The organism is Streptomyces sp. NPDC093089, assembly GCF_044754405.1.
Classification (GTDB): domain Bacteria; phylum Actinomycetota; class Actinomycetes; order Streptomycetales; family Streptomycetaceae; genus Streptomyces.
Genome location: NZ_JBIVPA010000010.1, coordinates 336162 through 385086, shown reverse-complemented (window position 1 = coordinate 385086; position 48925 = coordinate 336162). Strand labels below are relative to the sequence as shown.

48 protein-coding genes and 1 rRNA gene (1 of these 49 running past the window's edge) are annotated in these 48925 nt (G+C 71.9%); 31 read left to right on the top strand and 18 right to left on the bottom strand.

The genetic code is table 11. The features are described 5' to 3' along the window. The 9 genes from rrf to ACIQFX_RS25115 form a co-directional block, all read left to right on the top strand. Window positions 1-88, top strand: a 5S ribosomal RNA gene (gene rrf, locus ACIQFX_RS25155); the annotation flags it as partial. A 67-nt stretch (window positions 89-155) separates the two neighbouring features. Next, window positions 156-803 (top strand): HAD family hydrolase, encoded by a 648-nt coding sequence (locus ACIQFX_RS25150; protein ID WP_402467373.1) that lies wholly within the window; start codon window positions 156-158, stop codon window positions 801-803. Window positions 804-846: 43 nt separating this feature from the next. Next, complete coding sequence (locus tag ACIQFX_RS25145) at window positions 847-2049, top strand: MFS transporter (protein WP_402467370.1); 1203 nt, start codon at window positions 847-849, stop codon at window positions 2047-2049. Further along, entirely contained in the window at window positions 2018-3193 is a 1176-nt protein-coding gene (locus tag ACIQFX_RS25140) for an acetoin utilization protein AcuC (RefSeq protein ID WP_402467367.1), read from the top strand. Before ACIQFX_RS25145 ends, ACIQFX_RS25140 begins: the two co-directional genes overlap by 32 nt. A 207-nt stretch (window positions 3194-3400) precedes the next feature. Further along, window positions 3401-4216, top strand: a complete 816-nt coding sequence (locus tag ACIQFX_RS25135; RefSeq protein ID WP_402467364.1) for a phosphatase — start codon at window positions 3401-3403, stop codon at window positions 4214-4216. A 127-nt stretch (window positions 4217-4343) separates the two neighbouring features. Beyond that, complete coding sequence (locus tag ACIQFX_RS25130) at window positions 4344-4553, top strand: helix-turn-helix domain-containing protein (protein ID WP_376490835.1); 210 nt, start codon at window positions 4344-4346, stop codon at window positions 4551-4553. A gap of 163 nt (window positions 4554-4716) precedes the next feature. After that, window positions 4717-4815 carry a 30S ribosomal protein bS22 gene (locus tag ACIQFX_RS25125; protein WP_003948845.1) on the top strand — a complete coding sequence of 33 codons (99 nt, stop codon included), beginning with the start codon at window positions 4717-4719 and terminating at the stop codon, window positions 4813-4815. 139 nt (window positions 4816-4954) lie between these two features. Beyond that, the gene (locus ACIQFX_RS25120; RefSeq protein ID WP_402467360.1) at window positions 4955-6037 is read left to right on the top strand and encodes an NAD-dependent epimerase/dehydratase family protein; all 1083 of its coding nucleotides are present in this window, start codon (window positions 4955-4957) and stop codon (window positions 6035-6037) included. A 16-nt stretch (window positions 6038-6053) separates the two neighbouring features. Next, window positions 6054-7100: a lysophospholipid acyltransferase family protein gene (locus tag ACIQFX_RS25115; protein WP_402467357.1), complete on the top strand. Its 1047-nt coding sequence runs from the start codon at window positions 6054-6056 to the stop codon at window positions 7098-7100. 90 nt (window positions 7101-7190) lie between these two features. On the opposite strand, the gene ACIQFX_RS25110 is transcribed toward ACIQFX_RS25115, so the two are convergent. From ACIQFX_RS25110 to ACIQFX_RS25100, 3 genes are all read right to left on the bottom strand, one after another. Next, the gene (locus ACIQFX_RS25110) at window positions 7191-8426 is read right to left on the bottom strand and encodes a DUF5667 domain-containing protein (protein ID WP_402467354.1); all 1236 of its coding nucleotides are present in this window, start codon (window positions 8424-8426) and stop codon (window positions 7191-7193) included. 298 nt (window positions 8427-8724) lie between these two features. Then, on the bottom strand, window positions 8725-9504 hold the full coding sequence (locus ACIQFX_RS25105) for an ECF subfamily RNA polymerase sigma factor, BldN family (protein WP_402467351.1): 780 nt from the start codon (window positions 9502-9504) through the stop codon (window positions 8725-8727). A gap of 460 nt (window positions 9505-9964) precedes the next feature. Continuing rightward, on the bottom strand, window positions 9965-10927 hold the full coding sequence (locus ACIQFX_RS25100; RefSeq protein WP_402467348.1) for an HAD family hydrolase: 963 nt from the start codon (window positions 10925-10927) through the stop codon (window positions 9965-9967). A 129-nt stretch (window positions 10928-11056) separates the two neighbouring features. Here ACIQFX_RS25100 and ACIQFX_RS25095 point away from each other — a divergent pair, with 129 nt between their 5' ends. The 6 genes from ACIQFX_RS25095 to hemB all read left to right on the top strand — a co-directional run bounded on the left by ACIQFX_RS25095 (window position 11057) and on the right by hemB (window position 17894). Beyond that, window positions 11057-11338, top strand: coding sequence for a glutaredoxin family protein (locus tag ACIQFX_RS25095; RefSeq protein ID WP_402467346.1), 282 nt, complete (start codon window positions 11057-11059; stop codon window positions 11336-11338). Between the two features lie 272 nt (window positions 11339-11610). Further along, window positions 11611-12405, top strand: a complete 795-nt coding sequence (locus tag ACIQFX_RS25090) for a redox-sensing transcriptional repressor Rex (protein WP_402467343.1) — start codon at window positions 11611-11613, stop codon at window positions 12403-12405. After that, window positions 12402-13757, top strand: coding sequence for a glutamyl-tRNA reductase (locus ACIQFX_RS25085; protein ID WP_402467340.1), 1356 nt, complete (start codon window positions 12402-12404; stop codon window positions 13755-13757). The genes ACIQFX_RS25090 and ACIQFX_RS25085 overlap by 4 nt, the downstream gene beginning before the upstream one ends. Further along, window positions 13754-14740 carry a hydroxymethylbilane synthase gene (hemC, locus tag ACIQFX_RS25080; protein ID WP_402467337.1) on the top strand — a complete coding sequence of 329 codons (987 nt, stop codon included), beginning with the start codon at window positions 13754-13756 and terminating at the stop codon, window positions 14738-14740. The genes ACIQFX_RS25085 and hemC overlap by 4 nt, the downstream gene beginning before the upstream one ends. Beyond that, window positions 14737-16407: a uroporphyrinogen-III synthase gene (locus ACIQFX_RS25075; RefSeq protein WP_367824607.1), complete on the top strand. Its 1671-nt coding sequence runs from the start codon at window positions 14737-14739 to the stop codon at window positions 16405-16407. The genes hemC and ACIQFX_RS25075 overlap by 4 nt, the downstream gene beginning before the upstream one ends. 482 nt (window positions 16408-16889) lie before the next feature. Continuing rightward, window positions 16890-17894, top strand: coding sequence for a porphobilinogen synthase (gene hemB, locus ACIQFX_RS25070; RefSeq protein WP_402467334.1), 1005 nt, complete (start codon window positions 16890-16892; stop codon window positions 17892-17894). 211 nt (window positions 17895-18105) lie between these two features. Here hemB and ACIQFX_RS25065 read toward each other — a convergent pair whose 3' ends face one another. Then, on the bottom strand, window positions 18106-18858 hold the full coding sequence (locus tag ACIQFX_RS25065) for an SCO4225 family membrane protein (RefSeq protein ID WP_402467331.1): 753 nt from the start codon (window positions 18856-18858) through the stop codon (window positions 18106-18108). A 386-nt stretch (window positions 18859-19244) separates the two neighbouring features. Here ACIQFX_RS25065 and ACIQFX_RS25060 point away from each other — a divergent pair, with 386 nt between their 5' ends. After that, window positions 19245-19514 carry a DUF1876 domain-containing protein gene (locus ACIQFX_RS25060; protein WP_402467440.1) on the top strand — a complete coding sequence of 90 codons (270 nt, stop codon included), beginning with the start codon at window positions 19245-19247 and terminating at the stop codon, window positions 19512-19514. A 55-nt stretch (window positions 19515-19569) separates the two neighbouring features. Here the strand turns inward: ACIQFX_RS25060 and argS are convergent, their stop codons facing one another. After that, the gene (gene argS, locus ACIQFX_RS25055) at window positions 19570-21345 is read right to left on the bottom strand and encodes an arginine--tRNA ligase (protein ID WP_402467328.1); all 1776 of its coding nucleotides are present in this window, start codon (window positions 21343-21345) and stop codon (window positions 19570-19572) included. Window positions 21346-21546: 201 nt separating this feature from the next. On the opposite strand from argS, the gene lysS reads away from it, so the two are divergent. Continuing rightward, on the top strand, window positions 21547-23271 hold the full coding sequence (gene lysS / locus ACIQFX_RS25050) for a lysine--tRNA ligase (protein WP_402467325.1): 1725 nt from the start codon (window positions 21547-21549) through the stop codon (window positions 23269-23271). A gap of 84 nt (window positions 23272-23355) precedes the next feature. Here lysS and ACIQFX_RS25045 read toward each other — a convergent pair whose 3' ends face one another. From ACIQFX_RS25045 to ACIQFX_RS25035, 3 genes are all read right to left on the bottom strand, one after another. After that, window positions 23356-24687, bottom strand: coding sequence for a DUF2637 domain-containing protein (locus ACIQFX_RS25045; protein WP_402467323.1), 1332 nt, complete (start codon window positions 24685-24687; stop codon window positions 23356-23358). Window positions 24688-24806: 119 nt separating this feature from the next. After that, the gene (locus ACIQFX_RS25040; protein ID WP_402467321.1) at window positions 24807-25538 is read right to left on the bottom strand and encodes a DUF3558 domain-containing protein; all 732 of its coding nucleotides are present in this window, start codon (window positions 25536-25538) and stop codon (window positions 24807-24809) included. A 137-nt stretch (window positions 25539-25675) separates the two neighbouring features. Further along, the gene (locus ACIQFX_RS25035) at window positions 25676-26578 is read right to left on the bottom strand and encodes a DUF3558 domain-containing protein (protein ID WP_402467318.1); all 903 of its coding nucleotides are present in this window, start codon (window positions 26576-26578) and stop codon (window positions 25676-25678) included. Window positions 26579-26752: 174 nt separating this feature from the next. Between ACIQFX_RS25035 and ACIQFX_RS25030 the strand changes: the two genes are divergently transcribed. Further along, window positions 26753-27946 carry an RtcB family protein gene (locus tag ACIQFX_RS25030; protein WP_402467315.1) on the top strand — a complete coding sequence of 398 codons (1194 nt, stop codon included), beginning with the start codon at window positions 26753-26755 and terminating at the stop codon, window positions 27944-27946. Here ACIQFX_RS25030 and ACIQFX_RS25025 read toward each other — a convergent pair. Next, complete coding sequence (locus ACIQFX_RS25025) at window positions 27927-28796, bottom strand: LAGLIDADG family homing endonuclease (RefSeq protein WP_402467312.1); 870 nt, start codon at window positions 28794-28796, stop codon at window positions 27927-27929. The two genes, ACIQFX_RS25030 and ACIQFX_RS25025, sit on opposite strands and share 20 nt — an antisense overlap. Before the next feature lie 203 nt (window positions 28797-28999). Further along, entirely contained in the window at window positions 29000-29764 is a 765-nt protein-coding gene (locus ACIQFX_RS25020) for an SDR family NAD(P)-dependent oxidoreductase (protein WP_402467309.1), read from the bottom strand. Window positions 29765-29995: 231 nt separating this feature from the next. Between ACIQFX_RS25020 and ACIQFX_RS25015 the strand changes: the two genes are divergently transcribed. Further along, on the top strand, window positions 29996-30478 hold the full coding sequence (locus ACIQFX_RS25015) for a hypothetical protein (RefSeq protein ID WP_402467306.1): 483 nt from the start codon (window positions 29996-29998) through the stop codon (window positions 30476-30478). 211 nt (window positions 30479-30689) lie between these two features. Here ACIQFX_RS25015 and ACIQFX_RS25010 read toward each other — a convergent pair whose 3' ends face one another. Further along, window positions 30690-32105 carry an FAD-dependent oxidoreductase gene (locus tag ACIQFX_RS25010; RefSeq protein ID WP_402467303.1) on the bottom strand — a complete coding sequence of 472 codons (1416 nt, stop codon included), beginning with the start codon at window positions 32103-32105 and terminating at the stop codon, window positions 30690-30692. A gap of 114 nt (window positions 32106-32219) precedes the next feature. On the opposite strand from ACIQFX_RS25010, the gene ACIQFX_RS25005 reads away from it, so the two are divergent. Together ACIQFX_RS25005 and ACIQFX_RS25000 are read left to right on the top strand one after the other, a co-directional pair. Then, complete coding sequence (locus tag ACIQFX_RS25005) at window positions 32220-32780, top strand: TetR family transcriptional regulator (RefSeq protein ID WP_402467300.1); 561 nt, start codon at window positions 32220-32222, stop codon at window positions 32778-32780. 31 nt (window positions 32781-32811) lie between these two features. Then, the gene (locus tag ACIQFX_RS25000; RefSeq protein ID WP_402467297.1) at window positions 32812-33297 is read left to right on the top strand and encodes a MarR family winged helix-turn-helix transcriptional regulator; all 486 of its coding nucleotides are present in this window, start codon (window positions 32812-32814) and stop codon (window positions 33295-33297) included. A 147-nt stretch (window positions 33298-33444) separates the two neighbouring features. On the opposite strand, the gene ACIQFX_RS24995 is transcribed toward ACIQFX_RS25000, so the two are convergent. Further along, window positions 33445-34182, bottom strand: a complete 738-nt coding sequence (locus ACIQFX_RS24995) for a Mut7-C RNAse domain-containing protein (RefSeq protein WP_402467294.1) — start codon at window positions 34180-34182, stop codon at window positions 33445-33447. Window positions 34183-34393: 211 nt separating this feature from the next. Further along, entirely contained in the window at window positions 34394-35245 is an 852-nt protein-coding gene (locus tag ACIQFX_RS24990) for an NAD(P)H-binding protein (RefSeq protein WP_402467291.1), read from the bottom strand. A gap of 147 nt (window positions 35246-35392) precedes the next feature. On the opposite strand from ACIQFX_RS24990, the gene ACIQFX_RS24985 reads away from it, so the two are divergent. After that, window positions 35393-35842 carry a GNAT family N-acetyltransferase gene (locus ACIQFX_RS24985; RefSeq protein ID WP_402467288.1) on the top strand — a complete coding sequence of 150 codons (450 nt, stop codon included), beginning with the start codon at window positions 35393-35395 and terminating at the stop codon, window positions 35840-35842. Here ACIQFX_RS24985 and ACIQFX_RS24980 read toward each other — a convergent pair. Beyond that, window positions 35839-36366: a GNAT family N-acetyltransferase gene (locus tag ACIQFX_RS24980; RefSeq protein ID WP_402467285.1), complete on the bottom strand. Its 528-nt coding sequence runs from the start codon at window positions 36364-36366 to the stop codon at window positions 35839-35841. The genes ACIQFX_RS24985 and ACIQFX_RS24980 overlap by 4 nt on opposite strands. Before the next feature lie 14 nt (window positions 36367-36380). Next, entirely contained in the window at window positions 36381-37376 is a 996-nt protein-coding gene (locus ACIQFX_RS24975; protein WP_402467281.1) for a DUF6597 domain-containing transcriptional factor, read from the bottom strand. Window positions 37377-37462: 86 nt separating this feature from the next. Between ACIQFX_RS24975 and ACIQFX_RS24970 the strand changes: the two genes are divergently transcribed. Continuing rightward, window positions 37463-38041, top strand: a complete 579-nt coding sequence (locus tag ACIQFX_RS24970; RefSeq protein ID WP_402467278.1) for a TIGR03086 family metal-binding protein — start codon at window positions 37463-37465, stop codon at window positions 38039-38041. Window positions 38042-38212: 171 nt separating this feature from the next. Here ACIQFX_RS24970 and ACIQFX_RS24965 read toward each other — a convergent pair whose 3' ends face one another. Next, window positions 38213-38461 carry a hypothetical protein gene (locus ACIQFX_RS24965; protein WP_402467275.1) on the bottom strand — a complete coding sequence of 83 codons (249 nt, stop codon included), beginning with the start codon at window positions 38459-38461 and terminating at the stop codon, window positions 38213-38215. Between the two features lie 264 nt (window positions 38462-38725). Here ACIQFX_RS24965 and ACIQFX_RS24960 point away from each other — a divergent pair, with 264 nt between their 5' ends. Then, window positions 38726-39553 (top strand): ABC transporter substrate-binding protein, encoded by an 828-nt coding sequence (locus ACIQFX_RS24960; protein ID WP_402467272.1) that lies wholly within the window; start codon window positions 38726-38728, stop codon window positions 39551-39553. Window positions 39554-39781: 228 nt separating this feature from the next. On the opposite strand, the gene ACIQFX_RS24955 is transcribed toward ACIQFX_RS24960, so the two are convergent. Beyond that, window positions 39782-40183, bottom strand: a complete 402-nt coding sequence (locus tag ACIQFX_RS24955; RefSeq protein WP_402467437.1) for a MerR family transcriptional regulator — start codon at window positions 40181-40183, stop codon at window positions 39782-39784. A gap of 139 nt (window positions 40184-40322) precedes the next feature. On the opposite strand from ACIQFX_RS24955, the gene ACIQFX_RS24950 reads away from it, so the two are divergent. Beyond that, window positions 40323-42287, top strand: coding sequence for an APC family permease (locus ACIQFX_RS24950; RefSeq protein WP_402467269.1), 1965 nt, complete (start codon window positions 40323-40325; stop codon window positions 42285-42287). Window positions 42288-42451: 164 nt separating this feature from the next. On the opposite strand, the gene ACIQFX_RS24945 is transcribed toward ACIQFX_RS24950, so the two are convergent. Beyond that, complete coding sequence (locus tag ACIQFX_RS24945; RefSeq protein ID WP_402467266.1) at window positions 42452-43054, bottom strand: hypothetical protein; 603 nt, start codon at window positions 43052-43054, stop codon at window positions 42452-42454. Window positions 43055-43324: 270 nt separating this feature from the next. Here ACIQFX_RS24945 and hemL point away from each other — a divergent pair, with 270 nt between their 5' ends. From hemL to ACIQFX_RS24915, 6 genes are all read left to right on the top strand, one after another. Beyond that, window positions 43325-44632 (top strand): glutamate-1-semialdehyde 2,1-aminomutase, encoded by a 1308-nt coding sequence (hemL, locus tag ACIQFX_RS24940; protein ID WP_402467264.1) that lies wholly within the window; start codon window positions 43325-43327, stop codon window positions 44630-44632. Window positions 44633-44685: 53 nt separating this feature from the next. Continuing rightward, window positions 44686-45333, top strand: coding sequence for a histidine phosphatase family protein (locus tag ACIQFX_RS24935; RefSeq protein WP_402467434.1), 648 nt, complete (start codon window positions 44686-44688; stop codon window positions 45331-45333). A gap of 228 nt (window positions 45334-45561) precedes the next feature. After that, on the top strand, window positions 45562-46830 hold the full coding sequence (locus tag ACIQFX_RS24930) for a hypothetical protein (RefSeq protein ID WP_402467431.1): 1269 nt from the start codon (window positions 45562-45564) through the stop codon (window positions 46828-46830). A 77-nt stretch (window positions 46831-46907) separates the two neighbouring features. Continuing rightward, window positions 46908-47525: a TlpA family protein disulfide reductase gene (locus ACIQFX_RS24925; protein ID WP_402467262.1), complete on the top strand. Its 618-nt coding sequence runs from the start codon at window positions 46908-46910 to the stop codon at window positions 47523-47525. A 4-nt stretch (window positions 47526-47529) separates the two neighbouring features. After that, a complete protein-coding gene (locus ACIQFX_RS24920; RefSeq protein WP_402467259.1) occupies window positions 47530-48267 on the top strand; it encodes a cytochrome c biogenesis CcdA family protein in 738 nt (245 codons plus the stop codon). A gap of 5 nt (window positions 48268-48272) precedes the next feature. Next, a protein-coding gene (locus ACIQFX_RS24915) for a cytochrome c biogenesis protein ResB (RefSeq protein ID WP_402467256.1) crosses the window boundary here: on the top strand, window positions 48273-48925 show its 5' end (the start). 1060 nt of this gene lie beyond the right edge of the window; the window shows 653 of its 1713 coding nt (coding positions 1-653); the start codon lies at window positions 48273-48275; its stop codon lies beyond the right edge, outside the window.

Sequence of the window (48925 nt, the reverse complement as noted above, 5' to 3'; positions counted from 1 at the left end):
CGGTTACATTCCGAACCCGGAAGCTAAGCCTTTCAGCGCCGATGGTACTGCAGGGGGGACCCTGTGGGAGAGTAGGACGCCGCCGAACAATCATTAGCCTCAACCCCCGGACAATGTCCGGGGGTTGAGGCATTTTTGCGTTCTAGGCTGTGGTCATGCGATACGACTTGGTCATCTTCGACAACGACGGTGTGCTCGTGGACAGCGAGCCGATTTCCAACACGCTGTTGGCCGGCTATCTGACGGAGCTCGGACACCCCACGACGTACGAGGAGTCGGTGCGGGACTACATGGGGTCGGCGATGCACCGGATCCACGAGCTGGTCGAGGAGCGGAGCGGGGAGCGGCTGCCCGAGGGCTTCGACGAGACGTTCCACGCGCGGGTCTTCGCGGCGTTCGAGCGGGAGTTGGAGGCGGTGGCCGGTGCCGGGGACGTACTGAAGGGGCTGGCCGAGGCCGGGGTGTCGTACTGCGTGGCGTCGTCGGGGAGTCACGAGCGGATTCGGGTGGGGCACCGGAAGACCGGGCTCGACGCGTGGTTCCGGGACGGGATCGTCTTCAGTGCCGAGGACGTCGGCCGGGGGAAGCCGGCGCCGGACCTGTTCCTGCACGCGGCCGAGCGGATGGGGGTGGCGCCCGAGCGGTGCGTGGTGGTGGAGGACAGCCGGCTCGGGGTGCAGGCGGCGCTGGCGGCCGGGATGGACGTGTACGGGTTCACCGCGATGACCCCGGAGGAGAAGCTCGCGGGGGCCAAGGGCTTCTTCACGAGGATGGACGAGCTCCCCGCGATTTTGGGGATGTGATCCATCTACCCAGCGGTAGTTTCCCGCCCTACGCTGTGCCGCCATGACGGATGCGCGGTTGCGGCGTGGGCGGGGATCCCTGGCGTTCAGCTTCTTCGTGCAGGGGGTCACCTTCGCCCTGCTCGTGACGCGGATACCGGCGATCCAGGACCGGTACGGGATATCGGACGGGCTGCTGCCCGCGTTCCTGGCCGCCGTGCCGATCCTGGCCGGGGTGGCGAGCGTGGCGACCGAGAAGCTCGTCGCGCGGGTGGGGCCGGCGGTGGTGCTGCGGTGGGCGCAGCCGTTCGTGCTGCTCGCGCTCCTGGCGGTGGGGGTCGGGTCGGAGCTGTGGGCGGCGGCGGTGGCCCTCGGGCTGTTCGGGATCGCGGTCGGCGCCCTGGACGCCTCCATGAACATGCTGGGGGTGAGCCTCCAGCGGGCGTACGGGCGGAGCATCATGCTCGGCTTCCACGCCTCGTACAGCCTCGGAGGGATCGCGGGGGCCTCGCTGGCATGGGCGGGGGCGCACTGGCACCTGTCGCTGTTCACGTCGTACCTGCCGGTGGTGGCGGTGCTGCTGCCCGTCGCGCTGGTGGGGAGCCGGTGGTACGTGGCCGGTGGGGACGGGCCGGCGGAGGAGGCGGGGGAGGGCAAGGGGAGCGGCGGGATCGCGTTCCGGCTGCTGCTGCCGCTGTGCCTGGTGATGACGTTCGCGTACATCGGGGACTCCACGGTCTCCAACTGGAGCGCGAAGTACCTGCAGGACGTGCTCGGCAGTTCGGAGGAGCTGGCGACCGTGCCGTACAACGCGTACATGGTGACGACGCTGCTCGGGAGGGCCATCGGGGACCTGGGGGTGCGGAGGCTCGGGGCCGCGGCGGTCGTGCGGGGCGGGGCGGTGCTGGCGGCGCTCGGTTTCGCGGTGGTGTCGGTGGCGCAGGGGGCCTGGGCGGGGATCGCCGGGTTCACGTTGCTGGGGTTCGGGCTGAGCGTGATCGTGCCGCAGACGTTCGCGGCGGCGGGCCGGTTGTTCCCGGGGAACAGCGACGCGGCGGTGGCGCGGCTCAACGTCTTCAACTACGTGGGATTCCTGATCGGGTCGCCGCTGGTGGGGGCGCTGGGGGACGCGTGGAGCTACCGGGGGGCGATGGTCGTGCCGATGGTGCTCGTCCTGGTGACGGTGGTGTACGCCACGTCGTTCGGCGCGAGGGAGGCCCGATACGGTGGCGGGCATGAGCGGCCGCGCACTGTTGATGTGGGATGAAGCTGTCACGCAGTACGACTTCGGGTCCGAGCATCCGATGGATCCGGTACGGCTCGCGCTGACGATGTCGCTGGTGCGGGCCTTCGGGCTCGACCGGGCGGTCGACGTGGTGTCGGCGAAGCCCGCCGGGGAGTCGACGCTGCGGCTGGTGCACCGTGAGGACTACGTCGCGGCGGTGCGGGCGGCGTCGGTGGATCCGCGCCGTGCCGACCAGGCGTACGGGCTCGGCACGGTCGACGATCCGGCGTTCGCCGGGATGCACGAGGTGTCGGCGCTGATCGCCGGGCAGTCGGTGGGGGCGGCGGAGGCGGTGTGGCGCGGGGAGGCGGCGCACGCGGTGAACTTCGCGGGCGGTCTGCACCACGCGATGCCGGGGTCGGCCTCGGGGTTCTGCATCTACAACGACGCGTCGCTGGCGATCGCGCGGCTCCTCGAACTGGGCGCGGAGCGGGTCGCGTACGTGGACGTGGACGTGCACCACGGGGACGGGGTGCAGGCGGCGTTCTGGGATGACCCGCGGGTCCTGACGGTGTCGCTGCACGAGCATCCGCGGACGTTGTTCCCGCAGACGGGGTGGCCCGAGGAGACGGGGTCGGCGGGGGTCGGCGAGGGCGGGGCGGTGAACGTGGCGCTGCCGGCCGGGACGGGGGACGCGGGGTGGCTGCGGGCCTTCCACGCGGTGGTGCCGGAGCTGCTTGCGGACTTCCGGCCGCAGGTCCTGGTGACGCAGCACGGGGCGGACACGCACTTCGAGGATCCGCTGGCGCACCTGGCGGTGTCGCTGGACGCGCAGCGGGCGGTGCAGGAGGCGTGTCACGAGCTGGCGCACGAGTACGCCGACGGGCGATGGCTGGCGCTGGGCGGTGGCGGGTACGCGGTCGTGGACGTCGTACCGCGGTCGTGGACGCATCTGGTGGGGATCGCGGCGCACGCTCCGGTGGATCCTGAGTCGGTGGTGCCGTCGTCGTGGCGGGACGAGGTGTACGCGCGGACCCGGCAGTTGGGGCCGGCGCGGATGACGGACGGGCGGTGGCCGGTGGGCTTCCGTGACTGGGCGGAGGGGTACGACCCGGCCGACCGGCTCGACCAGGCGGTGCTGGCGACGCGGAAGGCGGCGTTTCCGCTGCGGGGGCTGCTCGCCTGAGGCCGCTCGTCCGGGGCCGCGGGGCGGCCGCGGGACTGTTCGCCTGAGGCTGCGGGGCTGGTCGTCCGGGGCTGCGGGACTGTTCGTCCGGGGTTTCGCAGTGTCTCGGGGCGGGGCGGGGGAACGTGCGCGTGGGTGTTACGCCGACTGTGCGGTGTCCGGGTGGTTTCGACTCCGGGGCGAGGGGGTTCCGGCAGCATCGGGTGGGTGTTGAGTACCGGGGCGCTGCGGGCGCATCTGTTGGCGGCGGGGTTGGCGGGGACGGTGGCGACGTCGCGGGAGGAGAGCCTGCGGAGTTACCGGCTCTTTGCCGCGCGGGATCCGCGGGTGCTGCTGGGGCTGGATCCCGCCTGGGGGTGGGGTGAGGCCGATCTGCTGCGGCTGATGGCGGACAAGTGCGGGGTGTCGGGGGATCCGGCGCACCGGTCGGGGCCGGACGTCATCGATCCGGAGCGTACGTTGAGGGGGCTCGACGCCTTCGCCGCGCGGTTGGGCGCGGCGGCCGCGGGGCGGGTTCCGGTGCTGCTCGGGACGGGGCATCCGCATCGTCTGCTCGGTTTCTACGCCGCTCTCGCAGACGCCTTGTCGGCGGCGGGATGTCTTGTCCTCACACCGGCGCAGGGGCGATGTGTCGACATAACGACCCGGTTCGGCGTACGCACGTACCTCCTCGACTACGTACGGGGGGTCGCGCTGGTGCGAGAGCCGGGGCCGTCAGGTGGAGGGCGTGAGCCGGGGGCGCACTCGCACTCGCCGCTGCCGGTCAGGGCCGCTCTCGAGACCGCCGCCGAGGGCGGCGGGCCGCTGCCGGAGCTGGTGGTCGGGGACCACGGATGGGTCTGCGGTGCTGGTCAGCTGGGTATCGAGGCCATCGGTCTCGCCGATACGGATGATCCGGCACTGTTCGTCGGTGAGGCCGAGGGGCAGGTGTCGGTGGCCGTTCCACTCGATGACGGCGTGCGCTCCGACTACTACCGGCCCCTCACGCGCTATGTACTCAATCGAGCGTGTCTGTCACGGTAAACGGCCGATGGCAGCTCCTCTTCCCCACTCGTACCACCCGCCCCTAGTCTGGAGAGTGAGCGCTCGGCGACGAAGAGTCACCGGAGGGGAAGCCGGTGTGCGTCGCGGCGGAAGGTACAGGTGGGTCATGGCTGCTGGCGAACGACCTCTCAACGAGGTCAAGTTTCTGACCGTGGCGGAAGTCGCCGCGGTGATGCGCGTCTCGAAGATGACCGTGTACCGCTTGGTGCACAGCGGTCATCTGCCGGCGATTCGGGTGGGCAGGTCCTTCCGGGTGCCGGAACAGGCGGTTCACGAGTACCTGAAGGAGTCCTTCGTGGGGGTGGGGACCGCGTAGCGAGCGCGCGGGACAACACCGGGAGAGCTCCGTGCGGCCCTCGGATTACAAGCGCGGTGCTCGGGGCGGTAGGCTAGGCCGACGTAGGTCGTGTGGGCCCAGACGCCCCGCACCGATCCCCGCCGGGAGGCGGGGATGTTCCGAGAAGTGAGCGAGGGTAGTCGTGGGCTCTGTTATCAAGAAGCGGCGCAAGCGGATGGCGAAGAAGAAGCACCGCAAGCTGCTCAAGCGCACGCGCGTTCAGCGTCGCAACAAGAAGTAAGGCGACAGCTGCACCGCAGCATTTGGTGCGTCAGACGTGGCCCTTCACCGTTCGCGGTGGAGGGCCGCGTTTTTTATTGCGCCGAAATCTCGAGGCGCTACGGTGGCGACCAACGGAAGACGGACGGAAGGCGCTGATCTTGGGCAAGGTCGTGCTCGTCACCGGTGCCGCACGGCATCTCGGCGGCCGCTTCGTGCGGCGGATCCAGCGGGACCCCGAGGTGGAGCGGGTCATCGCGGTGGACGCGGTCGAACCGGAGCACCGGCTCGGCGCCGCCGAGTTCGTCCGGGCCGACATCCGCCGGCCGGAGATCGCGAAGGTCCTCGCCCAGCACGACGTCGACACGGTGGTCCACCTGGACGTCACCGGTACGGCGCTCGGCGCCGGCGGCCGGACGTCGGTCAAGGAGACCAACGTCATCGGCACCATGCAGCTGCTCGGCGCCTGCCAGAAGTCCCCGCGGATCAGCCGGCTGGTGATCAAGTCCAGTACGAGCGTCTACGGCTCCGCGCCCCGCGACCCGGCCGTCTTCACCGAGACGACCGCCGCTAAGTCGCTGCCGAGCGGGGGCTTCGCGAAGGACGCCGTCGAGGTCGAGGGGTACGTGCGGGGCTTCGCCCGGCGCCGGCCGGACGTCGCCGTGTGCGTGCTGCGGTTCGCGAACATCCTCGGGCCCCGCATCGACTCCCCGCTCGCCGAGTACCTGGCGCTGCCGGTGCTGCCGACCGTCCTCGGCTACGACCCCCGGCTGCAGTTCGTCCACGAGGACGACGTGATCGACGTGCTGCGCCTGGCGGCGCACGAGCCCCGCAGGGCGACCCTGAACAGCGGCACGTTCAACGTGGCCGGGGACGGGGTGCTGCTGCTGTCCCAGTGCGCGCGGCGGCTCGGGCGGCCGACCGTGCCGGTGCTGCTGCCCGCGGTCACCTGGGTGGGGACGGCGCTGCGCACGGTCGGGATCACCGACTTCGCTCCCGAGCAGATCCGGCTGCTCACGCACGGCCGGGTCGTGTCGACGGTCCAGACCCGCGAGGTCCTCGGCTTCTCGCCGCGGCACACCACGGCGGAGGCCTTCGCCGCCTTCGTACGCGGCCGCGGGCCGGGGCTGCTGCCGCCGGAGACGCTCGCGGGCGCGGTGGACCGGCTCGCCGGGCGGCTGCTCGGGACCGCGGCCTCCGCCCCACCCGTAACCCCTGTTCCCCCTGTTCACGACGGCGCCTGAGGAGACCCGACAAGCGATGGCGGACGCCAAGGTCATTCCGTTCGACGACGACCGCTCGCGGGCTCGCCGTCGGCCCGACCGGGCCGACGGCGAGACGGCGGCCGTACGGGCCCTCCCGGGGCCGCAGACGGACGCCCGGGCGCCGGGGGAGGCCCCGGGCGTGGCGGGCCCGCACAGCGGCGACGACGGCGCCGGGGCGGCGGAGGACACCGGCGCCGGCGGCGGTGGCTGGGAGCGGCGGCTGGCGGGCGGGCTCGCGTTCCTGCGGCGGCGGATCACCGGCGAGTACGAGGTCGACGAGTTCGGCTACGACGAGGAGCTCACCGACCAGGTCCTGATGTCGCTGCTGCGCCCGCTGTACGAGAAGTACTTCCGGGTGGAGGTGAAGGGCGTCGAGAACATCCCGGCCGACGGCGGGGCGCTGATCGTCGCCAACCACTCGGGGACCCTGCCGCTGGACGGGCTGATGATGCAGGTCGCCGTCCACGACCACCATCCGGCCGGGCGGCACCTGCGGCTGCTCGCCGCGGACCTGGTCTTCGTGCTGCCGGTCGTCAACGAGCTGGCCCGCAAGGCGGGGCACACGCTGGCCTGCGCGGAGGACGCGGAGCGGCTGCTGCGGGCCGGCGAGATCGTCGGGGTGATGCCGGAGGGCTTCAAGGGCATCGGGAAGCCGTTCGGAGAGCGGTACAAGCTCCAGCGGTTCGGGCGGGGCGGCTTCGTGTCGACGGCGCTGCGGGCGGGGGTGCCGATCGTGCCCTGCTCGATCGTGGGTGCCGAGGAGATATACCCGATGGTCGGGAACGCCAAGACCCTGGCACGGGTGCTCGGCCTGCCGTACTTCCCGCTGACCCCGACGTTCCCGTGGCTGGGGCCGCTCGGTGCGTTGCCGCTGCCGACGAAGTGGACCATCCAGTTCGGTGAGCCGATCCCGACGGACTCGTACGCGCCGGAGGCGGCGGAGGACCCGATGCTGATGTTCAACCTGACGGATCAGGTGCGGGAGCAGATCCAGCACACGCTGTACAAGCTCCTGGTGCAGCGGCGGTCGGTGTTCTTCTGAGGTGCTCTCCTGAGAGGCGCTCCTCCGGTCGGTTGTTTTCGGGCAAGAAGAGAGGGGCGCCCCCCGTCCGTGGGGGCGCCCCTCTCTTTGCTAGCGAGCGTCCTCGCTGTCGATGCCGAGGCCCGGAAGGAGGCCCGGCAGGAGTGGCGGAAGGGTGACGTCGGGAACGTCGGCTGTCGGCTGGCTGTCGGCGGGGCCCGTCGGCGTGCCGGTCGGGGAGGGCTTGAGGAGTCCGCCGGCGCTGCCGCCGAGGAGACCGTCGTCCTCCGGTGAGCCGGTTCCGCTGTCCGTGCTCGGGCTGGTGCCCGAGCTGGGGCCGGACGGGCGGGGCGGTGCCGAGTGGCTGCCCGGCGGAGCCGTGTCCGAGGACGGTGGACGCTGGGTGTCCGAACCCTGGCCGCCGCTCGGGACGTCGGGCCTGCTGCTCGGGCCCTCGGAGCCGATCGCGCCCCGGTCGGGTGTGCGGGGCAGCATCGACTGGAGCGGCTCGACGTCTTCGTCTATGGCGTCGAAGACGTGCGTCACCTCGCTGCCGACGTCCGCCAGCTGGACGGGGAGTCGGTCGCGGATGCCGTTCCAGGTGTCCCGGTGGGCCTGGGCGAAGGAGTTGAGCCGGGCCATCGGGGCGATCTCGCCGTCCCGCTGGTACGCCTGGCGGAGCAGGCGGTGGCCTTCGCTGGCGTCGTGCTTCATTCCGCCCAGGACCCGGCGGATTTCGGCGAGGGACTCGTGGTCCAGGTCGCCGGAGCGGCCGCGTTCCATGAGTCTGCGGGCCTCGCTGAGCCGGGTGGAGGCCTGGTCGAGGTAGATGCCGCCGCGGTCCGCGTCGTCGTCCGCCATTCCCAGCTTGATGTCCTCCATGCCCCGCTTGAGCCCGTAGAGCGAGTCACCGGGCAGGGCGTCGGAACTGGCAGCGGCCACTCCGCCGAAGGCCCCCGCCGCCACACCGACGGTGAGACCGCCGGCGGCGAGGCCCTTGGTCCAGCGGGAGCGGGGGCGGAGTTTGCGGAGTGGGGAGGCCCGGTGGGTCCCCTTGCCGCTGGACGTCCGCTGCTCCGGCACCGTAGGGCCCGCGGCCGCGTTCCCCTCCATGAGCATCGCTTCCATGGCGGCCACGAGCTGGGCTCGCTGCACCACCTTGACCTCGGGGTCAAGCTGGGGCTTCGGCAGTTCGCCGAGACCGTTCGCCAAGGCCAACAGCCGCCCCTGCTCGGCCGGCTCGGCCGGGGCTTCGGGCTGCTCGGCCGCCGCGCCCTCGGACGCCCGGTCCTCCAGGGCCTGGGCGAAGGCGTTCGCCCGCCGGTGCGTTGATACGTTCGCGATCACTGGCGGCACCTCCTCTCGTCATGACGGTCGACTCCCCGAGGTGTCCGGAAGGTTGCACACCTTGAGCGCATCCACACGAAAGAGTGAGTGGATGCGGACATGGCGTGTCCACAGGGAGCCTGCATCCCGCACAACGAGCGGCGCGGCACTTGGGTTACGCGCGAAAGATGATCGGACCAGTGCGTCACCGAGGCGTCACCGACTGTGAGTTGGGCGGGGGTCGTGGGGGCGTGGGGGGACGGACGGACGGGGGAGTGCCGCCCGTGGTGGGGGAATGCGTGTGGGGGGTGTGCGGCGGTCAGCGGGCGTCGTCCGGGAGCAGCCGGGCCAGGGTGCGGACGGCCCGGTACTGGAGGGTCTTGATGGCGCCCTCGTTCTTCCCCATGACCCGGGCGGTCTCGGCGACCGAGAGGCCCTGGAGGAAGCGCAGGGTCACGCACTCCTGCTGCTGGGGGTTGAGGCGGCGGACCGCGTCGAGGAGGGCGGCGTTGGAGAGCGACTCGAGGACGGAGTCCTCGGGGCTGCGCTCGACCTCGTTGGCGTCGAGCATCTCGCCGGTGGTGACCTCGAGGCGGAAGCGGCTGGACTTGAAGTGGTCGGCGACCAGGTTCCGGGCGATGGTGACGAGCCAGGCGCCGAAGTCGCGGCCCTGCCAGGTGAAGGTGGAGATCCGGCGCAGGGCGCGCAGGAACGTCTCGCTGGTGAGGTCCTCCGCGGTCGCCTTCCCGCCGACGCGGTAGTAGATGTAGCGGTAGACCGTGTCGCTGTACTGGTCGTACAGGCGGCCGAACGCTTCGGCCTCGCCGGCCTGGGCCCGTTCGACCAGGTCCATCATCCGGGCGCTGTCGCTGTCGGCGCTGGGCCGACGGTGGGTGGTCGAGGTGGCGGAGCGCGCACCACGCCTGCCCACGGCGGCTCCGCCGTCGGCCAGGGCGTAGCAAGGGCCGGCGAGTGCCGGTGCGGCGAAGGCGGGGACAGGGCCGGCGTACGCGGTGGGGACGAAGCCGCGCAAGTGGTCGAGGACCGTTGCGCGCAGCGTAGCCAGGCCCGAGGTGTCAACCCCGACGTGTGGGTACACGGGACTCCCAGAGGCAGAGCTTCCATCACGTGCAGTGCGGGACCGTTCACCCGTCGTGACGACGCGAGGGGTCCTTTGTGCGTCTGAGGAGAATAACGCTTCGTACAGGCAGCACTACACCCAGTTGCTCAAATCACCGATTCCGTCGTTTCCGTCACTGCTTGCAGTCGGAAAAGGGCCTGGTTCGTGACTAGTTGTTGATCGCTTTGCTTTCGGCTGTGACTGCGCGCACGCTGCGTTGTGCTCAAGTGCGGGGCGGGTGAGTGATCGTGGCCGCTGCTGGGTAAGGAGTCCGGAATGCCTGGGGGTCGACCTGTGCGGTCGTGTTCGACCACGGACGGGTGAGGGCGGTTGGTCCGGGGTTGTCGCAGATGATCGCAGCCGAAACGTATCGGCACCGGGGCGACGTGCCGGACGGCGTGATCCTCGCGGGGTGTCGGTGTCGGTGTCGGTGTCGGTGTCAGTGGCGGCGGCGGTGCAGGGCGACCGCGGCGGCCGTGCCGCCGGCGAGGGCGCCCAGTCCCGCGGCGGCGGGGATGCCCACCTTGGCGGCCTTGCGGCCGGTCCGGTAGTCGCGCAGCCGCCACTCGCGGTCCTTGGCGTGCTTGCGGAGCTTGGTGTCGGGGTTGATCGCGTACGGGTGGCCGACCAGCGAGAGCATCGGGATGTCGTTGTGGGAGTCGCTGTACGCGGCGCAGCGGCTCAGGTCGAGGCCCTCGGCGGCGGCGAGGGCCCGTACGGCCTCGGCCTTGGCCGGTCCGTGCAGGGGCTCGCCGACCAGCTTGCCGGTGTAGACGCCGTCGACGGACTCGGCGACCGTGCCCAGCGCGCCGGTCAGGCCGAGGCGCCGGGCGATGATCGTGGCCGTCTCGACCGGGGCGGCCGTGACCAGCCAGACCTTCTGGCCCGCGTCGAGGTGGGCCTGGGCGAGACCGCGGGTGCCCGGCCAGATGCGGTCGGCCATGTACTCGTCGTAGATCTCCTCGCCCATCGACATCAGTTCGGAGACGCGGTGGCCCTGGACGATGGACAGCGCGCTGTCGCGGGCGTCCTGCATGTGCTCGGGGTCCTCGACGCCGGCGAGCCTGAACCAGGCCTGCTGCCAGGCGAACCGGGCGAGTTCGCGGCGCTGGAAGAACTTCCGCTTGTAGAGGCCGCGGCCGAAGTGGAAGATCGCGGCGCCCTGCATCACGGTGTTGTCGAGGTCGAAGAAGGCGGCCGCCCGCACGTCGCCGACGACCGGGAACTCGGGTTCGGCCGGCGCTTCGGCCTCGGCCGCGCCGGTCGCCGCGGCCGCCTCCTCCCGCTCCCTCTCCAGCTGGAGCGAGGACTTGCGCGCTGCCTCGGCAGCGGCCTCGCCTGCGAGGACGCTGCGCGCGGTGGCGGAGCGCCTACGGGGGGTGAGCCATCCCAGAGCGGCCATATCGTGAGCATAGCCAGTCTGTTCGGTACTTCCCGACTTGTGACGATGCCGGGGCGTGAACAGTGTGGGGCTCCCCTGTTAATCGGGGGTGGTCCGGTCCGGGGCGGGGTCGCGCCCGCAGGGGACAGAATGGACGCCATGTTCGGACGGACGAAGAAGAAGGCCGACCCCGCGTCGCGCACCGTGACGCTGATCGGCAAGCCGGGGTGCCATCTCTGCGACGACGCCCGCGCGGTGGTCGAGGCCGTGTGCGCGGAGACGGGTGCACGCTGGGAGGAGAAGGACATCTCCGGGGACGAGGAGCTCCACCGGGCTTACTGGGAGCAGATTCCGGTGGTTCTGGTCGACGGCGAGCAGCACACGTTCTGGCGTGTTGACGCCGAGCGGCTCCGGCGCGAACTGGGTGCGTGACCGAAAGGCGGTTACCATCATGGACGTTTTGTTGGCTTTCGGGGGCGGCGTCGTGAGAGGTGTGTGCGGCTTTGCCCCCTTCGGGTTCCCAACGCGCTGACGCACTCCCCGGTTCCGCGACGACAGGAACCGGCCGCGTGACCCCGGTCACTTTGGCCGGACAAAACGGACACCATCTTTGTGCACGCGTTCACAAAGACATAGCCTGCATTCGACGGGGCGGTCTTGGGACATATGGCCGCCTGCAGCCCCGCTCATCCCGCAGGAGCACCGTGGCAACTGGCCGAACTCACCGACCGGCGACCCGTAGCCGAGGAATTCCCGAGGCCACCGTCGCCCGGCTTCCGCTGTATCTGCGCGCACTCACCGCGCTGTCGGAGCGCTCCGTACCCACGGTCTCCTCCGAGGAGCTCGCGGCCGCCGCGGGCGTCAACTCCGCGAAGCTGCGCAAGGACTTCAGCTACCTCGGCTCGTACGGCACCCGCGGGGTCGGCTACGACGTCGAGTACCTCGTCTACCAGATCTCCCGCGAACTGGGCCTCACCCAGGACTGGCCGGTCGTCATCGTCGGCATCGGCAACCTCGGTGCCGCGCTCGCCGGCTACGGCGGCTTCGCCTCCCGCGGCTTCCGGGTCGCCGCGCTGATCGACGCCGACCCCGCGATGACCGGCAAGCCGGTCGCCGGGATCCCCGTCCAGCACAGCGACGACCTCGAGAAGATCATCCACGAGGACGGCGTCTCCATCGGCGTCATCGCGACCCCGGCCGGCGTCGCCCAGCAGGTCTGCGACCGGCTCGTCGCCGCCGGAGTCACCTCCATCCTGAACTTCGCCCCGACCGTGCTCTCCGTGCCCGACGGCGTGGACGTGCGCAAGGTCGACCTCTCCATCGAGCTGCAGATCCTCGCCTTCCACGAGCAGCGCAAGGCCGGCGAGGAAGCGGGCGCCGAGAGCGGCCCCGACACGGGCACCGAGACCCCCGCGGCCGTCGCACCGCCCGCCCCGCGCACCACGGGCAGCGGCCGCAAGGGACCCGACGGGGACATCCCCGCGGTGATGCCGGCATGAGCCTCCTCGTCGTCGGCCTGAGCCACCGCAGCGCCCCCGTCTCCATCCTGGAGCGCGCCTCGCTGTCGGCGGACACCCAGGCCAAGCTCCTCCAGGACACCCTCGCCGCCGAACCGGCCGCCGAGGGCACCGTCCTGGCCACCTGCAACCGCATCGAGCTCTACGCCGACGTGGACAAGTTCCACGCCGGAGTCGCCGAACTGTCCACGCTGCTCGCGCAGCACAGCGGCGTCGGCCTGGACGAGCTCACTCCTTATCTCTACGTGCACTACGAGGACCGGGCCGTCCACCACCTCTTCTCGGTGGCCTGCGGGCTCGACTCCATGGTCGTCGGCGAGGGCCAGATCCTCGGCCAGATCAAGGACGCCCTCGCCATCGGCCAGGACCTGCACACCGCGGGACGCCTCCTCAACGACCTGTTCCAGCAGGCCCTGAGGGTCGGCAAGCGCGCCCACAGCGAGACCGGCATCGACCGGGCCGGGCAGTCGCTCGTCACCTTCGGCCTCGAGCAGCTCGCCGACGACACCGACGTCGACACCTGGGCCAAGGGCAAGAAGGCCCTCGTCATCGGCGCCGGCTCCATGTCCTCCCTGGCAGCCGCCACGCTCGCGCGCTCCGGCGTCTCCGAGATCGTCGTCGCCAACCGCACCCTGGCCCGCGCCGAGCGGCTCGCCCAGATCCTGAACGAGCCCGGTGGCACGGGGGTGGTCGCACGCGCGGTCGAGATGGTTGCCGTCGGCGACGAACTGACACGTGCCGACATCGTCGTCTCCTGCACCGGCGCCACCGGACTCGTCCTCACCGGCGAGGCCGTCGAGGCCGCCGTACGGGACCGCGGCACCCCGCTCGCCCTGCTCGACCTCGCCATGCCCCGCGACATCGACGCCGCCGCGCACCGCATCCCCGGTGTCCGGCTCGTCGACATCGAGTCGCTCGCCGAGGCCTCTGCCGACGCGCCCATGGCCGCCGACGTCGACCAGGTGCGGGGCATCGTCTCCGACGAGGTGGCCGCCTTCGGCGCCGCCCAGCGCGCCGCCCACATCACCCCCACCGTCGTCGCCCTGCGCACCATGGCCGCCGACGTGGTGGCCAGTGAGGTCGCCCGTCTCGAAGGCCGGCTCCCCGGCCTCGACGACAAGCAGCGCGCCGAGATCACCCAGACCGTGCGCCGGGTGGTCGACAAGCTCCTGCACGCGCCGACCGTGCGGGTCAAGCAGCTGGCCAGCGAGCCCGGCGGAGCCGGGTACGCGGACGCGCTGCGGACACTCTTCGACCTCGACCCGGAGACGGTGGCTTCTGTCAGCCGGGCCGACCTGAATGACGCCGACGTCAAGAACCGAGGGCGAGTATGACCGAGAGGGCACTGAGGCTCGGGACCAGGCGCAGCAAGCTCGCCATGGCCCAGTCCGGGCACGTGGCCGATGCCGTCCGGCAGCTGACCGGCCGGCCCGTCGAGCTCGTGGAGATCACGACGTACGGGGACACCTCCCGGGAGCACCTCGCGCAGATCGGCGGCACCGGCGTCTTCGTCGCCGCCCTGCGCGACGCGCTGCTCGCCGGCGAGGTGGACTTCGCCGTCCACTCCCTGAAGGACCTGCCGACCACCCAGCACCCCGAGCTCGTCCTGGCCGCCATCCCGCGGCGCGAGGACCCGCGCGACGTGCTGATCGCCCGCGAGGGCGTCACGCTCGACACGCTGCCCAAGGGCGCGCGCGTCGGCACCGGCTCGCCGCGGCGGATGGCACAGCTGCACGCCTACGCGCGCAACCACGGCCTGGAACTCACCTGCGTCCCGATCCGGGGCAACATCGACACCCGGGTCGGCTTCGTACACAGCGGTGAACTGGACGCGGTGGTTCTCGCCGCGGCCGGCCTCAACCGCATCGGCGGGACGGCGGAGCTCACCGGCTCCCTGTCGCTCGACCACCTGTCGGTCGACTCCGTCCTGCCCGCCCCCGGTCAGGGGGCACTGGCTGTCGAGTGTCCGGCGTCCGACGCCGACCTCGTCGCCGCGCTCGCCGCGCTCGACGACCCGCACACCCGGGCCGCCGTGACCGCCGAGCGATCCCTGCTCGCCGCCCTCGAGGCAGGCTGCTCCGCACCCGTGGGTGCGCTGGCCGACCTCCAGGCCGACGACCCCGGTCACGGGCAGGTTGTCACCGAAATGCGCCTGCGCGGCGTCGTCGGCACCCTCGACGGCTCGACGCTGGTGCAGCTGTCCACCACCGGACCCGTACCCACCTCGCACGACGAGGCCATGGCGCTCGGACGCGAACTCGCGGACGAAATGCTCGCCAAGGGCGCGGCCGGTCTTATGGGGGAGCGAGCACTTTGAACCCCACCAGCCCGACCACCAGCCCCCTGTCCCCGGCCTTCACCGGCCACGGACACGTGACGTTCCTCGGCGCAGGCCCGGGCGACCCCGGACTACTGACCCTCAGGGCCGTCGAAGCCCTGGCGGGAGCGGACGTCCTGATCGCCGAGCCGGAGGTGCTCGAGGTCGTTCGCGGCCATGCACGCGCGGGGGTGAGCACGCCTGAACTGACGGTTGTCGACGAGGCGTCAACAGCCGCCGGTGTCCCCGTGTTGAGGGATGCCGCCAATCTTGTCATGGAGGCCGCGAGGGGCGGCAGGCGGGTCGTCCGTGCGGTGACCGGCGACCCCGGCCTCGACGGGTACGCGGGAGCGGAAATGCTCGCCTGCGCCGCCGAGGGCATCCCCTTCGAGGTCGTCCCCGGAGTCGCCACCGCCGTCGGCGTGCCCGCGTACGCGGGTGTGCCGCTGCGCGACGCGCAGGGCACGGACGTGCGCTTCGTCGACGCCCGCACCGCCGACGAGCGGTGCTGGGCCGAGGTCGGAGCCTCCGACGGCACCGTCGTCGTCTCGACGTCCTTGGACTCGGTCGCCGCGGCGGCCGGTGAACTGGTGGCGGCAGGCCGTAAGCCGGACACCCCGCTCACCGTGACGATCGCCGGCACCACCACCCGCCAGCGCACCTGGAACGCGACGCTCGGCACCATCGCGCAGGTCTTCAAGCAGGGCAAGGTCCTCCCCTCGCCCGAGGGCCACCGGCCGGTCATAGCCGTGGTCGGCGAGCGCAGTGCCGCGGCCCAGCGGGACCAGCTGTCGTGGTTCGAGTCGAAGCCGCTCTTCGGGTGGCGGGTCCTCGTGCCGCGCACCAAGGAGCAGGCCGCCTCGCTCTCCGACCAGCTGCGCTCGTACGGCGCCGTGCCGCACGAGGTGCCGACCATCGCCGTCGAGCCGCCGCGGACCCCGCAGCAGATGGAGCGGGCGGTCAAGGGGCTCGTCACCGGACGGTACGAGTGGATCGCCTTCACCTCGGTGAACGCGGTCAAGGCCGTGCGCGAGAAGTTCGAGGAGTACGGGCTCGACGCGCGCGCCTTCGCCGGGATCAAGGTCGCCGCCGTGGGCGAGCAGACCGCCGCAGCCCTGGTGGACTTCGGCGTGAAGCCGGACCTGGTGCCGTCGGGCGAGCAGTCCGCGGCCGGTCTCCTGGAGGACTGGCCGCCGTACGACCCGGTCTTCGACCCGATCGACCGCGTCTTCCTGCCGCGGGCCGACATCGCGACCGAGACGCTGGTCGCCGGGCTCATCGAACTCGGGTGGGAGGTCGACGACGTCACCGCCTACCGGACCGTACGCGCGTCGCCGCCGCCGGCGGACACGCGCGAGGCGATCAAGGGCGGCGGGTTCGACGCCGTGCTCTTCACGTCCTCGTCCACCGTGCGGAACCTCGTCGGCATCGCCGGCAAGCCGCACAACGTCACGGTCATCGCCTGCATCGGGCCGGCCACCGCGAAGACCGCGGAGGAGCACGGCCTGCGGGTCGACGTCCTGTCGCCCGAGCCCTCCGTCCACAAGCTCGCCGAGGCGCTGGCGGACTTCGGTCTGCGGCGGCGGGAGGCGGCGCGCGAGGCGGGGGATCCGGTGACGCGGCCGAGTGAGCGTCGGCCGGGGGCGCGGAGGCGTCGTACGACGTAGGTGGGTTTTCTCGGGTGCGGGTCCCTTCGGGGGCCCGCACCTTTTTGTGGGGTGCGGTGGGCGTGGTCGCCCCCCGTTGTGGGCGATCGTCCGCCTGGTGCGGTGCCAGGCCCCGTGCCCGGCCCACCCCGTTGTGCCACAACGGGCGCCGCACCCTTGTCCGGTCCGGCTCGGTCCGGCCTGGTCCACCCCGTTGTGCCACAACGGGCGCCGCACCCTTGTCCGGTCCGGCTCGGTCCGGCCCGGCCCACCCCGTTGTGCCACAACGGGCGCCGCACCTCCGTCCGGCCCGTCCGGGCTGGGCCTGGCCCACACGGAGGTGGGCCAGCGGCCGGCGCACGGGTGCGGCACGGAGGTGGCCAGCGGCCGGCGCGGGCGCACACGGGGGTGGGTCGGGGGCGCGGGCCGGCGCGGGGTTCACGGGGGGGTATGCCCACAGGGCGTCGGTAAGGGGAGGGGGTGGGCGGGCGTAGCCTCGGGGTATGAACTCGTACGGATCGTTTCCGGGGGCGCGGCCGAGGCGGCTGCGCACGACGCCCGCCCTGCGGCGGATGGTGGCCGAGACCCGACTGCACGCGGCGGATCTGATCCTGCCGGCGTTCGTGCGCGAGGGGATCACCGAGCCGGTGCCGATCCAGGCGATGCCGGGCGTCGTGCAGCACACCCGGGACACGCTGCGTAAGGCCGCCGTCGAGGCGTTGGAGGCCGGTGTCTCGGGGATCATGCTCTTCGGGGTGCCCGAGGACGCCAAGAAGGACGCGGCCGGGACGGCGGGTACGGACCCGGACGGCATCCTCCAGGTCGCCATCCGCGACGTGAAGGCCGAGGTCGGCGACGAGCTGGTCATCATGTCCGACCTCTGCCTCGACGAGTTCACCGACCACGGGCACTGCGGTGTGCTGGACGCCGACGGGCGCGTCGACAACGACGCCACCCTGGAGCGCTACGCCGAGATGGCCCAGGTCCAGGCCGACGCCGGCGTCCACGTCGTCGGCCCCTCCGGGATGATGGACGGGCAGGTCGGAGTCATCCGCGACGCCCTCGACACCATCGGCAAGGAGGACGTGTCGATCCTCGCCTACACCGCGAAGTACTCCTCCGCCTTCTACGGCCCCTTCCGCGAGGCCGTCGGTTCCTCCCTCCAGGGCGACCGCAAGACCTACCAGCAGGACCCCGCCAACCTCCGCGAGTCCCTGCGCGAACTCGCCCTCGACCTCGAGGAGGGCGCCGACATGGTCATGGTGAAGCCGGCCGGCCCCTACCTCGACGTCCTCGCCAAGGTCGCCGCATCGGTCGACGTCCCCGTCGCCGCCTACCAGATCAGCGGCGAGTACTCGATGGTCGAAGCCGCCGCCGAGAAGGGCTGGATCGACCGCGACAAGGCCATCCTGGAGACCCTCACCGGCATCCGCCGCGCCGGCGCCCAGATGATCCTCACCTACTGGGCCACCGAAGTCGCCCAGAAGCTGGCCGCCGAACGCATGTAGCGAGCCGAGGCCGAGGCCGGGCATTCGAGCCGGGCCGAGGATGGGCCCGGAGTCATGGCCATGGCCGGGTTCTGGCCCGGGGCAGGAGAACCGAGCCCTGGGCCAGAACCCGGCCATGGCCTTGGGCCAGGGCAGATCATGGGCGGGGCGGGGCGGCGAGCGGAACCTGCCGCCCCGCCCCGCATCGCGTCCAGGGCCGGAGTGGCTTTGCTCAGGCGGTCGGGTGCGGTGCGCGGGTGCGGAGCGTGCGGGAGAGACGGCCGAGGAGTACGGCGTTGGCGAGGCCGGAGAGGGTCACTCCGAGGGAGAAGACCAGGGGGCTCAGCCAGGGGATCGAGGAGTAGTACTCGACGGGCGTGGACAGCGCCATGGCGAGGAGGCTGAACGGGGCCGTGGCCATGAGGGGCCAGATGCCGGCGAAACCGGGATCCGGCAGGACGAGTGCGGCGCACAGGAAGTAGCCCAGGGCCACCGCGACCACGGCGAGGTATCCCCGTGCGAGCCAGTTGTCCACGGCGGGTGCCAGCAAGGACCGAACCCGCTGGGGGCGGGTGGCCGTGGGGGCCGTCGTCTGCTTCTGCTCGGCCGGGTTCGTGTGGTGGGGGACGGGCTCACGCATACCGGTCGGTGCGGTGGTCGTGGTCCTCGTGGCGAGGGCGCCGAGCACGGCGGCGTTCACGAGGGCGCACAGGAGGAGCCAGGCGGAGAGGGCCGCGATCGCCGTGACGTCGGCCGCGCCGTCGATCTCGGCGCCGGGGTCGAGGGGGAAGAACACGCACAGGAAGGAGAGGGGGGCCGTCAGCAGCAGGGGGCTGCCGGCGAAGGTGCTGTCCGGGAAGAGGAACGTGAGGCCGAACGAGACGGCGAACACCGCCAGGTAGCTGCGGGAGAGCCAGTTGCCCGAGGCGAGCGCGAGGAGTCGGCGCGGGTGCGGGGCGCGGCGGGTGCGGGGCGCGGTCGGCATCGGTTGCTTCCTCGGGTCGGTCGGTCCGGTGTTGATCTCCACGGTGGACCACGGGTCGGGCTCGGGCATGAGTACGGGTACTCACCGGCAGGTCCGCGGAATCCTCATGCGTCCGGGAGGGGGCGTGGGTGTCAGGGCCGGTGGAGGGTCCGGACGGGGCGTCGAGGAGGGCGGCTCGGGCGTGGGCGTCGAGGCCGAGGGAGTGGCCGGTCGGGGCGCACGCGGGCCGGGGGAGCTGGTTCGGGGGCATCGCCCTGACGGGAAGCTACGGGGCGGCACCGACAGTGGGGGCCGCGGCGGCGCGGGCGGGGCGAGTGGTGGGGGTGCGGGGGACGGCGCACTCTGGAGGGGTAGCCGACAGGTACCTCGCGGAGGTGGTCCTCATGATGCACACGCTTGTCGGATGGCATGTGGAGATGGAGTTCAAGGAGGAGGGCGACCAGACGCGGGCGGCGGCGATGGTCCGGCTCACCGACGGGACCGAGTTCCGGGCGCGCGGCGTCGCCAACCGGCATCCCTCCGACCCGGAGCAGCTGAGGGTGGGCGAGGAGATCGCCGGGGCGCGGGCCCTGATGGACCTGGCCTCGCAGTTGCTCCAGAAGGCCCACACGGAGATCGACGAGGTGTCCGGCCGGACCTCGCACAGCATCCGCTGACGACGAAGCCCCCGGCACGGGACACCGTGCCGGGGGCTTCGCTTCGGAATCGGGATCAGAGGCGCTCGGGCGTCCGGATGCCGAGGAGGGCCATGCCCTGGTGAAGGGTGCGGGCGGTCAGGTCGCAGAGGAAGAGGCGGTTCTCCGCGACCTCCTGCGCCGGCTCCGGCTTGATGACGGGGCACTGGTCGTAGAACGTCGTGTACAGCGAGGCGAGCTGGTAGAGGTACGCCGTCAGCTTGTGCGGGGCGTACTCCGCGGCGGCCTCGGAGACCGTCTCGGCGAACTGGTCGAGGTGCAGGCCGAGGGCGCGCTCCGCCGGGGCCAGCTCCAGTTCGGGGTGGGCGGCGGGGGTGCGGTCGCCGGCCTTGCCGAAGATCGACTTGATCCGGGCGTAGGCGTACTGGAGGTACACCGACGTGTCGCCGTTCAGCGACACCATCTGGTCCAGGTCGAACTTGTAGTCGCGCGCGGCGGACGTCGACAGGTCGGCGTACTTCACGGCGCCGATGCCGACGTACTGGCCGTTCTCGACGATCTCCGTCTCGGTCAGGCCCACCTTCTCGGCCTTCTCGCGGACGACGGCCGTCGCCCGGTCGACCGCCTCGTCGAGCAGGTCGACCAGCCGGACGGTCTCGCCCTCACGGGTCTTGAACGGCTTGCCGTCCTTGCCGAGGACGGTGCCGAAGGCCAGCTGGACGGCCTTGACCTCGTCGTTCAGCCAGCCGGCCCGGCGGGCCGTCTCGAAGACCATCTTGAAGTGCAGCGACTGGCGGGCGTCCACCACGTACAGCAGGGAGGAGGCCTTGAGGTTCTGCACCCGGTCGCGGATGGCGGAGAGGTCCGTCGCCGCGTACCCGAAGCCGCCGTCGGACTTCTGGACGATCAGCGGGGTCGGGTTGCCGTCCGGGCCCTTCACGTCGTCGAAGAAGACGCAGAGCGCGCCCTCGGAGCGGACGGCGACGCCGGACTCCTCGAGGATGTGGCAGGTCTCGGTCAGCATGTCGTTGTAGCCGGACTCGCCGACGACGTCGCCGTCGCGGATGTCCATGTCGAGCTTGTCGAAGACCGAGTAGAAGTAGATCTTCGACTCGTCGACGAAGCGCTGCCAGAGCGCGAGCGTCTCCGCGTCGCCGGCCTGGAGGTCGACCACCCGGGCGCGGGCCCGCGTCTTGAACTCCTCGTCGGAGTCGAAGAGGGCGCGCGAGGCCTTGTAGAGCCTGTTCAGGTTCGACATGGCCTCTTCGCCGGAGACCTCGGCGCCGTCCTCGGCCTTGTGGTCCAGCTCGTGCGGGTGCTCGATCAGGTACTGGATGAGCATGCCGAACTGGGTGCCCCAGTCGCCGATGTGGTGGCGGCGGACCACCGTCTCGCCCGTGAACTCCAGGATCTCGACCATCGCGGCGCCGATCACGGCGGAGCGCAGGTGGCCGACGTGCATCTCCTTGGCCACGTTCGGCTGGGCGTAGTCGATCACGGTGGTGCCGGCCGACTCGTTGAACGGGACGCCGAGACGCGCGTCGGCGGCCCGGGCCGCGAGGGTCTCGACGATCGCCGTGTCGGTGACCGTGATGTTCAGGAAGCCGGGGCCGGAGACCTCGATCTCCTTCAGGACGTCGTTCGCCGGGATCGCCTCGACGACCTTCGTCGCCAGCTCGCGCGGGTTGCCCTTGAGCTGCTTGGCGAGCGCCAGGATGCCGTTGGCCTGGAAGTCGGCCCGGTCGCTTCGTCGGAGCAGCGGGTCGGCGGACGCGGCGTCCGGCAGAGCCGCCGAGAGGCCGTCCGCGAGGCGCTGCTGCACGGTCGAAGCGAGGGAAGGGACCGAGGCCATGAGCTTCCGTTCCTGTTGGGTTCGTCTGGTCTGATTCGCTTGTCAAGTGTCCCATGGGACCGCAACGCGATTTCCCCGCCTGTGGACGAGTTCGGAGAGCGCTGTCCTGTGGACAACTTCGGAGACCGTCCTTCCGTCTGGGAGAATGGCTCCACGTAGGGCTGTCAGGCAGGACCCCTCAGGAAGAAGGACGTACCGACCGTGGCTCAGAGCAGCACCGAGACCGACTGGGTCTCCCGTTTCGCGGACGAGGTCATCGCCGAGTCGGAGCGACGTGCGCCTGGCAAACCGGTCGTCGTCGCCTCCGGCCTCTCCCCGTCCGGCCCGATCCACCTGGGCAACCTCCGCGAGGTCATGACCCCGCACCTGGTCGCGGACGAGATCCGCCGCCGCGGGCACGAGGTCAGGCACCTGATCTCCTGGGACGACTACGACCGCTACCGCAAGGTGCCGAACGGCATCGAGGGCATCGACACGTCCTGGGCCGAGCACATCGGCAAGCCGCTGACCTCCGTCCCGGCCCCGGCCGGCTCGCCCCACCCCAACTGGGCCGAGCACTTCAAGGCCGCCATGGTCGAGTCGCTGGCCGAGCTGGGCGTCGAGTACGACCCGATCAGCCAGACGGAGCAGTACACCGCGGGCGCCTACCGCGAGCAGATCCTGCACGCGATGAAGCACCGCGGCGACATCGACGCCATCCTCGACCAGTACCGGACGAAGAAGGCCCCGAAGAAGCAGTCGCAGAAGCCGGTCGACGCGGCCGAGCTGGAGGCCGAGGAGGGCTCCGGCGCGGCGAGCGAGGACGACGGCTCCGGCGGCGCGTCCGGCTACTTCCCGTACAAGCCGTACTGCGGCCGGTGCGAGAAGGACCTGACGACGGTCACCTCGTACGACGACGAGACCACCGAGCTGGCCTACACCTGCACGAACTGCGGCTTCGCCGAGACCGTGAAGCTCAGCGAGTTCAACCGCGGCAAGCTGGTCTGGAAGGTCGACTGGCCGATGCGCTGGGCGTACGAGGGCGTCATCTTCGAGCCCTCCGGCGTCGACCACTCCTCGCCCGGCTCGTCGTTCGTCGTCGGCGGCCAGATCGTCCGCGAGGTCTTCGACGGCGTGCAGCCCATCGGCCCGATGTACGCCTTCGTCGGCATCAGCGGCATGGCCAAGATGTCGTCCTCGAAGGGCGGCGTGCCCACCGCGGCCGACGCGCTGAAGATCATGGAGCCGCAGCTGCTGCGCTGGCTGTACGCCCGCCGCAAGCCCAACCAGTCGTTCAAGATCGCCTTCGACCAGGAGATCCAGCGGCTCTACGACGAGTGGGACAAGCTGGAGGCCAAGGTCGCCGACGGCAGCGTGCTGCCCGCCGACGCCGCCGCCCACTCCCGCGCCGCCCGCACGGCCGCCGGCGAGCTGCCCCGCACGCCCCGCCCGCTGCCGTACCGCACCCTCGCCTCGGTCATGGACATCACCGCGGGCCACGACGAGCAGACCCTGCGGATCCTGACCGAGCTCGACCCCGAGAACCCGGTCACCGCGCTCGACGAGGTCCGGCCGCGTCTCGACCGCGCCGAGAACTGGATCACCAACCAGGTCCCGGCCGACCAGCGCACCATCGTCCGCGAGGAGCCCGACGCCGAGCTCCTCGGCTCCCTCGACGACGAGGGCCGCGAGTCGCTGCGGCTGCTCCTGGAGGGCCTCGACACCCACTGGTCGCTCGACGGGCTCACCACGCTCGTCTACGGCGTCCCGAAGGTCATGGCCGGACTCGACGCCGAGGCCAAGCCGACGCCCGAGCTGAAGCTCGCCCAGCGCGCCTTCTTCGCCCTGCTCTACAAGCTCCTCGTGAGCCGGGAGACCGGGCCGCGCCTGCCCACGCTGCTCCTCGCCGTGGGCGCGGACCGGGTGCGCAAGCTGCTCGGCGCGTGAGCGTCCGCGCGTGACGTGACGTGAGTACGTGAAGAGGGCCGCTCCCGGAATCCGGGAGCGGCCCTCTTCACGTACCTCGGGGGTCTACGGGATGTCGACGTCGGCCCTCGCCTGCTGGACGCGCTCCTGGGCCCGCGGGACGGCCTGCCGCAGCAGGTCGATGTCGGACGCGGGGAACTCCTGGAGGCCGTACTGCTCGGCCACCAGCTGCGCCAGCTCGGCCTCGCTCGGGGCCTGGCCGTACTCGATCACGAAGGTCTCCATGACCTTGTAGACGACGTCCTCGAACTCGTCGTCCCGCGGCTCCCGCGGCTGCTCCTCGACGTACTCCGGGTACTCGACGAACTCCTCGGGACCCGGCGGCGGCACGTCCTCCGGCCCCTGCGGGACCGGGACCGGCATGGGCTCCAGGCCCTCGACGATCTGCGGGTTGTACGTGCCCCCGTACGTCTCCGGGGTGACCTGCTGGGTGTCGAACCACGGGCTGTCGTGGTTCACGGGCACCTGCTGGCCCTCCGCGGGCTGGAGCCCGGGGTGCGGGAGGCCGGGGTGCGGGAGCCCGGGGTGCGGGAGCCCGGGGTGCGGGAGCCCGGGCTGAGGGAGGTCGGGGTGCGGGAGCTGCTGCGGCACGGCGGCCTGCGGGACTGCCGCCGCCACCGGCTGGGACGGGGAAGGCAGCTCGGCCTGGGGCAGTGCCACCGGCTGGGGCTGCGGCGGCAGCACCGCGGGCTCGATGCCCGCCGCGGCGAGGCCGGCGGCGGCGGTTTCGGCCAGCGGCACGCCGTAGCGGGCGAGCCGGAGGGGCATGAGGGCCTCGACCGGGGCCTTGCGGCGCCAACTGCGGCCGTAGCGGGCCTGGAGGCGGGCCTGGTAGATCAGCCGCTCCTGCTCCAGCTTGATGACCTGCTCGTACGAGCGGAGCTCCCAGAGCTTCATACGGCGCCAGAGCCGGAAGGTGGGCACCGGCGACAGCAGCCAGCGGGTGATCCGCACACCCTCCATGTGCTTGTCCGCGGTGATGTCCGCGATCCGGCCCACCGCGTGCCGGGCGGCCTCGACGGCCACGACGAACAGGACCGGGATCACCGCGTGCATGCCGACGCCCAGCGGGTCCGGCCAGGCGGCCGCGCCGTTGAAGGCGATCGTCGCCGCCGTCAGCACCCAGGCGGTCTGGCGCAGCAGCGGGAACGGGATCCGCAGCCAGGTCAGCAGCAGGTCGAGGGCGAGCAGCACACAGATGCCCGCGTCGATGCCGATGGGGAAGAAGTACGAGAAGGTGCCGAAGCCCTTCTGCAGCGCGAGCTCGCGCACGGCGGCGTACGAGCCCGCGAAACCGATTCCCGCGATGATCAGCGCACCGGCGATGACGAGGCCGATGAGTATTCGGTGTGTGCGTGTCAGCTGCATCGCGGCCACCCGCGATCCCTCCCGTCAAACGACATCCGGCGCGCACAGAGTGGCACATGCGCGCGAAACCCGGCCCCCGGGGGAGGGACGGGCTCCGCTTCTATGTGCCGCTCTGTGCTGGTCTGTGACTACTTGTTCGCCGCCGCGACGGCCGCGACGGCTTCCTTGGCCGCCTTCACGGCGCCGTCCATGACCTGCTTGTCCGTCGGTCCGATGGCACCCGCGTATCCGGCGCCGTTGAACGAGAGGAGGACCAGCACGTTGCCCGTACGCGCCACGACCGAGGTGTAGACGAAGTCCTCGTCCGTCTTGCGCAGCTGGTAGGAGACGGCCTGCGCCTCGTCGCCGATGCCCGCGGCCGTCGTCGTGCGGAGCTTCTTGGCGCCGGGGGTCTCCTGGACCTTCGCGACCTCCTTCGCCAGGTTCTCCTGGGCGCGCTCCTGGCCGCTGCCGAGCGAGGCGTCCGACTCGTACCGGTAGAACGACACGTCGAGCCAGCGGTAGTGCGAGCCGTGCACGCCCTTGTCCTCCAGGCCGTTCCACGAGCAGCCGCCGCGGCTGGCCAGGTCGCTGGAGGCGGCCGCCGTGCCGTTCTTGGTCTTCGCCTTGGGGACCAGGGAGGCCGTGGTCCTGGCGGAGATCGACTTGCAGACGTCGGGCAGCTTCGCGAACTTCGCGGGCTCGACCGCCTTCGTCGTCTGCTTCGGCGACGGGGTCGCGGACGCGGAGGCGGACGTCTTGTCCTGGCCCTTGCCCGTGCCGGAGTCACCGGAGTCGGAGGAGCAGCCGGCGGCGACGAGCATCACCGGGACGGCGGCGCAGGCGAGTATGCGGGAGAGGCGCGGAGCTGATCGCTGCATGGTTCCTTCAGTCGCTTGTCGTACGGTCCGGCCGGCGGTTCGGTGGGAGTCGGCCCTGGCCGCGGCCCGGGGGGACGGTCACCGGTACGGCGACACGTTACGTGGTCGCCGCCCGCTCACGGGGTGGAGCCGGACGGCTACTCCTCCAGGCGCTCGGCGAGCAGCCTGGCCAGGTTCCGGGCCTTTTCCTGCAGTTCCCGGCTGTCGGGGGCCTCGGTGGAACCGGTGGTCTGCTCCCGGTAGGAGACGGTCACGATCACGTTGGATGTGCGGAAGACCACGCTGACGGCGCGCTGATGGCCGTTCGCGCCGACCTTTCCGAGGGTGTCGTCGAGGTACGCGATGTCGCCGAGGTCGTCGAGGACGCGCGGTTCGAGGCCGGTGGAGGTGGGGGTCGGCGTCGGGTCGGCGGAGCCGGGCGGGGTGGCGCCGGTCGTCGGCGCCTTGGACGCCGGGGTCTTGCCCGGGGCGGTGAGCGGGGCTCCGTCCGTCGCCTTGGTCGCGGTGGCCGTCGGCGTCGGGGTCGTGGCGGTCGGCGAGGAGGGCGCGGTCGGCGCCAGGGGGATGCCCGCTTCGAGCTGCTTGGCGGTGAACACGGACTGCGCGCGGTCGGCGTCGCTGATGGTCGTGTCGTACGAGACGACCCGCTCGATGTCGAGCGTGAGCCGGTGCGAGGTGTCCGGGCTGTCGGCCCGCCAGGTGCAGCCGACGCGCCGGTCGGTGTCGTACGTGACGGCGGCGGTGCCGCGGTACGCCTTGTCGCGCCCGCTGTCGGGCAGCGCGGCGGCGCCGGGCAGCAGGTCCTTGAGGGTGGCCTGGGGGACGGAGCCGCAGGGCTCGAACAGGGTGCTGTAGCGGCCGGGCGGCGCGACGGGGGCGGCGGGGCCGGCCTTCGCGTCGACGGTGACGTCGTCGGCGGGCGCGCCGGCGGAGCACCCGGTCAGGCCGAGGCCGAGGCCCAGCCCGAGGACGCTGGTGAGGGCGACGGCGGTGCGAGCCGTGGACCCGGTGCGACCGGGGGCGTACCTCTTTCGCTGCACGGTCCCAGGCTCCCTTCTCCCGAAGTCTTTCCCGAAAACTGTTTGCCGCGTGAACCCGGCCGATGGACACAATGTCTATCGCACACGCAGCCGTTGATGCCGGTCCGCTGTCACCTGTACGGGCTTTGGCTCCGGTTTTTGCGTTATCAGACTTTTCGGGGGAATCGAGGAATTATGTCGTACGTAGAGGTACCCGGCGCGAAGGTGCCGATCCGTATGTGGGCCGATCCCTCCACGGTCGAGGGCGGCGCCATGCAGCAGCTGCACAACGTGGCCACCCTGCCCTGGATCAAGGGCCTTGCCGTCATGCCGGACGTCCACTACGGCAAGGGCGCGACGGTGGGCTCGGTCATCGCGATGCAGGGCGCGGTCTGCCCGGCGGCGGTCGGTGTGGACATCGGCTGCGGCATGTCGGCGGTCAAGACGTCCCTGACGGCGAACGACCTGCCGGGCGACCTGTCCCGGCTCCGCTCGAAGATCGAGCAGGCGATCCCGGTGGGGCGGGGGCTGCACCGCGAGGCGGTGGACCCGAAGCGGCTGTTCCAGTTCCCGACGGCCGGGTGGAACGACTTCTGGTCGCGGTTCGACGGCGTCGCGGACACGGTGAAGTTCCGCCGGGAGCGGGCGGGCCAGCAGATGGGAACGCTCGGATCCGGTAATCACATGATCGAAGTCTGCCTTGATCAGTCAGGGGCGGTCTGGCTGATGCTGCACTCCGGCTCCCGCAACATCGGCAAGGAGCTGGCCGAGCACCACATCGGAGTGGCCCAGAAGCTCTCCCACAACCAGGGCCTGGTCGATCGCGACCTGGCGGTGTTCGTCTCGGACACCCCGCAGATGGCGGACTACCGCAACGATCTGTACTGGGCGCAGGAGTACGCGAAGTACAACCGCGCGATCATGATGGCGCTCCTGAAGGAAGTCATCCGCAGGGAGTTCCGGAAGGCCAAGGTGACCTTCGAGACGGAGATCTCCTGCCATCACAACTACGTGGCGGAGGAGCAGTACGAGGGCATGGACCTGCTGGTCACGCGGAAGGGTGCGATCCGGGCAGGCTCCGGGGAGTTCGGGATCATCCCCGGATCGATGGGGACCAGCTCGTACATCGTGAAGGGGCTCGGCAACGAGAAGGCCTTCAACTCCGCGTCACACGGTGCAGGGCGCAGGATGAGCCGGAGCGCGGCCAAGAAGCGCTTCACGGTGCGGGACCTGGAGGAGCAGACGCGGGGCGTGGAGTGCCGTAAGGACTCCGGCGTCGTCGACGAGATCCCGGCGGCGTACAAGCCGATCGAGCAGGTGATGGAGCAGCAGCGGGACCTGGTCGAGGTCGTCGCGAAGCTGAAGCAGTTCATCTGCGTGAAGGGCTGACGCTGAGATGGGCCTCCGGCACGACGTGCCGGAGGCCCTTCGGCGTGCCCTGGAGACCGCGTGGATTCGGGCCGATGCTGTTGGCGAGGCGCCACCGCCGCACTTGGCAGCTGCTCTGGGACCGACCCAGTTCTGTGGCCGCGTGGGCCATTGTGGGCGCAGCGAGCAGGGTGCGGTCTTCCTCGGCGGTCCAGGGTTTCCGGGGAGGCCGGATCTTCATCCCGGGCGGACGCACCCAAGAGGCGAGAGAAGCGGCGGCACTCTTCTTGCGCTCCAGAGCGAGGCATCCGGGGTAGTGGAGATGTGCGGCCAGCTGGACGGCCGCCTCCTTCGTGTACAGGACGTTGTAGACCCCGTCACGGGTGTTCCGGTTGATCCGGCGTTCCGCACCGGTGACCCGCTTCGCGTAGTGGCACAGGTAGGCGCCAATGGCGGTGCTGGACGTCGCGAGGGAGACGAACGGGAAGCCCTGGCCCGTGTAGCCGACGGATCCGTCGGCGTCGACGATGCCGCGGAGGTAGTCACGGCGGGAGAACTCGACGCGGGGCGGCTTGATCTTCGTGGACTTCCTGCCGTAAGGCAGGCAGGCCTGGTTGAGCGTGGTGCGCGCTTCGAGTGCGCACAGGCTCCAGATGGCCGAGTGGTGCTCCTTCGAGAAGTTCGTGGACCTGGTGCGTTCGGTGATGCTGCTGTTGTACGGGGTCAGCCGCTGGAACTCGCGGAGGATGTTGATGTCCCGCACGTTGACCTCGACGGTCAGTCGCCCCCGATGACGTGTCTGTTCGCTGAGGTGTCCGTCGGCTTGCAGGAAGCCGGGCATGTAGGCGTACTCGGGGTCCTTGACGTTCATGAAGATGGGCGCGGGGCGCTGATGCCGAAGAGCGCGGGCGCGCTAGGGTCCTGTTCAGCCATGGGAAGTCGTCTCTTCCTTCTGGTGAGGCCCTCGGCGGGGACTGCAATCCCTGCCGGGGGCCGTTCTGTATTCAGTTGTCTCCGACGTCAGGTCGGGGTTTCGGGTGTCGTGCGGGTGATCGGGGGATTCACCCGGACGTGTCAGAGCTCGCGGTGGACCTTGGTGTTGGAGGCCTGGGCGCGGGGGCGGACGACGAGGAGGTCGATGTTGACGTGCGGGGGGCGGGTGCAGGCCCAGGTGATGGTGTCGGCGACGTCGTCGGCGGTGAGGGGCTCGGCGACGCCGGCGTAGACCTTGGCGGCCTTGTCGGTGTCGCCGCGGAAGCGGGTGGTCGCGAACTCGTCGGTCTTGACCATGCCGGGGGCGATCTCGATGACGCGGACGGGGGTGCCGACGATTTCGAGGCGGAGGGTCTCGGCGAGGACGCGGGCGCCGTTCTTGGCGGCGACGTAGCCGGCGCCGCCCTCGTAGGTGGAGTGGCCGGCGGTGGAGGAGAGGACGACGACCGTGCCGTCGCCGCTTGCGGTGAGCGCGGGGAGCAGGGCCTGGGTGAGGTTCAGCGTCCCGATGACGTTGACCTCGTACATCCGGCGCCAGTCGTCCGGGTCGCCGGTGGCGACGGGGTCGGCGCCGAGGGCGCCGCCGGCGTTGTTCACGAGGACGGCGAGGGTGCGGAACGCGGTGGCGAACTCGTCGACGGCGGCGCGGTCGGTGACGTCGAGGGCGTAGGCGGTGGCCTGGTGGCCGGCCTCGTTGATCTCGGCGGCCAGGGCCTCGATGCGGTCCTTGCGGCGGGCGGTGAGGACCACGCGGTAGCCGGCGGCGGCCAGCTGCCTGGCGGTGGCGGCGCCGATTCCGCTGCTCGCTCCGGTGATGACGGCGATGGGGGTACCGGGGCCGGTCATGACGTGCTCCTCGCGCAGGTGGTCGATTACGTCGATCGCCCGGTCAGGATAGGTGGGGGCGTGGGTCGGCGGCCGCGTGGGGCGAGTGCGGTCGGGGCCGGGCGGCCCTTGTGGGACGGGGTGGGCGAGGGTGGGCGGCCCCGTGGGGTGGGTGCGGGCGGGGTGGGTGTCCGGGACACGCGGGTTGATGGGTTGTCAGAAGATGTGATGGTAGGTGGGTATTTTGGGCCTATGCGTGGATTGCGGAAGGGTGTGCTCGGGGTCGCTCTCACGGCCGCGGTGGTGATGGGTGCGGGGGCGAGTGCCGGAGCCGTGGGGCCGAAGGCCCGGCCCGAGGCGGATCTGTCCCATCACGGCCATGTCTCCCTCTGGGACGGGAGGCTCGGCGTCTGGCTGGTCAGTGAGAACCACGGGCCCTCCGACCTCGCCCAGGCGACGGTCAGGCTCGCCTTCTCCGCGCAGATGGCGGGCGGCCAGGAGCTGCCTCCGGCCTGTCTGTGGAGCAGCGACCGGGTGGTGTCCTGCCGGACCGGCGAGCTGCGGGCCGTGGGGGGCGTCGGCGAGCTGGCGCTGGACCTGCGGACCGCGGGGATGCCGGACGAGCTCACGGTGGAGATCACCACGGCCTGGCGGGACGGGGTGGCCGACCGGAACCCGAGGAACGACCGGCACCGGGTCCTGGTGCTCGCCACCGGCGACCCGTACGTCTTCTGACGCTTTCCGGGCCTGACGTCTTCCGGGGCCGACGGCTTCCGGCACCGGCGTCCTCGGGGTCTGACGCTTTCCGGTTCCGGCGTCTTCCGGTTCCGGTGCCTTCCGGGCCTGAGGCCTTCGGGGGCCGACACCTTCGGGGTCTGGCGTCTTCGGGGGGTCTGACCCCTTCCGGTTCCGGTGTCTTCCGGGGCCGTGTCGGCCGGTCGGGGGGTCACCGGTCGGCCGAGAAGACGTAGCCGTCGGGGCGGACGAGGACGGTGGCGCGCTTGGCCGGGTCCGTCCAGGTGGCCCGGGTGAGGTGCTTCGCGGCGACGGGAGCGGTCGGCGGGAGGGTCGGGGACGTGCCTTCCGGGGCGATCAGGACGAACCCGCCCCCGCGGAGCAGTTCGTAGAGCCGGCCTTCGCGGAGGCGCACGTCGGGTGCGCGGCGTCCCGAGGGGCGGCCGGTGCCGGGCATCGGCGCGTACGCGATGCCGATTCCGCTGATCATGCCCATGGCCCGGTTCGCGGCCGGCCGGATCGCGCCCAGGAGGCCGGCGGCGAGCGAGCGGGCGGCGCGGGTGAGCGGGGTGTGGGCCATCGCGAGGCGCACGATGGCGCCGCTGCTGCGGAGCACCGTGGCGCCGACCGGGTGCCGCTCGGACTGGTAGCTGTCGAGGAGGGCCTCGGCGTCGGGTGCCTCGCCGCGGAGGGCCGCGACCAGTTTCCAGGAGAGGTTGGCGGCGTCCTGGAGGCCGGTGTTCATGCCCTGGCCGCCGGCGGGGGAGTGGACGTGGGCGGCGTCCCCGGCGAGGAAGACCCGTCCGACGCGGTAGGCGGGGGCCTGGCGCTCGTCGCTGTGGAAGCGGGAGATCCAGCGGGCGTCGTGCATGCCGAAGTCGGTGCCGAAGGCGAGCCGGGTGATCCCGCGGATCTCTTCGAGGTCGACGGGCTCGCTGTCGGGGACCTGGCGGGTGCGGTCCCAGCCCATCACGCGGTACCAGCCGTCGCCGAAGGGGGCGAGGAAGCCGAAGGTCTTCCCGGAGCCGCTGACGGTGAACGCCTCGGTCGGCTCCTCCGTGAGCCGGACGTCGGCGAGGACGATGGAGCGGATCACGGAACGGCCGGGGAAGGGGAGGCCGAGGGCGGAGCGGACGGCGCTGCGGACGCCGTCGGTGCCGACCAGGTGGCGGGCGCGGAGGGTGAGGGGGCCGTCGGGGCCGACGAGGTCGGCGGTGACCGCGTCGGCGTCCTGGCGCAGTCCGCGGAGCTCGGTCTCGTACCGGAAGGTGACGCCGGCTGCCACCGCCCGGCGCTCCAGGAGGCGCTCGACCTCGTACTGCGGGGTGACGAGCAGGTGGTTGAAGCGGGTGGCGAGGCGGGTCAGGTCGAGGTCGAGGCGGCCGAAGAGCCGGGCGTGGGCGAGGGTCGTGCCGGTGGCGAGGAGCTCGTCCGCGAGGCCGCGGGCGTCGAGCTGCTCCAGGGTGCGGGCGTGGACGCCGAAGGCCCGGGTGAGGTTGCCGAGGCCGTGCGGGCGGCGCTCGACGAGGGTGACGTCGATGCCGGCGGCGGCCAGGTCGCCGGCGAGGAGCAGGCCGGTGGGGCCGGCGCCGACGACGACTACGTCCGTGTCCGTGGTGGTGCTCATGGCTGCCTCCAAGGGGTCCACGACTGTTGGCCAACGGCTGTTTGCCAACGCTCGTTGACTAAGGTAGGACCACCCTGATGGCATGTCAACACCCGTTGGCCTACAGTTGTTGGTATGACGACCGTCCGCCGCTCCGACGCCACCCGGGCCGCCATCCTGGAGGCCGCACGCGAGCGCTTCGCCTCCGACGGGTACGAGCGCGCCACCATCAGGGCCATCGCCCGTGACGCCGAGATCGACCCGTCGATGGTGATGCGCTACTACGGCAACAAGGAGGGGCTGTTCGCGGCCGCCTCCGAGATCGAGCTCGACCTTCCCGAGCTGGGTCACCTGCCGGCGCGGCACGTCGGGGCCGTCCTCGTCACCCACTTCCTGGAGCGCTGGGAACGGGACGACGTCCTGACCGGGATGCTGCGGGTGGGGGTCACCAACGAGGCCGGGGCCGCGCGCATGCAGGCGGTCTTCGCCCGGCAGCTCGGGCCCGTCGCCGCCGGCGTCTGCCCCGACCCGGGCGAGGCCCCGCGCCGGGCGGCGCTGGCCGCCTCGCAGATCCTCGGCATGGCGCTCGCCCGCTACGTGCTGAGGCTGCCGCCGGCCGTCGAGATGTCCACCGACGAGATCGTCGCCTGGCTGGGCCCGACCGTGCAGCGCTACCTCACGGCGGAGGCGCCCTGACCCGGCCGGCCCCGAGCCGTACGATCTCTGCATGACGCAGAAGAGTTCCGCCCGGCGCGAGGCCCTCATGGCCGAGCTGTTCGGGGAGGCGCGGCGCTACATGGCCGCCTACGCCCTGTTCAACCAGGCCGTCGCCGACCACCTGGGGCTCCACCCGACCGACGTGCAGTGCCTGAACCTGCTCAGCCTGGAGGAGGGCCCGGTGACCACCGGGCGGGTCGCCGAGCTGACCGGGCTCACCACGGGCTCGGCGACCCGGCTCGTCGACCGCCTCGAACGGTCCGGGTACGTGACGCGCGAGCGGGACACCGAGGACCGCCGGCGGGTCCTCGTGGCCCTCGAACCCGCGCGGATGGCGGAGCTCGGCGCCCTGTGGCGGAAGCTCAACGGGACCTGGGGCACGATGTTCGACGTCTACACCGATGCCGAAGTCGCCCTGCTCATCGCCCACATGCGGCGCACCGTCGAGGTCAGCGCCGCGCAGATCGAGCGGCTGCGCGGCGGCGAGCTCGACTGATCGGACCCCGACCCGATCCGATCCGATCCGAGTCGGCCGACGCGGGCCCGGCCTGAGCCGAGCCACCCCGACCCGATCCGATCCGAGTCGGCCGACGCGGGCCCGGCCTGAGCCGAGCCACCCCGGCCCGGCCCGTCTCGCGGTCGGTCAGGCGGTCGTCGCGCTGCCGAACTCCCGTACCGCGTCGGCGACGATCTCCTCCAGGCGGGCGTGGTGGGCGCCGCGCCAGTAGACCCGGCCGCAGGCCGCGCACTGGGCGAAGACGTCGTACGTCTTCTCCGTGCCCTGTTCGAGGCGCTCGCGGACGGTGTCCTTGTCGGCGTCGGTCAGCTCGCCGTTGCACGCGGTGCAGCGGGTCCAGGGCGCCAGGTGCGGGGCGAACCGCTCCAGGACGTCGCGGAGTTGGTCGTCCGGCCGGTCGCTGTAGACGTAGGCGCCCGCCCACAGTTCGCGGCGGCGCAGCAGGCCGCGGTCGCGCGAGAGCATGACGCGCCGCTCGCGCGCGGAGAGCGCGGCGAGGGCCGGGTCGCCGATGTCCTCGCTCTCGTACGCCGCGTCCACGCCGAGCAGTCGCAACCGCCGGGCCAGCGTGCCGAGGTGCACGTCGAGCAGGAACCGGAGCGGTGCGCCGGGCACCGGCTGCGGGCGGGCCACGCCCTCCACCTCGACCGTCTCGCCCGCCGCCGGGACGTGCGAGGTGTCGACGGGGCGGCCGTCGACCAGGAGCCGCCCGGCCTCGGTGAGCGGCACCCCCAGCGACTCCACGACGTGCCCCAGTGAGGAGCTGCCGTCGGTGGTCACCGGGGTGCGGCCCGAGCGCCGTTCCGAGGCGACGAAGACCTGTAGGCCTGGGGCGAAACTGATCTGGATCTCCGGTCCGTTCACGGGGACAGGATGTCACCAGGCCCAGCCGGACTGCCAGGGAATTCGCCCCGGGTGAGGGCTGCGGCGGGGGTGCCGGGGCGAGGGTCCGGCGAGCCTCGCGGGAGGTCGGGCGCGGGGCTTGGCGCGGCACTGGGTGAGGTGCCGAGGGCGGGCTCCGGTTGTGGTGCCGTCCTGGGGGCGCCGCGCGGTGGTTCGGGGCGGGCGGGGCGGGTCAGGGGTGGAAGGCCTCGGCGTGGTCGGCGACCCAGGTGGCGAAGGGGCGGGCCGGGTGGCCGGTGAGCTCCTCGACGGTGCGGGTCAGGGGGACGGGGCGGCCGTCGTGCGCGGCCCAGTAGGCGAGGAGGGCGTCGGCGAACGCGTCCGGTATGAAGCCGGCGACCGACCGCTTCCATTCCTCGGGGGGCACGGCGGTGTGGGGAGCGGGCCGTCCCGTCACCTCGGCGATGATCGCCAGCTGCTCGGTGGAGGTCAGCGACTCGGGGCCGGTCAGCAGGTACGAGGAGCCGCGCAGTCGGGGATCGGTGAGCACCGTGAAGGCGGCCTCGGCGACATCGCGCTCGTGGATCGGATCGCTGTGCGTCCCGGGGTGGGGGAGGGCCGGCGCCTTCCCCGCGCGGAGCGCGCCGGCCCACTGCAGGGCGTTGGTGGCGAAGGCGCCCGGCTGGAGGTGGGTGGCCTCGAAGGCCCCGGCGGCCGCGGCGGCGGAGAGGGCGCGCTCGGCCGCGAGGTGGGAGGCGGCGATGGGGTTCTCGGCGGCGTCCGGGGCGAGGACGGAGCTGGAGGAGAGCAGGACGACGTGCTCGACGCCGGCGGCGCGGGCCCGGTCGGCGAAGGCCTCGGCATGGGTGGCATCGGCGTACAGGAAGACGGAGTCGACCCCGGCCAGGGCGGCGTCGAAGGTGGCCGGCTCGGTGAGGTCGCAGCGCACGGTCTCGGCGCCGCCGGGTGGGGAGAGGGCCTCCGGGTGCGTGGAGGCGGCTTTCGCCTTGATGCCCGCGGCGTCGAGCAGGCCGAGCAGGGTGGTGGCGACGCGGCCGCGGCTGCCGGTGACGAGAACGGTCATGGGGGGTGTCCTTTCGGAGGGGCGGTGCGGCGCGCGTGTGCCACCGCTCGTTATTGCTGCGTCGCGAATAATCTGTGCTACGCAGATAAATATCCGTGAGGAGTCCTCACCCGTCAACCCCGAAAAAACCTGGGGTACCGTCCCGGCATGAAGATCACCGACCTCGAACCCGGCGACCCCCGGCTGGAGAGCGACCTCCTGCCGGTGCTCTCCGAACTCCGCCCGCACCTCACCCCGGAGCTCTTCCGCGAGGTGTACGAGGCCGGGCACCCCCAGGGCCTGCGGTTCAGCGCCGCCTACACGGACGAAGGCCGCTGCGTCGGCGCGGCCGGCTGGCGGATCGTCAACAACACCAGCTCACTGCGCAATCTCTACGTCGACGACCTGGTGACCGCAGCCGCCGACCGCTCGACCGGCGTCGGCCACGCGCTCGTCGCCCACCTGGAGACCCACGCCCGTGCGGCCGGCTGCCACGAGCTCAACCTGGACTCCGGCACCCACCGCACCGGCGCCCACCGCTTCTACCTGCGCGAGCGCTTCGACATCGTGGCCTTCCACTTCAGCCGGTCGCTCACCGCGCAGGACGACAACTCCTAGGGGCGCTGTCCCAGGTCGACCCGCCAGTCGTTGCAGCGCATCGGACGTCCCGGCGGGTACTCGAAGTCCCGCTCGCCGAGCAGCTCGAACCCCGCCTTGCGGCACACCGCGTTCGACGCGGCGTTGTCCGCCGACGGGAAGGCGTGCAGGTGGCGGTGGCGGCCCGCGGCCCGGGCCTCCTCCACCACCGCGCGCGTGGCGGCCGTCGCCAGGCCGCGGCCCTGGAAGCCCGGCAGCACCGACCACCCGGTCTCGTACACCGGCTCGCCGTCCCAGGTCTGCGCCCAGAAGCCGATGCTGCCCACCACGGCCTCCTCGGGCAGCAGCACGATACGGAACATCCGCCCCGCGCCCGTGTCGTCGGCGCTCAGGTCCACGTACCGGCGGTGGCGCCGGGTGAGCTGCTCCTCGGTCTCCGGGCCGCCGAGGTGGTGTGTCGACTCGGGGGAGTTCAGAGCGCGCAGGAGGTCCGCGTCCCCCTCGGACCAGGCCTCCAGGCGTACGCGTGAGGTGTTGTCGTCCATGCCCGGACGGTAGGTCAGGGCACTGACAGCCCGCGGGCGTACGCGGTCGGCGACACCCCGATCGTCGCCGTGAAGTCCCGTACGAGATGGGCCTGATCGCTGTAGCCCAGCTCGGCCGCGAGCCCGGCCCAGTCCGCGGACTCCGCCGACTCGGCCCGTTCCAGGGCCTCGTGGATGCGGTAGCGCAGGATCACCCACTTCGGACCGACGCCGACGCGGGAGGCGAACAGCCGCTGGAGCGAGCGCGCCGAGAGGCCGGACGCGGCCGCCAGCAGGGACACCTTGCGGACACCGCGGTCCGAGCGGATCAGGTCCACCAGCTCCATCGCCTGCGCGGCAGCCGGGTCGGGTGCCGGCTCCCGGGCCAGGAGGAAGGCGTCGAGCGCCGCCACGCGCGCGTGGTCGGCCTCGGGGGTGAGGACGGCGGCGAGCGGATCGGCGTCTCCGGCCCCGGCCGACTCGGCGGCGAGCGGACCGGAGCCCCCGGCCCCGGCCGACTCGGCGGCGAGCGGACCGGAGCCCCCGGCCCCGGCCCCGGTCGGTTCGGCGGTGCGTGGGTCCTCGTCGCCACACGGCCCGGCGGTGCGTGCGGACTCGTCGCCGAACACCTCCGCGAGGGGGACCCGGCGGCCCGTCCAGGCCGACACCGGCCACGCGGGCGCGAAGGGGCGGAAGCCGCCGGGCCGGAACTGCACGCCGCAGACCCGGCCCGTGCCGGTCAGCTTCTGCGTGAAGAGGCCGAGGCCGATCCCGGAGACCTCGGCCGACGACTCGGCCGCGTCCGGCGGGCCGTCCAGGGGGCCGTACCGCTGGAAGACGACGTTCACCGACGGGTGCGGGACGACGTGGGTCGCGTACGGCTCCGGCAGGTCCCAGTCGATGAGCCAGTAGTGCTCCAGGTAGGGCCGCAGGGCGGGCGCCGGGGTGTGGCGGCGGAAGCGGACGCGGGAGAGCAGTTCGGCGGGGTCGACGATGCCCCGGGTGTCCCGGCGGGGAGCGGAGGCGGACATGTCCCGCATGCTAGATCGGGGACGCGTCCGGGGCGTGGCGTGTTTCTTCAAGACCGGGGCGGGCATGCTCGCCTAGCGTCGATTCCATGACGAACCAGGACACGCCCCGCATCGCCGACCTGCTGAACACCGCCGCCGCGCAGGCCGCGCCCCTGGTCGAGGGCACGGACGACGCCTCGCTCGGCGCGCCCACGCCGTGCGCCGAGTACGACGTGCGCGATCTGCTCAACCACCTGTTCTCCGTCGTGGTGAACTTCCAGGCCCTCGCCGCGAAGCAGGCGCCCGACTTCTCCGTGACGCCCGACCGCGTCGCCGAGGCCGGGTGGCGGGCGAGCTTCGAGGCGGAGGCCGGGAAGCTGGTCGAGGCCTGGGCGGCGCCCGGCGCGGAGGAGGGCACGTCCGGGGCGATGGGGCTGCCCGCGCGGACCGTCGGTTCCATGGTGCTGCTCGACCTGACCGTGCACGCCTGGGACCTGGCGCGGGCCACCGGGCGGCCCTTCGAGCCGGACCCGGCCGTGGTGGCGGGGCTGGTGGACGAGGTGGAGCGGATGGCGCCGATGGGCCGGGAGATGAACGTCTTCGGGGAGGCCGTCGACCTGCCGGAGGGGGCCACCGCCTTCCAGCGGCTCCTCGCCACGACCGGCCGCGACCCGCACGCCTGGTAGGGCGGCGGCGGGGACCCTGGCAGGCCCTGGCAGGCCCCGGCAGGGCCTTGCGGGACTGCGGCAAGACCCCGGCAGCAGGTCAGGGCCCTGGACGGTGACGTCCGGGGCATGCGGCCGTCAGCGCAGGTCAGGACTCCGTGGCAGTCAGCGCAGGTCAGGGCCCCGTGGCGGTCAGCGCAGGCGGCCGGGGGCGCCCGGGGAGAGGCGGGAGACGACCTGGCCGAAGGCGTGCTCCTCGGCGGGGGTGAGGGCGACGGACTCCTGCGGGTGCCAGACGCGTTCGAGCGGGGTGCCCGCCCGGCCGCGGCGGTCGCGGTCGCGGGCCCGCAGGCCCAGCGTCAGCCAGACGACCGTCGAGACGGCGAGGACGCCGAAGAGCGTGAGGATCCGGGGGTCGGACAGCTGGCCGGGCAAGGACATGGCTCACTCCAGGACGTGAGGGCCGTCCGTGGGCCGCGCGCCCCGGCAGGCGGCGCGGGTGCACGGCGGCACCGGTGATTCCTTCTGCTTCCTCCCGACCTGTTCAGTTAACACCACCCTGGGGGACTTTCGGCAGGGGGCTTCGGGACCTAGGTCCCGGGCGGCCGGCGTGGCGCCCGTCGGCCGCAGGCCCTCTTGTGCGGGCCGGAGGACCGCTTCAAGGTGACGGGAGAGGGTGATTCCGGCCGGGGAGGGAGCTGCCGCATGTCCGGAGCACAGGCATGGGGATTCACGGACGACAGGGGTACGGAGCCGAGCGCGCCGACCGTGCCACGGCGGGTGGTCGCGTACGTCCGGGCCGGGGCGGCCCTGCGCGACCTGGGGGTGACACCGGTCGCCGTCTACGGTTCGGGGCACGACGGCGAGGTGCTCGATCCGGCGAAGGCGGGCGGCCTCGCGGAGGCCGGGGTCCCGTACGTCGGTCCGGGCCGGGCCCTGGACGAGGAGCGGCTGCGGGAGCTGCGGCCGGACGTGGTCGTGGACGTGACCTACGACGGGAAGAGCCCGTACGCGCTGGACGAGGGGCTCGCCGAGCGGCTCGGGGTGCCGCTCGTCGCGCTCTCCGTCGGCAACGAGCTGCCCCTCGCGGCGATCCTCGACCGGTTCGCCGCGCTGGCCGCGTCCCTGGGGGCGGCCCCGCCCGAGGAGTCCGGGCTGGGTGCCGCCGAGGCCGCCCTCCGGGATGCGGCCGGCCGGAGCGGGCTCGGGGTGCTCGCCCTCTCCGGCGCGGGCCCCGACCAGGTCCATCTGGCCCGGCCGCAGGCCTGGCCCGAGCTTGCGCGGCTCGCGGAGCTCGGGGTGCGGCTGCTCGACCCGGGCCCCGGGCCGGGGGCCAACTGGCTCACCGCCGACTGGGACCGCGCCGCCGAACTCCGTCCCGGCCTCGTCCTCTTCGACAGCCGGGAGCACGCCACCCCGCCGCACGGGGCTCCGGCCGCGGCCCGGCTCGCCCCCTGGAACCCGGAGACACCGCCCAGCGCGGCCGCGTACGCGCGCTTCTTCCACGACCTCGCGCGAGCGCTGACGGCCTGACGCGAGCGCTGACGACCTGACGCGAGCGCTCACGGCCTGAGCGGCCGCGCTCCGCCCGGGCGGCCGCCGAGCGGGCGGGCGGACGTCCGGGGCCTGCCGCCCGCAGGCCCGGAAGCCCGGTCCTCGCGCGGCCCCCGGAAGCCCGGCGCCCGCAGGCCCGGAAGCCCGGTCCTCGCGCGGCCTCCGGAAACCCGGCGCCCGCAGGCCCGGAAGCCCGGCGCTCGCAGGTCAGGCCGGGGTCGGGGTGAGGCGGGTGCGGAGGGAGTCGGCGAACTCCTCGGCGCGGGCGAGCTGGGCGCGCAGTTCGGCGACGCGCTCGGCGGCGGCCTGCTCGTAGCGGCGGACGCGGGTCGTGAGCGCGGCCCGTTCCGCCGGGTCGAGTTCCGCGGCCGTGCCGGCGCGGTCGGCGGCGAGCCGGTCGACGGCGGTGAGGAGTTCGCGGGTCTCGTCGAGGGTGAAGCCGAGGGGCTTCATGCGGCGGACGACCATGAGCCGGGAGACGTCCGCGTCCGTGTAGAGGGGGAAGCCGCCGGGGGAGGCGGCGGACGGTACGACGAGGCCGCAGTCCTCGTACTGCCGGATGGTGCGCAGGGACAGTTCGGTCCGTGCGGCGACCTCGGCGATCTGCATGGGTCCGCCGGTCGTGCGCACTCCTCGTGCTCCGCTCACGCGTGGTCCTTCCTCGTTCGGGGCTCCCCCCGGGGCGTACGGATCCCCCTAGGGCGCGGCTTCTGCGTATTACATACCATTCGTCCTAACTTCAGCACTTATGAGAGCTGGAAGTGCGGCGAAACGCCTGCTCGTGGGTCGGCCGTTGGACAGCGGGCGGCTGGGGGAGACCCTGCTGCCGAAGCGGGTCGCCCTGCCGATCTTCTGCAGCGACCCGCTCTCCTCGGTCGCGTACGCCACCGAGGAGATCCTGCTGATCCTCGCCCTCGGCGGCCTGGCCGTGCTCCATCTGGCCTGGTACGCGGCGGTCGGCATCGTGATCCTGCTGCTCGTCGTCGTCGCCTCCTACCGGCAGACCTGCTACGCCTATCCGGGCGGCGGCGGGGCCTATGTCGTCTCGGCCGAGAACCTCGGGCGGCGCGCGGCTCTCACGGCCGCCTCCGCGCTGCTCATCGACTACGTGATGACCGTCGCCGTCTCGGTCGTCTCCGGGGTCGCCGCGATCACCTCCGCCGCGCCCTCGCTCGACGGGCACGCCGTGGCCCTGTCGGTGTCGTTCGTCGTCCTGCTGGCCTGGACGAACCTGCGGGGGGTGCGCGAGTCGGGGCGCTGGTTCGCGGTCCCCACGTACGCCTTCATCGGCGTCATCTACCTGATGTTCGCCGTGGCGGCGGTGCGGATGGGGACGGGGACGACGATCCGCGCCGAGTCCGCCGACCTGCCCGTGAACGCGGTCTCCACCTACTCGGGGTTCGCGCTCGTCCTGCTCGCCCTGCGCGCCTTCGCCTCCGGCTGCACGGCGCTGACCGGTGTCGAGGCCGTCAGCAACGGCGTACCGGCGTTCGCGAAGCCCAAGAGCCGCAACGCGGCCATGACGCTCGCGATCATGGGCGGGCTGTCGGTGACCATGTTCTTCGGGATCACCGTGCTCGCCATGGTCTACGAGGTCCACGTCGCCGAGGACCCCACCGAGCTCGGTCTCGCCCCCGGCACCCCGATGTCCACCGCGCTCGCGCAGATCGGACGGGCCACCTTCGGCGACTGGCACGTGCTCTTCTACGTACTCCAGGCCGTCACCGCGGGCGTCCTGGTCCTGGCGGCCAACACCGCCTTCAACGGCTTCCCGATGCTCGCCTCCGTCCTCGGCCGCGACCGCTACGCGCCCCGCCAGCTCTTCCACCGGGGCGACCGGCTCGTCTACTCGAACGGCATCGTCCTCCTCGCGCTCGCCGCCATCGTCCTGATCGTGGCCTTCGACGCGCAGCTGACCCGCCTCATCCAGCTGTACATCATCGGCGTCTTCGTCTCCTTCACCCTTTCCCAGGCGGGGATGGTCAAGCACTGGCGGCGAGAGCTCGCCACGCCGGCCGGGGCGGCCGACCGGCACCGCATCCGGCGCCGCCTCGCGATCAACGCGTTCGGCGCCTGCCTGACGGCGGTCGTCCTCGTCATCGTCCTCGTGACGAAGTTCACCCACGGCGCCTGGATCGTCGTCGTCACGATGCCGGTGCTCTACGCCGGGATGAAGGGGGTGAAACGGCACTACGACGCGGTCGCCGCCGAGGTCGCCGTCGGCCCCGGGGCGCGGCCGCAGGCCCTCGCCGAGAACCACGTCCTCGTCCTGGTGGCCTCGGTCAACGCGCCCAGCCTCCGGGCGCTGTCGTACGCGAAGACGCTGCGCCCCGACTCCCTCACGGCCGTCACCGTCGCCGAGGACCCGGCGGACGCGGAGGTGCTCCGCGCGTCCTGGCAGGCCCACGGCATCGACGTACCGCTGCGGGTGCTCAGCTCCCCGTACCGCTCGGTCGTCCAGCCGGTCCTGCGGCACGTGCGCGAGGCGCCGGAGCGGAAGGAGGACGGGGTGGTCACGGTCGTCATCCCCGAGTACGTGGTGGGGCGCTGGTGGGAGCAGCCGCTGCACAACCAGAGCGCGCTGCGCCTCAAGACGCGGCTGCTGTTCATGAAGAACGTCGTCGTCATCGACGTGCCGTACCGGCTCGCCTCCGCCCGCGAGCTCGCCGCCGAGCTCGCCCGGCGCACGGGGACGACCGAAACCCGGGGGTGACGGCCTCGCGCCGGGAGGCCGGGGCCGGGGCCGGCGGGGACGCTGCGGGCCCAAGGCCGGACAGGACGCCGCGGGCCCGGGACCGGCCGGGACGCCCCGGGCTCGGGGGCCGACCGGGGCCGACCAGGAGGCCACGCCTCAGCGCCGGCCGGGACCGGACCGCCTCAGGGCCAGACGAGGCAGTACGGCTGGTGGCCCGCTTCGTGGAGGCGGACGGAGAAGTCCTGCCACTCGTGGAGGAGCTGGTAGACGTCGAAGGCGTCGCGGGGGCCGCCGCGGTCGGGGACGGTGGACCAGATGAAGGCGGCGGCGCCGACCGACTCCTCGCCTATCCCGCGCAGGGGGTCGACGACGGTCATGGGCAGCTTGACGACGGCGTAGTCGGGGTGGAGGACGACCAGCTCCAGCGGGGGCACCTTGTGCAGGGGCATGCCCTGGATGCCGGTGAGGACCATCGCCGCTATGGTCTCCGGCTTGATCTTGGTGAACATGCCGCCCATGCCGAGCTCGTCCCCGCCGAGTTCCTCCGGCCGCATCGAGATGGGGACGCGGGCGGCGGTGGCGCCGTCGGGCGCGCCGAAGTACTTGTACGTCACCCCCAAGCTCCGGCCTCCGGTCGTGGGGGGTGCGTCCGCAGCGGGATCCGGCTTCGGCCGGCCTCCCGATGCTGTCTGGTCCTCGGTCCGCCGGCGCCGGTGCCTCCCGCGCCGGGCAGACTCCGGACCCAGGTCGTCCGTCCCCTCGCCCGGTCCGCCACCGCGATGCATATCTCCACCCGACTGCTTTTTCTCGGCAACACGACCCCGCCGCGCAACCCGATCATCGTGTCAGTGACCTCCCCCGCGTTCGTACGGTGAAACACCTGTCCGCAAGAACGCCGTGGCCTCTGACACCATGGATTCCGTGAGTCATCCCTCTGACGCCCCAGTTTCGCAGACGCGGAGCGCGAGCGTCCCGGCGTCACACAGAGGATGTCCACCACCGTCCCTCCGTTCCCGATGTCGTGCCCGAAGTCGTTCTCGCAGGTCAGGATCACAGTGCCGTATTCATACGAAGCCCCAGTCTCACAGACGCTTTTCGACCGCGCTTCCCTCGTGACGCCCGGCGGCGTGAACTCACCGGTGCGTGCCTTCCGGGCCGTGGGCGGAACGCCCCGGTTCATGGTGTCCGGTTCCGGTCCGTACCTCACCGACGCGGACGGTCGTGAGTACGTCGACCTGGTCTGCTCGTGGGGGCCGATGATTCTCGGCCACGCGCACCCCGAGGTCACCGCCGCGGTGCAGGCCGCGGTGGCCCGCGGCACGTCGTTCGGCACGCCCGGCGAGGGCGAGGTCGCGCTCGGCGAGGAGATCGTCGCGCGGATCGAGCCGGTCGAGCAGGTGCGCCTGGTCTCCTCGGGCACGGAGGCGACGATGTCCGCGATCCGGCTCGCCCGCGGGTTCACCGGGCGCGCCAAGGTCGTCAAGTTCGCGGGCTGCTACCACGGCCACGTGGACGCGCTGCTGGCCGCCGCCGGTTCCGGTCTCGCCACCTTCGGCCTCCCGGACACGCCCGGCGTGACCGGCGCGCAGGCCGGCGACACCATCGTGCTGCCGTACAACGACCTGGACGCGGTCCGGGCGGCGTTCGCCGCGCACCCGGGCGAGATCGCCTGCGTCATCACGGAGGCCTCGCCGGGCAACATGGGCGTGGTGCCGCCGGTCGAGGGCTTCAACCAGGGCCTGGCGGACCTGTGCCGGGAGAACGGCGCGCTGTACATCTCCGACGAGGTGATGACCGGTTTCCGTACGAGCCGGGCCGGCTGGTACGGCGTCGACGGCGTGAAGCCCGACCTGATGACCTTCGGCAAGGTCATGGGCGGCGGCTTCCCGGCCGCGGCGTTCGGCGGCCGCGCCGACGTCATGGGGCACCTGGCGCCGGCCGGGCCGGTCTACCAGGCGGGCACCCTGTCGGGGAACCCGGTCGCGACCGCCGCCGGTCTCGCGCAGCTGCGGCTGCTCGACGAGGCCGCGTACGCGACGGTGGACGCGGTCTCGGCGGAGATCCAGGGCCTGGTCACGGGCGCGCTGGCGAAGGAGGGCGTGGCGCACCGGCTGCAGACCGCGTCCAACATGTTCTCGGTGTTCTTCACGGCCGACGAGGTGCGGAACTACGACGACGCGAAGAAGCAGGAGGCCTTCCGCTTCAACGCCTTCTTCCACTCGATGCTGGCCGACGGCGTGTACCTGCCGCCGTCCGCGTTCGAGTCGTGGTTCGTGTCGACCGCGCACGACGAGCGGGCGATCGAGCGGATCGCCGCCGCCCTGCCGGCCGCCGCCCGCGCCGCCGCGGAGGCGACGGCGTGAGCGACGCGACGAGCTCCCCGAAGAGCGATCAGGACATCACCGTCGTCCACCTGATGCGGCACGGCGAGGTGCACAACCCGGAGGGCGTGCTCTACGGGCGCCGCGCCGGCTACCACCTGTCCGAGCTGGGCCGTCGGATGGCGGACCGGGTCGCCGAGCACCTGGCCGACCGGGACGTCACGTACGTCGTGGCCTCCCCGCTGGAGCGGGCGCAGGAGACGGCGATGCCGGTCGCCAAGGCGCACGGCCTCGACCTGGCCAGTGACGAGCGGCTGATCGAGGCGGCGAACGTCTTCGAGGGCAAGACGTTCGGCGTCGGTGACGGGGCGCTGCGCAAGTCGGCGAACTGGAAGCACCTGACCAATCCGTTCCAGCCGTCCTGGGGCGAGCCGTACGTCGAGCAGGTCGTGCGGATGATGGGCGCGCTCGACGCGGCGAAGGACGCGGCCCGGGGGCACGAGGCGGTGTGCGTCAGCCACCAGCTGCCGATCTGGATCGTCCGCAGCTTCGTGGAGAAGCGGCGGCTGTGGCACGACCCGCGGCGGCGGCAGTGCACGCTGGCCTCGCTGACCTCGTTCACGTACCAGGGCGACAGGATCGTCTCGGTCGGGTACAGCGAGCCGGCGCGGGACCTGGTCCCGGCGCACCTGCTCGCGGGCGCGAAGCCGGTGAAGGGGAAGTCGAAGGCCTTCGGGGCGTAGTTCCCGGGGGAGCCCCGGGCCGGGGTGCTCCCGCTGTCCTGCCCCCTGGACAGCGCGGTGGCGAAGGTCCACAGTTCAGGGCGGTCGGTGATGTTCATGTCATCCGATCGCCCTGAAATTTTTGTGCTATTTCCCGGAACCTCCGTGTTCCTCCCTGCATCTCACTCATTGTCGGTTTGGATGACGTTCAGGTCGTACGTCAGCGCGAATGGGGTAGTCATGCGCGGGATCAGCGGGATCAGTCGAAGGGGGCTGCTCGGGGCGGGTGTCGGCGCCGCGGCAGCGATCGGCATCGCCGGATGCAGTACCAAGAACGAGGACAAGCCGGGACGTTCCGGACCCGGCAAGGGCGGCGACACCACGGCGGACCCGGGGACGCCCACCCCGACCAAGGACGACGCCCGGCCCATCGGCGACGGTTCCACCGCCGACACCGGCAAGCAGCCGCACCAGCCCGACGCCCCCGTCCCGCTCGAACCCGGCCAGACCCCGCCGCAGTTCGTGATCTTCTCCTGGGACGGTGCGGGCGAGGTCGGCAACGGCCTCTTCCCGCGTTTCCTCGAACTCGCCAAGAACCACGACGCGGCGATGACGTTCTTCCTCTCCGGCATCTATCTCCTGCCCGAATCGAAGAAGGACCTCTACCGCCCGCCGAACAACCGCGTCGGCGCCTCCGACATCGGCTACCTCACCGACGACCACATCAAGGACACCCTGAAGTACGTCCGGCAGGCCTGGCTCGAAGGCCACGAGATCGGCACGCACTTCAACGGGCATTTCTGCGGCGGCTCCGGCTCCGTCGGAAACTGGACCCCGGCCCAGTGGCAGAGCGAGATCGACCAGGCGATGAAATTCGTCACCGAATGGAAGACCAACAGCGGTTGGACCGACCTCGACCCGCTCCCCTTCGACTATTCGAAGGAGCTCGTCGGCGGCCGCACCCCCTGCCTCCTCGGCCAGGACAACCTGCTCCCCACGGCCAAGCGGCTCGGCTGGCGCTACGACGCCAGCTCGCCCGGCGGCCGCCAGACGTGGCCGGTCAAGCGCCAGGGCATCTGGGACCTGCCGCTGCAGGCGGTGCCCTTCCCCGGGCACTCCTTCGAAGTCCTCTCCATGGACTACAACATGCTCGCCAACCAGTCGAAGAACACGACGAAGGGCATGCCCTCCCGCTATCCCGGCTGGCGCAAGCAGGCCACCGAGGCGCTCCTGGGCGGCTTCACGCGCGCGTACGAGTCGAATCGCGCGCCCTTCTACATCGGCAACCACTTCGAGCAGTGGAACGGCGGCATCTACATGGACGCCGTCGAGGACGCGCTCAAGGGAATGGCCGGAAAGAAGGACGTCCGGCTCGTCTCCTTCAAGCAGTTCGTCGACTGGCTCGACGTCCAGGACCCGAAGATCCTCGACCAGCTGCGCACGCTGGAAGTGGGACAGCGGCCCGCCGGCGGCTGGAACGCCTTCCTGAAGGCGGCGTCGTCCACCCCCACCGCTTAGACGATCTTGACAAGGGGCTTTACGGGCACGTAGGGGGGTGCCCAAGATCCCCCAAACGCCCATGCGAAACTTTTCACATGAGCCTTAGCCGTGCCCCTCGACGCACCCGGCGCACCCTGGTCGCCGTCGGAATGCTGTCCGCCGCCGCCCTCACGCTCTCGGCCTGCGGCGGCGACAGCAACGGCAAGTCCGGCGGCGGTGGCAACACCAACTTCGTGACCAACACGGGTGGCGTCTCCACCGTCGCCAAGGGCGAGCGCGCGGCCACCGGCAAGCTCGCCGGCGAGACCCTCGAAGGCGAGCAGCTCGACGTCGCCGGCCTCAAGGGCAAGGTCGTCGTCCTCAACGTCTGGGGCTCCTGGTGCGGCCCCTGCCGCGCCGAGGCCCCCCACTTCGCCAAGGTCGCGAAGGACCTCAAGAGCCAGGGCGTCGAGTTCGTCGGCCTCAACACCCGCGACCCCAACAAGCAGCCCGCCCTCGCCTTCGAGGAGGACTACGGGGTCCCCTACCCCAGCCTCTACGACCCGCAGGGCAAGCTGATCCTCTTCGGCTTCCCCAAGGGCACCCTCAACCCGCAGGCCATCCCCTCCACCGTCGTCCTCGACAAGGAGGGCAAGATCGCCGCCCGCTCGCTCATGGCGCTCGACGAGAAGAAGCTCCGGTCGATGATCGAGCCCCTCCTCAAGGAGAAGTGAGCGCGTGAACGAGACGGTCACCAGCGGAGCCCTGCTGCTCGCCCTCCCCATCGCGGTCCTCGGCGGACTGGTCTCCTTCTTCTCGCCGTGCGTGCTCCCGCTCGTCCCGGGCTACCTCTCGTACGTCACCGGGGTCACCGGCACCGACCTCGCGGAGAGCCGGCGCGGCCGGATGACCGCCGGCGCCGTCCTCTTCGTCGCGGGCTTCACCGCCGTGTTCGTCTCCGGCGGCGCGCTCTTCGGCTACTTCGGCGCGACGCTCCAGGAGTACCGCGGCACGCTCACCACGGTCCTCGGCGTGCTCATGATCCTCATGGGCGTGTTCTTCATGGGACTGATGCCCTGGATCACGCAGCGCGAGTTCCGCTTCCACCGGAAGCCCGTCGCCGGCCTGGTCGGCGCCCCGCTGCTCGGCGCGCTCTTCGGCATCGGCTGGACGCCGTGCATCGGCCCGACCCTCGCCTCGGTCAACGCCCTCGCCCTGGAGCAGGCCAGCGCGGGCCGCGGCGCGATACTCGCCTTCGCGTACTGCATCGGCCTCGGCGTACCGTTCGTCCTCGCGGCCATCGCGTTCCGCAAGGCACTCGGCGCGTTCGGATGGGTCAAGAAGCACTACGCGTGGGTCATGCGGATCGGCGGCGGCATGATGATCGTCACCGGTGTCCTGCTCCTCACGGGCGCGTGGGACAGCATGGTCGCCACGATGCAGGGCTGGTCCAGCGGTTTCACGGTGGGGATCTGAGTTCCATGAGCAAGACCGATACGACGGAGACCGAGCGGACCGCCGACGAAGCCGCCGGCGCCCAGCTGTCGACCGCCCCCCTGGAAGAGACCGCGATCGGCGGCCCCACCCTCGGGGTCGTCGGCTGGGTCCGCTGGTTCTGGCGGCAGCTGACCTCCATGCGGGTCGCGCTGATCCTCCTCTTCATGCTGTCCCTCGGCGCCGTCCCCGGCTCCCTCGTCCCGCAGACCAGCGCGGACGAGCTCAAGGTGCAGACGTTCAAGGCGGCCCACCCCACCCTCACGCCGCTGTACGAGAAGCTCCAGTTCTTCGACGTCTACAGCTCGGTGTGGTTCTCCGCGATCTACATCCTGCTGTTCGTCTCCCTCATCGGCTGCATCGTGCCGCGCACCTGGCAGTTCGTCGGCCAGCTCCGCGGCCGCCCGCCGGGCGCCCCCCGGCGCCTCACCCGGCTGCCCGCGTACACCACCTGGCGCACCGGGGCCGAGCCCGAGCAGGTCCGCGAGGCCGCGCTCACCGTCCTCAAGGGGCGCCGCTTCCGCGCCCACACCGCCGGGGACGCGGTCGCCGCCGAGAAGGGCTACCTGCGCGAGGCCGGGAACCTGGCCTTCCACGTCGCCCTGATCGTGATGCTCACGGCCTTCGCCTGGGGGCAGCT

Coding starts and splice junctions, on each gene's coding strand:
- ACIQFX_RS24950 (WP_402467269.1), top strand. CDS start 40,323: ATGAGAGCTGGAAGTGCGGCGAAACGCCTGCTCGTGGGTCGGCCGTTG.
- ACIQFX_RS25015 (WP_402467306.1), top strand. CDS start 29,996: ATGCGTGGATTGCGGAAGGGTGTGCTCGGGGTCGCTCTCACGGCCGCG.
- argS (WP_402467328.1), bottom strand. CDS start 21,345: ATGGCCTCGGTCCCTTCCCTCGCTTCGACCGTGCAGCAGCGCCTCGCG.
- ACIQFX_RS25040 (WP_402467321.1), bottom strand. CDS start 25,538: ATGCAGCGATCAGCTCCGCGCCTCTCCCGCATACTCGCCTGCGCCGCC.
- ACIQFX_RS24960 (WP_402467272.1), top strand. CDS start 38,726: ATGTCCGGAGCACAGGCATGGGGATTCACGGACGACAGGGGTACGGAG.
- ACIQFX_RS25140 (WP_402467367.1), top strand. CDS start 2,018: ATGAGCGGCCGCGCACTGTTGATGTGGGATGAAGCTGTCACGCAGTAC.
- ACIQFX_RS25150 (WP_402467373.1), top strand. CDS start 156: ATGCGATACGACTTGGTCATCTTCGACAACGACGGTGTGCTCGTGGAC.
- ACIQFX_RS24980 (WP_402467285.1), bottom strand. CDS start 36,366: ATGGACGACAACACCTCACGCGTACGCCTGGAGGCCTGGTCCGAGGGG.
- ACIQFX_RS25010 (WP_402467303.1), bottom strand. CDS start 32,105: ATGAGCACCACCACGGACACGGACGTAGTCGTCGTCGGCGCCGGCCCC.
- ACIQFX_RS24955 (WP_402467437.1), bottom strand. CDS start 40,183: ATGCAGATCGCCGAGGTCGCCGCACGGACCGAACTGTCCCTGCGCACC.
- ACIQFX_RS24925 (WP_402467262.1), top strand. CDS start 46,908: ATGAGCCTTAGCCGTGCCCCTCGACGCACCCGGCGCACCCTGGTCGCC.
- ACIQFX_RS24970 (WP_402467278.1), top strand. CDS start 37,463: ATGACGAACCAGGACACGCCCCGCATCGCCGACCTGCTGAACACCGCC.
- ACIQFX_RS25095 (WP_402467346.1), top strand. CDS start 11,057: ATGGACGCCATGTTCGGACGGACGAAGAAGAAGGCCGACCCCGCGTCG.
- ACIQFX_RS25100 (WP_402467348.1), bottom strand. CDS start 10,927: ATGGCCGCTCTGGGATGGCTCACCCCCCGTAGGCGCTCCGCCACCGCG.
- ACIQFX_RS25145 (WP_402467370.1), top strand. CDS start 847: ATGACGGATGCGCGGTTGCGGCGTGGGCGGGGATCCCTGGCGTTCAGC.
- ACIQFX_RS25030 (WP_402467315.1), top strand. CDS start 26,753: ATGTCGTACGTAGAGGTACCCGGCGCGAAGGTGCCGATCCGTATGTGG.
- hemB (WP_402467334.1), top strand. CDS start 16,890: ATGAACTCGTACGGATCGTTTCCGGGGGCGCGGCCGAGGCGGCTGCGC.
- ACIQFX_RS25005 (WP_402467300.1), top strand. CDS start 32,220: ATGACGACCGTCCGCCGCTCCGACGCCACCCGGGCCGCCATCCTGGAG.
- ACIQFX_RS25115 (WP_402467357.1), top strand. CDS start 6,054: ATGGCGGACGCCAAGGTCATTCCGTTCGACGACGACCGCTCGCGGGCT.
- ACIQFX_RS25065 (WP_402467331.1), bottom strand. CDS start 18,858: ATGCCGACCGCGCCCCGCACCCGCCGCGCCCCGCACCCGCGCCGACTC.
- ACIQFX_RS25020 (WP_402467309.1), bottom strand. CDS start 29,764: ATGACCGGCCCCGGTACCCCCATCGCCGTCATCACCGGAGCGAGCAGC.
- ACIQFX_RS25000 (WP_402467297.1), top strand. CDS start 32,812: ATGACGCAGAAGAGTTCCGCCCGGCGCGAGGCCCTCATGGCCGAGCTG.
- hemC (WP_402467337.1), top strand. CDS start 13,754: ATGACCGAGAGGGCACTGAGGCTCGGGACCAGGCGCAGCAAGCTCGCC.
- ACIQFX_RS25130 (WP_376490835.1), top strand. CDS start 4,344: ATGGCTGCTGGCGAACGACCTCTCAACGAGGTCAAGTTTCTGACCGTG.
- ACIQFX_RS25025 (WP_402467312.1), bottom strand. CDS start 28,796: ATGAACGTCAAGGACCCCGAGTACGCCTACATGCCCGGCTTCCTGCAA.
- ACIQFX_RS24945 (WP_402467266.1), bottom strand. CDS start 43,054: ATGCATCGCGGTGGCGGACCGGGCGAGGGGACGGACGACCTGGGTCCG.
- ACIQFX_RS25060 (WP_402467440.1), top strand. CDS start 19,245: ATGCACACGCTTGTCGGATGGCATGTGGAGATGGAGTTCAAGGAGGAG.
- ACIQFX_RS24975 (WP_402467281.1), bottom strand. CDS start 37,376: ATGTCCGCCTCCGCTCCCCGCCGGGACACCCGGGGCATCGTCGACCCC.
- ACIQFX_RS24935 (WP_402467434.1), top strand. CDS start 44,686: ATGCGGCACGGCGAGGTGCACAACCCGGAGGGCGTGCTCTACGGGCGC.
- ACIQFX_RS25085 (WP_402467340.1), top strand. CDS start 12,402: ATGAGCCTCCTCGTCGTCGGCCTGAGCCACCGCAGCGCCCCCGTCTCC.
- ACIQFX_RS24965 (WP_402467275.1), bottom strand. CDS start 38,461: ATGTCCTTGCCCGGCCAGCTGTCCGACCCCCGGATCCTCACGCTCTTC.
- ACIQFX_RS24990 (WP_402467291.1), bottom strand. CDS start 35,245: ATGACCGTTCTCGTCACCGGCAGCCGCGGCCGCGTCGCCACCACCCTG.
- ACIQFX_RS24985 (WP_402467288.1), top strand. CDS start 35,393: ATGAAGATCACCGACCTCGAACCCGGCGACCCCCGGCTGGAGAGCGAC.